Source organism: Vibrio sp. R11-SG3-ISO3-SZ, from assembly GCF_059834345.1.
The window spans coordinates 1-45,985 of sequence record NZ_JCBDGX010000185.1 but is presented as its reverse complement, the minus strand read 5'-3'; the positions used below and the strand labels follow the sequence as shown (position 1 = coordinate 45,985).

38 protein-coding genes are annotated in these 45,985 nt (G+C 48.4%); 20 read left to right on the top strand and 18 right to left on the bottom strand.

Annotation, left to right across the window (positions count from 1 at the left end; all coding sequences use genetic code 11):
- The coding region (locus tag AC6R1O_RS19315; RefSeq protein ID WP_500657645.1) for an alanine:cation symporter family protein at positions 1–456 on the top strand (456 nt) is incomplete at its 5' end.
- Between the two features lie 111 nt (positions 457–567).
- Here the strand turns inward: AC6R1O_RS19315 and AC6R1O_RS19310 are convergent.
- Positions 568–1,209 carry a LysE family translocator gene (locus AC6R1O_RS19310; protein WP_500628425.1) on the bottom strand — a complete coding sequence of 214 codons (642 nt, stop codon included), beginning with the start codon at positions 1,207–1,209 and terminating at the stop codon, positions 568–570.
- Between the two features lie 205 nt (positions 1,210–1,414).
- On the opposite strand from AC6R1O_RS19310, the gene AC6R1O_RS19305 reads away from it, so the two are divergent.
- Positions 1,415–2,896, top strand: a complete 1,482-nt coding sequence (locus tag AC6R1O_RS19305) for a carboxypeptidase M32 (protein WP_500632437.1) — start codon at positions 1,415–1,417, stop codon at positions 2,894–2,896.
- 66 nt (positions 2,897–2,962) lie between these two features.
- Here the strand turns inward: AC6R1O_RS19305 and AC6R1O_RS19300 are convergent, their stop codons facing one another.
- The 11 genes from AC6R1O_RS19300 to AC6R1O_RS19250 form a co-directional block, all read right to left on the bottom strand.
- Entirely contained in the window at positions 2,963–3,883 is a 921-nt protein-coding gene (locus tag AC6R1O_RS19300) for a dienelactone hydrolase family protein (protein WP_500632438.1), read from the bottom strand.
- Between the two features lie 143 nt (positions 3,884–4,026).
- Entirely contained in the window at positions 4,027–5,295 is a 1,269-nt protein-coding gene (locus AC6R1O_RS19295; protein ID WP_500632439.1) for a GGDEF domain-containing protein, read from the bottom strand.
- A gap of 203 nt (positions 5,296–5,498) precedes the next feature.
- Positions 5,499–5,738 (bottom strand): hypothetical protein, encoded by a 240-nt coding sequence (locus AC6R1O_RS19290; RefSeq protein WP_487902401.1) that lies wholly within the window; start codon positions 5,736–5,738, stop codon positions 5,499–5,501.
- 135 nt (positions 5,739–5,873) lie between these two features.
- Positions 5,874–6,851 carry an isopenicillin N synthase family dioxygenase gene (locus AC6R1O_RS19285; RefSeq protein ID WP_500632440.1) on the bottom strand — a complete coding sequence of 326 codons (978 nt, stop codon included), beginning with the start codon at positions 6,849–6,851 and terminating at the stop codon, positions 5,874–5,876.
- A 193-nt stretch (positions 6,852–7,044) separates the two neighbouring features.
- Positions 7,045–8,070: an HD domain-containing phosphohydrolase gene (locus AC6R1O_RS19280; protein ID WP_500632441.1), complete on the bottom strand. Its 1,026-nt coding sequence runs from the start codon at positions 8,068–8,070 to the stop codon at positions 7,045–7,047.
- A gap of 14 nt (positions 8,071–8,084) precedes the next feature.
- A complete protein-coding gene (locus AC6R1O_RS19275) occupies positions 8,085–11,402 on the bottom strand; it encodes an MHYT domain-containing protein (RefSeq protein ID WP_500632442.1) in 3,318 nt (1,105 codons plus the stop codon).
- Between the two features lie 290 nt (positions 11,403–11,692).
- Complete coding sequence (locus AC6R1O_RS19270) at positions 11,693–13,441, bottom strand: sodium:solute symporter family protein (RefSeq protein WP_500631554.1); 1,749 nt, start codon at positions 13,439–13,441, stop codon at positions 11,693–11,695.
- A gap of 293 nt (positions 13,442–13,734) precedes the next feature.
- Positions 13,735–15,816: a DUF4962 domain-containing protein gene (locus tag AC6R1O_RS19265; protein ID WP_500637483.1), complete on the bottom strand. Its 2,082-nt coding sequence runs from the start codon at positions 15,814–15,816 to the stop codon at positions 13,735–13,737.
- A 188-nt stretch (positions 15,817–16,004) separates the two neighbouring features.
- Positions 16,005–16,628 carry a bifunctional 4-hydroxy-2-oxoglutarate aldolase/2-dehydro-3-deoxy-phosphogluconate aldolase gene (locus AC6R1O_RS19260; RefSeq protein ID WP_334550595.1) on the bottom strand — a complete coding sequence of 208 codons (624 nt, stop codon included), beginning with the start codon at positions 16,626–16,628 and terminating at the stop codon, positions 16,005–16,007.
- Between the two features lie 58 nt (positions 16,629–16,686).
- Positions 16,687–17,619, bottom strand: coding sequence for a 2-dehydro-3-deoxygluconokinase (gene kdgK / locus AC6R1O_RS19255; RefSeq protein ID WP_500632444.1), 933 nt, complete (start codon positions 17,617–17,619; stop codon positions 16,687–16,689).
- A 31-nt stretch (positions 17,620–17,650) separates the two neighbouring features.
- Positions 17,651–17,986, bottom strand: a complete 336-nt coding sequence (locus AC6R1O_RS19250; protein ID WP_334550598.1) for a cupin domain-containing protein — start codon at positions 17,984–17,986, stop codon at positions 17,651–17,653.
- Positions 17,987–18,297: 311 nt separating this feature from the next.
- Between AC6R1O_RS19250 and AC6R1O_RS19245 the strand changes: the two genes are divergently transcribed.
- The 7 genes from AC6R1O_RS19245 to AC6R1O_RS19215 all read left to right on the top strand — a co-directional run bounded on the left by AC6R1O_RS19245 (position 18,298) and on the right by AC6R1O_RS19215 (position 27,394).
- Positions 18,298–20,463 (top strand): heparinase II/III domain-containing protein, encoded by a 2,166-nt coding sequence (locus AC6R1O_RS19245; protein ID WP_500657647.1) that lies wholly within the window; start codon positions 18,298–18,300, stop codon positions 20,461–20,463.
- A gap of 22 nt (positions 20,464–20,485) precedes the next feature.
- Positions 20,486–22,639, top strand: coding sequence for a heparinase II/III domain-containing protein (locus AC6R1O_RS19240; RefSeq protein WP_500632445.1), 2,154 nt, complete (start codon positions 20,486–20,488; stop codon positions 22,637–22,639).
- Positions 22,640–22,976: 337 nt separating this feature from the next.
- Positions 22,977–23,453 carry a hypothetical protein gene (locus AC6R1O_RS19235; RefSeq protein WP_500628437.1) on the top strand — a complete coding sequence of 159 codons (477 nt, stop codon included), beginning with the start codon at positions 22,977–22,979 and terminating at the stop codon, positions 23,451–23,453.
- A 23-nt stretch (positions 23,454–23,476) separates the two neighbouring features.
- A complete protein-coding gene (locus AC6R1O_RS19230; RefSeq protein WP_334550603.1) occupies positions 23,477–24,403 on the top strand; it encodes a tripartite tricarboxylate transporter substrate binding protein in 927 nt (308 codons plus the stop codon).
- A gap of 65 nt (positions 24,404–24,468) precedes the next feature.
- Positions 24,469–24,912 carry a tripartite tricarboxylate transporter TctB family protein gene (locus tag AC6R1O_RS19225; protein ID WP_500631558.1) on the top strand — a complete coding sequence of 148 codons (444 nt, stop codon included), beginning with the start codon at positions 24,469–24,471 and terminating at the stop codon, positions 24,910–24,912.
- Positions 24,913–24,921: 9 nt separating this feature from the next.
- Positions 24,922–26,415, top strand: coding sequence for a tripartite tricarboxylate transporter permease (locus AC6R1O_RS19220; RefSeq protein ID WP_500657644.1), 1,494 nt, complete (start codon positions 24,922–24,924; stop codon positions 26,413–26,415).
- Between the two features lie 247 nt (positions 26,416–26,662).
- On the top strand, positions 26,663–27,394 hold the full coding sequence (locus tag AC6R1O_RS19215) for a BUD32 family EKC/KEOPS complex subunit (protein WP_500632447.1): 732 nt from the start codon (positions 26,663–26,665) through the stop codon (positions 27,392–27,394).
- Between the two features lie 23 nt (positions 27,395–27,417).
- Here AC6R1O_RS19215 and AC6R1O_RS19210 read toward each other — a convergent pair whose 3' ends face one another.
- Positions 27,418–28,773, bottom strand: a complete 1,356-nt coding sequence (locus tag AC6R1O_RS19210) for an MATE family efflux transporter (RefSeq protein WP_500632448.1) — start codon at positions 28,771–28,773, stop codon at positions 27,418–27,420.
- Positions 28,774–28,848: 75 nt separating this feature from the next.
- A complete protein-coding gene (locus AC6R1O_RS19205) occupies positions 28,849–29,559 on the bottom strand; it encodes a FadR/GntR family transcriptional regulator (protein ID WP_500629356.1) in 711 nt (236 codons plus the stop codon).
- Positions 29,560–30,095: 536 nt separating this feature from the next.
- Between AC6R1O_RS19205 and AC6R1O_RS19200 the strand changes: the two genes are divergently transcribed.
- From AC6R1O_RS19200 to AC6R1O_RS19185, 4 genes are all read left to right on the top strand, one after another.
- On the top strand, positions 30,096–30,815 hold the full coding sequence (locus AC6R1O_RS19200) for a FadR/GntR family transcriptional regulator (RefSeq protein ID WP_500626929.1): 720 nt from the start codon (positions 30,096–30,098) through the stop codon (positions 30,813–30,815).
- Positions 30,816–31,024: 209 nt separating this feature from the next.
- The gene (locus AC6R1O_RS19195) at positions 31,025–32,893 is read left to right on the top strand and encodes a DUF294 nucleotidyltransferase-like domain-containing protein (protein ID WP_500632449.1); all 1,869 of its coding nucleotides are present in this window, start codon (positions 31,025–31,027) and stop codon (positions 32,891–32,893) included.
- Positions 32,893–33,609 (top strand): 3'-5' exonuclease, encoded by a 717-nt coding sequence (locus AC6R1O_RS19190; protein ID WP_500632488.1) that lies wholly within the window; start codon positions 32,893–32,895, stop codon positions 33,607–33,609. Before AC6R1O_RS19195 ends, AC6R1O_RS19190 begins: the two co-directional genes overlap by 1 nt.
- A 30-nt stretch (positions 33,610–33,639) precedes the next feature.
- Positions 33,640–34,527 carry a DMT family transporter gene (locus AC6R1O_RS19185; protein ID WP_500632450.1) on the top strand — a complete coding sequence of 296 codons (888 nt, stop codon included), beginning with the start codon at positions 33,640–33,642 and terminating at the stop codon, positions 34,525–34,527.
- A gap of 93 nt (positions 34,528–34,620) precedes the next feature.
- Here AC6R1O_RS19185 and AC6R1O_RS19180 read toward each other — a convergent pair whose 3' ends face one another.
- Both AC6R1O_RS19180 and AC6R1O_RS19175 read right to left on the bottom strand, forming a co-directional pair.
- Positions 34,621–35,328 carry an oligogalacturonate-specific porin KdgM family protein gene (locus AC6R1O_RS19180; protein WP_500632451.1) on the bottom strand — a complete coding sequence of 236 codons (708 nt, stop codon included), beginning with the start codon at positions 35,326–35,328 and terminating at the stop codon, positions 34,621–34,623.
- 569 nt (positions 35,329–35,897) lie between these two features.
- Positions 35,898–36,080 (bottom strand): hypothetical protein, encoded by a 183-nt coding sequence (locus tag AC6R1O_RS19175; protein ID WP_500632452.1) that lies wholly within the window; start codon positions 36,078–36,080, stop codon positions 35,898–35,900.
- Positions 36,081–36,406: 326 nt separating this feature from the next.
- Here AC6R1O_RS19175 and AC6R1O_RS19170 point away from each other — a divergent pair, with 326 nt between their 5' ends.
- The 4 genes from AC6R1O_RS19170 to AC6R1O_RS19155 all read left to right on the top strand — a co-directional run bounded on the left by AC6R1O_RS19170 (position 36,407) and on the right by AC6R1O_RS19155 (position 41,731).
- Positions 36,407–36,547, top strand: coding sequence for a hypothetical protein (locus AC6R1O_RS19170; RefSeq protein ID WP_500632453.1), 141 nt, complete (start codon positions 36,407–36,409; stop codon positions 36,545–36,547).
- A gap of 509 nt (positions 36,548–37,056) precedes the next feature.
- On the top strand, positions 37,057–38,838 hold the full coding sequence (locus AC6R1O_RS19165) for a sodium:solute symporter family transporter (RefSeq protein WP_500629362.1): 1,782 nt from the start codon (positions 37,057–37,059) through the stop codon (positions 38,836–38,838).
- A 143-nt stretch (positions 38,839–38,981) separates the two neighbouring features.
- Positions 38,982–40,610 (top strand): polysaccharide lyase 6 family protein, encoded by a 1,629-nt coding sequence (locus tag AC6R1O_RS19160; RefSeq protein ID WP_500632454.1) that lies wholly within the window; start codon positions 38,982–38,984, stop codon positions 40,608–40,610.
- Between the two features lie 164 nt (positions 40,611–40,774).
- Entirely contained in the window at positions 40,775–41,731 is a 957-nt protein-coding gene (locus AC6R1O_RS19155; protein ID WP_500632455.1) for an AEC family transporter, read from the top strand.
- A gap of 18 nt (positions 41,732–41,749) precedes the next feature.
- On the opposite strand, the gene AC6R1O_RS19150 is transcribed toward AC6R1O_RS19155, so the two are convergent.
- A complete protein-coding gene (locus tag AC6R1O_RS19150) occupies positions 41,750–42,703 on the bottom strand; it encodes a LysR family transcriptional regulator (RefSeq protein WP_500632489.1) in 954 nt (317 codons plus the stop codon).
- A 137-nt stretch (positions 42,704–42,840) separates the two neighbouring features.
- Here AC6R1O_RS19150 and AC6R1O_RS19145 point away from each other — a divergent pair, with 137 nt between their 5' ends.
- Both AC6R1O_RS19145 and AC6R1O_RS19140 read left to right on the top strand, forming a co-directional pair.
- Complete coding sequence (locus tag AC6R1O_RS19145) at positions 42,841–44,181, top strand: MATE family efflux transporter (RefSeq protein WP_500632456.1); 1,341 nt, start codon at positions 42,841–42,843, stop codon at positions 44,179–44,181.
- 38 nt (positions 44,182–44,219) lie between these two features.
- Positions 44,220–44,678, top strand: a complete 459-nt coding sequence (locus AC6R1O_RS19140) for a hypothetical protein (protein WP_500632490.1) — start codon at positions 44,220–44,222, stop codon at positions 44,676–44,678.
- Here the strand turns inward: AC6R1O_RS19140 and AC6R1O_RS19135 are convergent.
- Entirely contained in the window at positions 44,643–45,647 is a 1,005-nt protein-coding gene (locus tag AC6R1O_RS19135; protein WP_500632457.1) for a LacI family DNA-binding transcriptional regulator, read from the bottom strand. The genes AC6R1O_RS19140 and AC6R1O_RS19135 overlap by 36 nt on opposite strands.
- A 190-nt stretch (positions 45,648–45,837) precedes the next feature.
- On the opposite strand from AC6R1O_RS19135, the gene AC6R1O_RS19130 reads away from it, so the two are divergent.
- Positions 45,838–45,985, top strand: a 148-nt coding sequence (locus tag AC6R1O_RS19130; protein WP_500657646.1) for a PfkB family carbohydrate kinase, incomplete at its 3' end; no start/stop codon positions are given.

Here is a 45,985-nt window from a genome sequence, read left to right as displayed (position 1 = left end):
ACCTTCTTTGACACCATCATCATCTGTACTATGACGGGCCTTGCCTTGATCCTGACTGGCGCATGGCAAAGTGATTTTGCTGGTGCGGCCATGACCACTCACGCCTTTGCCGTCGGACTTAACGCCGACACGCTAGGTCCATTGCTCGTCTCCATTGGCCTGATTTTCTTCGCCTTTACGACTATTTTGGGCTGGAACTACTACGGCGAACGTTGCGTTGTGTTCTTACTAGGTACTAAGGCTGTACTGCCTTACAAAGTCATCTTTGTCGCTCTGGTCGCTTCTGGTGCGTTCCTTCACCTCGATATGATTTGGATCATCGCCGACATCGTCAACGGACTCATGGCCATTCCTAACCTTATCGGCTTGATTGCGTTGCGCCACATTGTGGTCGAAGAGACTAAACTGTACTTTGCTGCGCTGTCGGTGGGTAGCAGTGCCAAAACCACCGCGTAAGACGACCGTGTAAGGTGACGTGATCAAAAAGCCCGCGCTCTAGCAAGCGCGGGCTTTTTCATTTCTAATCCACTGTGATTTCTAATACATTGTGTATAGATTAAACTCTCTTTAAATCTGCGGTTTTTCAATCATCAGTTTAACACCAAGCGCAATAAGAACCGCGCCGGTGGTCCCTTCCATCCAGCGATTAAAACGCGCACTGCGAAGCAGAGATTTAGCCCGAGTCAGCACGCCCGCCAGTCCACACTGCCATACCATCGCAATCACAAAATGGATCGCAGCCATCACACATGACTGCACAAACGCAGAACCCTCTGGATTGATGAACTGAGGTAAAAACGCCAGATAAAACACCGCCGTTTTAGGGTTCAGCACGTTCGACAAGAAGCCTTCTCGCAGTGAGCGCCACGCCGTGGCTTTGGTGTGCGCCACCGTTTGCACCGCGATCCCCGCATCCAATTGGCCATTGAACAGCCCCTTAATGGACATTACACCTAGCCAAATCAAATAGGCCGCGCCGACCATTTTCACCGCACTAAATAGCTCAGCCGATTGCGCCAAGACCGCCGAGATACCAATCGCAGAAAAGGTGGCATGGACAAACAAGCCCGAGCAAATCCCCAAACTGGTTAATACACCATCGGAAAAGCCGCCACGCGACGAGTTACGAATCACAAGCGCAGTATCGAGTCCGGGGGTTAACGTCAAAATGGTGATGGCGACCAAAAACGCTTCCATATTGTTGATCATTGCAGGTCCTTATTATTGGGGAGCAAAGGCTCCAGTCAGCGCGAGATATAACCAGGTCATCTCAGGAAAGATCGCCATCTTATAGCAAGGCCGTCAAAATAGGCAATGATTATGCTTCTTGCTGCAATTATTGAACGCAAACCCCTTGGTCAATCCTGAGGAGGTTGTTAAGATTTTGGTTTTCCCAGTCACCTAAGGTGTGGTCATGAGCGCATTCGACAAACTCAAACAGCATTCCCAAAAAATTTCTCGTTTTAATCACTTAGCGGCCATCTGTGGATGGGACCAAGCGGCAGTGATGCCGAGCGGAGGGAATCAAGCTCGCTCAGAGGCAATGGCCGAGCTATCCGTGCATATTCATCAATTGCATACCCAGCCACAGCTCGCGGATTGGTTTGCCGAAGCAGAAACAGAAACGCTCAGCGTTGAAGAGAGCGCCACACTGCGAGAGCTTAAACGCCAGTGGCAACAAGCCAATTTGCTGCCTGAAGCACTGGTACAAGCCAAATCCCTAGCGGGCTCGAAATGTGAACACGCTTGGCGTACCCAGCGTGGCCAAAACGACTGGATCGGGTTTGAGAAAAACTGGGCAGAAGTCGTTAAACTTTCGAAAGAAGAGGCGCAAATTCGTGCCGATGCCAACGGATCGACACCGTATGATGCGATGCTCGACATTTACGAGCCGGACACCACGTCAGCGTCACTCGATACGCTGTTTGCCGACGTAAAAAGCTGGCTACCTGCCTTGATCGATGAGGTGATCGAAAAGCAGTCTTCTGAGCACTACCTCACCCCAACAGGCCATTTTCCCACCGAGCAACAAAAAGCGCTCGGGCTGGATGTGATGAAACTACTGCAATTCGATTTCGATCATGGCCGATTGGATGAGAGCGTCCACCCTTTTTGTGGTGGCGTACCGCAAGATGTGCGAATTACCACCCGCTACGATGAAAACGAATTTGTACAATCGCTCATGGGCATCGTTCACGAGACAGGCCACGCCCGTTATGAGCAAGGTTTACCCAAAGCACTAGCAGGATTGCCGTCAGGCGAAGCTCGCTCAATGGGTATTCATGAGTCTCAATCACTGTTTTTCGAAATGCAAGTGGGCCGCAGTGATGCGTTTATTGCCCATCTATCGCGACTTGCCACCCAACACTTCTCCGGACACGATACGTCGCTTTTTAGTCAAGCGAACTTTCAAAAGCTTTATACTCGCGTCAAAAAAGACTTTATCCGTGTTGATGCCGACGAGCTCACCTATCCGGCTCACGTCATTTTACGCTATGAGATCGAGCGTGATTTGATCAATGGTGATATTTCCCACCAAGATGTTCCCGAGCTCTGGGACACCAAAATGCGCCAGTATCTCGGTCTCTCTACCGCCGGTAATTTCAAAAATGGCTGCATGCAAGACATTCACTGGACGGATGGCGCCTTCGGCTACTTCCCATCATACACCTTAGGGGCCATGTACGCGGCGCAGTTTATGGCAGCGATGAAGAAAACCGTGGATGTGGATGAAGCTATTCACTCTGGTGATCTCACGCCTATTTTTGCTTGGCTGGGCGATAACATCTGGAGCAAGGGCAGCTTACTGACAACCGATGAGCTGGTTAAATCGGCAACAAGCGAAGTGTTGAACGCTCAGTTCTTCCAAAATCACCTGAGAAGTCGATACCTGTAGATAGTACTCACGTAAAATGAAACGCCGTCACAGGGTTTACCCTGTGACGGCGTTTTTGTGTGCTCTTTACGCTTTAAGATGTTGCTCAAAAAATTCCAATGTTCGCTGCCAAGCAAGCTCGGCCTCTTTTTCGGCGTAACGTCCGGTGGAGTCATTGTGAAATCCGTGATTCACGCCCTCGTAAACGTAGGCTTGATAGTTCGCCCCATTGGCCTTAAGCGCTTTCTCGTACTCCGGCCAAGTGGCGTTGACACGCTCATCAAGACCCGCGAACTGAATCATCAACGGCCCTTTCACCTTCGGGATCAAAGATTCCGCTGCAGGTGTACCATAAAAAGGCACCCCTGCATCCAACTGCTCAGGAATGGTCGCAGCCAGCATATTGACTATGTAGCCGCCAAAACAAAAACCGACCGCCCCTAATTTTCCGTTACTTAGCTCATGCGATTTCAAAAAGCTCGCAGCGGCTAGGAAGTCCGCTTCAATCTTCTCTCTATCTAGACTCTTTTGCATCGCGCGGCCTTCATCGTCATTTCCTGGATAACCGCCCAACGGATAGAGTGCATCGGGGGCAAAGGCGATAAAACCTTTCGCGGCTAATCTTCGCGCGACGTCTTCAATGTAAGGGTTAAGCCCACGGTTTTCATGCACAACCAGTACGACAGGCGCGGTGCCTACCAACTCTCGTGGCACGACCAAATACCCTTGCCCTTCACCGTGACCATTCGGTGAATCAAACTTGACGTAGCTGGCTTTGATTGCGGGATCGTTAAACGACACCTGCTCTGCCAGTGCATAGTTCGGTGTCAGTGCTGACGTTAAGACTGACATCGTAAAGCCTAATGCGACAAGACCAGAGAGACGTCTCATGAATTCTCGTCTGTCTATCAATCCATGTGCGTATTCGTCGTACCAATCAAATGCTTCTTGCGGAATTGCTTTAGGCGCCATAGGCGCTGTGACCTTTTCACCGATGATGTTTGACATCCTTATCTTCCTCATTGACTGTTATTACTTGAAGCGATAGTTACTTGAAGCAATAGTTATTTGATAACGTTCGTCATTTGAAACGATCGTTCAAGAAGTAAGATAGTCGCGATTGGACAAAAACGAGTGTTATTTACATAAATTTACACAGTAGACGCGACTGGTATCGCAGCCAAGCTCGTCACGTTTTTACCTTGGAACTTAGACTGGTATAAGGCTTCATCAGCATAGGTGAGCAAGTCATTGAGCAAATCCTCTGAATGCAACTGCGGACCCACGCTACTGACAATCCCAAACGAGCAGGAAGCGTGAAAGCGCCCCCCATCTTGCCCAAATTCCGTCTGAGCAATACGTTGGCGAATTCTCTCGACAATGGCCACGGCTTCTTCGTCATTTGATAAACCAGACAGCAGTATCACGAACTCATCACCTCCAAAACGCGCAAAACAGTCTGTCGGTCTGATCGTATATCGAGTAATACGGGCGATGTCCTTAAGTAGCCCATCACCACTCGTATGCCCATAATGATCATTGATCGCCTTGAAATCATCGATATCAAAGATACAGAGATAAAAACGATGGTCGCTCGCCCGTCGACTGCGTGAAACTTCATCAGCCAAACGAATTTCAAAATAACTACGCGAATACGCTTGTGTTAGATGGTCAAACATCAGACGGGTGCTAAGCTCTTGACGCTCACTGTATAACTCGTCGATATGGAGGACCAATATCCACGTAATACAGCAAGTCAGCAGAAACGAGCCTATCCAAGTCAAGGGTGGCATATCGAGCACTTCTATCGCGGTCAGCGTATCACTGACGCCAGTGCACATCCAAATCGCACTGGCGGCCAACAACATTCTCAATGTGCGCAAATCGTCCTCTTGTCGCTTAGCCCTTTGCCTTAGGTAAACACGAAATAGAACGATCATACAATACATCGCCAGCAGTAATATCCACGCACCCCAAAGCTCAAACAGAGGACCAAACACTAGTCCGGTGTAGTAACTGGATGTCACGTAAAATTGGTTGTCCAGAAAGTATGGACTCGGAACCACAGCCATCAATGAAAACAGACCACATATCGCGTAGGCAATCTTCAATGGGGTCGGAGCCTTATAGTCAAAGAAAGCGATGTAAAAATGCAGACCGAGTACAATCGTAAACATTGAAGTCACGATGGCGACTCGGTTAAAAATATTCAGCAGAACCAGGCTGTCGCTAACGTTCAGCATAATGCCAAACGCACCAAGGAACAGTCCGCTAGCTAAAGCGGTTAAGGAAAATATTCGATAGTAATGAACATTTTCCTCGTAACGAGATTGAAGCCGGTTATACAGCATCACAAAAAAGAAGCTCAGCACTAAACTGATGCTTGATGCGATAAACATAGGCAATGAGGTAAGTAGCACGATGCCTTCCTTTTAAGACCCAGGATGTCCCTGTATGAAAACGCTAAGTCCAAACCTAGCAATCGCTACCTCTACACTCAAGAAATATTCATCTTTTCAATCACTTTTTGGCATATTTCAACGTGACGTCACATTTGAGACAGGTTTCACATTTATGCTGTACAACGTCCACCACTGCAATCGCCAAACCTCGGCTCCTAGGCTTACGCCTCCGCCAACTGAGTCAGTAGCTCATCACGGCGCAACTCTAGGATTTCATCAATAAGCTGCTCTTTCGCACGGAGACCAAAATGATCGGCGTAATTTTTCACCTTAGAAATCTCTTCAGGTTGAAGTTGATACACCTCGCGTTTGAGGCGTTGCATCGCTTCACTCTTGATACAACCTTGCTGCTGAAGCAACTTGATGATTTCCATGTCGGCTGGGTGTGGTGTTCTTGGCATAACGGTTTCTTATATTTTTCGGATTGACGTTGTTAGTCACTGCTCGTTGGCAGTGTTAAATTTTGCAGAAAGCGTAGTCTCTGATTGTTACAATTAAATTTAAACCAATAGAAAGTTAAAAATTCCAGATCAAAGTCAACGTTCTGTGCTGAGTGTCCCTTCACGTCGGTACTCATAGGTATCCGCAAAGCGTGACAAAATCCAATCCCCAGCCGTGATCAAAGGGTAGCCACCCTGCCCTTGTTTTTCAGCTAGGCAGGATTTTAGCGTCGTGACTGGGGTATCAAAATCTGGCTCGACGAAAAATGGCATGGAAAAACGCGTCTTACCGTTGCTCGGACTCGCGACTCGATGCTTAGTGGAGCGATAAATATCATTCGTCCAGCGCTGCATTAAATCGCCAATATTCACGACATAGCTTCCCTCGACGGGCGTGGCGTCTATCCATTGATTTTGCTTATTCAGCACCTGTAAGCCGCCGCTCGCATCTTGGTAGAGTAATGTGATACAGCCGTAATCCGTGTGGGCTCCCGCCCCATTTCCCACCGTGTTGGTTGAAGGTTCTTGACTTGGGTAGTGCAACATACGCAACACAGAGATAGTTAACGTAAAATATTGGGTAAAGAAATCTTCTGGCTCATTCAGTGCAATTGCCATCGCTTTCAGTAACTTAAGGCCGACATCTAACGTAAGGCTGTAATGCTGATTCATCGCCTGGGTAAAGCCTTCAATCGAGGGGTATTGGTTGGGGCCATAGAGCTTTGGACAACGCGCAACTTGCGAATGATAGGGTGAAAGGTCAAGCGCCATATCAAACGACTCTTTGCAATCCAACTCACCGAGTGGATCGAGTTTCTCGGCGCTCAAACGCCCCCAACCACGGTGATTCATACTGTGCTCAATCGATATCGCTTGTTTCTCCTCTTGCGGTAGGGAAAACAGAGAGCGTGCATAGTGTTCAATCTGATTAAATTGAGTTTGAGGAATACCATGTCCTACTACATAAAAAAAGCCGAGCTCTCGGCAGGCTTGATCAATCTGATCAATAACTGGGCCCCAGTCGCGGCGATCATCAGAATTGAGCGGAGAAATATCGATAATAGGAAGTGACATGAATGCTCCTTGCAGTGTGTCATTGACTCTGCAAGGAGTGAGCAAAAAGCTGACCAACAAGCCAACTTTTATTTATCCAATATTATCAATCGCTTAAACTAAAGCGAAAGAGAAACCAAATGATATTTGCCCCACAAACTGCCGAATAGGATTGTGTTTGCACCAAAGTGAGGAAACATATAGCGAGCCGACATCAATCGATGAATCGCTCTTTAATCTCCAGAATATTCGGTAACTGGTCCATAAATACGGGCACCAATTGTGGATCAAAATGTTTTCCGGCTTGCTCTTGAATTAGGGCAACAGCATCACTGACCGGCCAAGCTTTCTTGTATGGGCGTTCACTGGTCAGGGCATCAAACACATCCGCAATTGCCGCTAGGCGTCCTTCGATCGGAATCGCTTCACCGCTTAATCCCTGAGGGTATCCGGTTCCATCCCATTTTTCATGGTGGTTAAGCGCAATACTTTGAGCGAGGGCGATAAGCGGAGAGCGCGGGTTTTCCAAGATTCGTACCCCTGCTTCCACATGCGTCTGCATCAACGAAAACTCTTCTGGTTCCAATCGACCCGGCTTGAGCAAAATACGATCTGGAATCGCGATTTTTCCAATGTCGTGCATCGATGCCGCCATGCGCAGTTCGTCTGCCGCTTCTTCATCAAAACCGATCGCAAGCGCCAGAGTTTTCACATAATGACTCATGCGCAGTACATGCATCCCGGTCTCATTGTCTCGGTATTCAGCGGCGCGGCCTAAGCGCTGAATTAAGTCAATTTGCGTCGCTTTGAGTACATCAATTTTGACCATAGATAACTGCGTTTTAACTCGAGCACGCACAATGGCAGGGACAATAGGCTTAACAATGTAATCGACTCCGCCGAGGTTAAAACCGGTCTCCTCATCAATGCTGTCACTGAGCGCGGTGACAAAAATGATCGGTATCATTGCCGTATCGGGGTTCGCTTTCAGTTGCTGACAAAGCTCAAACCCTGTCATCTCAGGCATCATCACATCAAGCAAAATAAGGTCAAACTTCTCTTGCTCGAGCAAACTTAATGCGTCTTTGGCACTGCGAGCAAAGGAGAGCCTATAATCGCTGTGCAGTACTTGTTTCATCACTTTCAAGTTCGCGGGTTCATCGTCCACGACCAATAATCTTGGCACCGAACGCATCACTGGGTTATGACGTGTGAGGGGCTCTGGCGTTAATGTTGTCATCGTCACAGCGTTCCTTATTCAGCTAGGTAGGTTAACGCCAAGTCGATATGCTCGCTGGCTTTGGAAAATTCAAACTCGTCGATCGCGTTCATGGCATCGATGATCGGCTTTTGCAGTTTGTCTGGCGCGCGACTGCGAAGGGTTTCACCAATATCCTCACGCAACTCGCCACTGTGGGTCGCCGCTCGCCACTCTGTTAATAGACGCTCAATCTCATCGGCATGCAACGCGTCATCGAGCGTTATTTCTTTAACTTGGGTATCGGTTTGACTCAGTGCAATGCGACTATCGAGCTCCTGCTTGACCTTATGCCAACATAGCGACAGATCGCCAATCAATGGCAGCGCCTTCGCGTGATCTTGCTGTATAGCGGCGTGCTCTATCTGGGCAAAGAGTTGGTGCAGCGCCATTAAAGCCAAGTTGCCACACACGCCTTTGAGTGCATGGGCTTGCGAACGCACAGCCCGCCAGTCTTGGTTTTGCAGTGACTGCGCCAAGGCACTCGGAAGCCCCTCATGCTTGTCCAGCATCTTGCCAAGCTCCGCTAAGTAGAGCGCCTCATCCACCCAAAGTGTCAGCGCTTTCTGCCAATGAATCATCGCCTGATCACGGCTCTCTTTGCCAGACGGCTCTGCGGGCGACGATGGGATACTGACCTGTGATTCAACCTTTAACACGCGCGCCATTTCTGCGCTCAAACGGTTAAAATCAACCGGCTTATTGGCAAAGCCGTTCATTCCCGCTTCTTGCGCTTGGCGTTTGTCTTCGGTCAAGACACTGGCAGTCAGAGCAATAATCGCGACAGGGGGTTTGTCTTGCTCGCGTTCCCATTGACGAATCTGACGGCTGGCTTGTAGGCCATCGAGGCGCGGCATTTGTAAGTCCATCAATATCAAATCAATCTCGTGCGTTTGGTATTGCTGGACCGCTTCAACACCATCGCGCGCGACCCATACTTGATGACCCGCTCGTTCAAGAAGCAGAGAAAGCAGCGTCACGTTTTGTTCAATATCGTCACAGACTAACACTCGCTGGCTTGGCAGCTTCACTTGCGAGTGAACGTCCGCGCGCGGCAGCCGTTCACTTTTGGGCAGGGGCAGTTCGAAGTAGAAGCAGCTTCCTTTTCCGAGTTCACTGGTGGCATGAATCTCTCCACCCATTAGTTCAACCAACTGCTTGGAAATACTGGTCCCTAACCCCGTACCACCGAAACGACGGCTCATGGAAGCATCGGCTTGCGTAAAAGGATCAAAAATCGCCTCAACCCGGTCAGGCGCAATGCCGATACCGGTATCAATCACGCTAAAACGCATCACATCGCTCAGCTCAGTGGGCGCGATGTTAAGCGTGACGCTCCCCTCTTCGGTAAACTTGATGCCATTACCCACTAAATTCATCAGTACTTGGCGGATGCGGTCTTCTGCGCCGAAGACAATAGCTGGCACGCGATCATCAATATGTAGGTTGAGCTCAATGCCTTTGTTTTTCGCATTAAGCCATAACGTAGAGATGACGCCATCGACACAATCCGCAAGATGAAACACCACAGGTTCGACTTCGAGCTTGCTTTTTTCCAACTTAGCGCTGTCGAGAATATCATTGAGAAGATGAAGCAAAGAGCGAGACGCGTTGGATATGGTTTCCAGGTGACGTCTATCCTCGCTACCCATTGGTGATTCGAGCAAAATATTGGTAAAACCGATGATCGCGTTCATGGGCGTGCGGATTTCGTGACTCATATTAGCCAAGAATGCAGCTTTGGTTTCGACCGCTTCTTCGGCAATGCGTTTCGCATTTAACAGTTCAGACTCCATCTCTTTGCGATTGGTGATGTTGATCATCACACCATCAATCCACAATATGGTGCCGTCTTCATCGCGCACTACCATGCCGTTTTCAAGCACCCATACGGGTTGACCGGCTTTATCAATCAACTGATATTCGACAGCATAGGTTTGCTTGTTGCTGGGCAAGGCGGCGATCGTGTCACGCACCGATTGCTCGTCCTCTTCAACAATCAGTGAAGCTAAGCTTATGTTTCCTTCAAGGAACTCCTCCGATCGATAGCCACAGAGCTCCACGATGGCATCACTGAGGAAAATCGGACTCCATTTTGGGTCAAAACAGCGTCGAAAAGCCGCGCCGGGGATATTACGCATCAAAGAGGTTAATCGCTCTTGGCTATCACGCAGCTTGACTTCCATCGCTTTACGTTCAGAAATGTCCGCGATAAAGCCCACAAATAATGTATCACCATGCGCTAGGTGGACTTTCCCTACACCAAGGCGCACTGGAAATTGATGGCCCTTTTTGTGCTGTGCATAAACTTCGCGCGGCGCACCAATGATTTTGTTCTCGCCCGTTCTGAGGTAATTAGCCAAATAACCATCGTGTGCCTGCTTGTGGGGGGCTGGCATTAATTTGGAAATGTTTTGCCCGAGCAATTCATGCTCTTGCCAACCGAAAATTCGGCTTGCGGCAAAGTTCACACCTTGAATGACGCCTTTCGCATCGATGGTAATCACCCCGTCCGTCGCGGTATCGAGGATTGCTTGCAATCGAGATTCGCTGGCAGTTTTCTCGGTTAATAACTGTCGGTAGCGCAGCTGTGAACTGACGTTCACCGCTAAGGTGGAAATAAGCAAAGTCGCAATGGAAACGGCGATGGCGATAAAAGACTGTTCGTGTAAATCCTGCGGGGCCATCATCATAGAATGAGGTTCGAGCATAATGAAGCGCGCCGCTTCCATGCCGGTGTAATGCATACCTGAAATGGCGCATCCCATGATCGCAGCGCTAACCAAGTTGATATGAAATGAACGCATGGTAGGGAAATGATGCTTAAGTAAGCGGCGCGCAGAGAGTGCGACGATGGCCAATCCGACCGCGACAACAATCGACAGACCAAACCAATACGGGTCATAGCGCAGCATGGCCCCCATTTCCATGGCTTCCATTCCGATATAGTGCATGGCACCAATACCCGCGCCTACCACCACACCATTGCGCAGAATAAGCCGATAAGAATCACGCTGGTTGATCAACGATCGCAGTACCAAATAACTGGCTAACACCGCAGGAAGAAGCGATATCAATGTGAGTAAGGTGTCATAACTCATGTGATGAGGCATCTGAAAGGCGAGCATGCCGACAAAGTGCATACTCCAAATCCCCCCCGCCATAATGAAAGCACCAGAAATCAACGCCACCTGCTTATGTGATGGCGTAACGATGTGACGAGCGGCAGCGGCGAGTCTCAGTGCAAAGAATGACGCCATCATCGCAAGAAAGATGGAGACAACAACCAACCAAGGAACGTAGGTTCCTGTCATCAACGTATATGAGCCAACTTCTGTTATGAATAACCTATCGAGCATGAGGGAAATCACCCACTTTTTGTAATGATATTTTTATCAACTATTGGATGCATAAGGTACTATTTGTATTAATAAATGTGTAGGCATTTATAACCCTTAATTATTAGTGGAATCTCGCTGATCTAAAAACTTGACAGCTATTTCAATCACTTTTGTTTATTTTCCGATCTTTACACTCCCCCTAAAACGCAAAAAAGCCGCAGAATTCTGCGGCTTTTTGATGACCAAAAGGTCAAATTTAAGAGCTATTCGCTGACAAACTGCTGCTGTGGCGCGCGCGATGCGTTGACCAAGAGCACACCAACGGTCAGAACCATGGTGCCACACAAGATGAAGAGAAGGCGTCCAGTGAATTCATTTGGAATCAATGCCATCGCAAGAATACCTAGACCAGCAACACTGATCAGTTTGCCCAGCATGCCACGTTGCTTAGTATCGAGGTTCTGCTGTTCTTCTGAGTTAGCCACCACAGGCGTATTCCAGTTTTCGAACAGTTTTTCTACTTCCGCTTCACGCTCTGGCGAACGTCCTTTGTACACCAAGGTTGTCGCTAAGAAGAAGCCACCAGTGAACACTACGTGCGCCGCAAGGCTCAGTGCCACTTTCAAGTCCGCCCATTCACGACCAGTCAATGCTTGTTCCATACCGAACCAGTTCTCGATATGTTCTGCTTTTAGCGAGATACCAAAGTAGTAAGAGACGAAGCCACCGACCACTAGCGTTGCCCAACCAGCCCAGTCTGGCGTCTTGCGAACCCACATACCCAGTAGTACTGGGATCAACATTGGGAATCCGATCAGAGCGCCCACGTTAAGTACGATGTCAAATAGGCTTAGGTGACGAAGTGAGTTGATAAACAGACCAATGCCGATGATGACAAAGCCCATCACAATAGTGGTCACTTTACTTACCACAACCAACTCTTTCTGAGACGCATGAGGGCGCATAATTGGGCTGTAGAAGTTCATCACGAAGATACCCGCGTTACGGTTCAGACCTGAGTCCATTGAAGACATGGTCGCCGCAAACATTGCTGACATTAGTAGACCCACCATACCTGCAGGCATTACGTTTTGTACGAATGCTAGGTAAGCTGCATCGCCACCTACGCTACCGTATTGGTCAGCGAAGTCCGGCATGAACGCCGCTACGTACCAAGAAGGTAGGAACCAAATCAGTGGACCAACAATCATAAGTACACAAGCAAGACCTGCTGCTTTGCGAGCGTTGTCACTGTCTTTTGCACATAGGTAGCGGTATGCATTGATACTGTTGTTCATTACACCAAACTGCTTGATGAAGATGAATACCACCCAAAGCACAAAGATGCTCATGTAGTTTAGGTTGTTACCAACAAAGAAGTCGCCTTCGAAGTTAGACACGATGTTCGTTAGACCACCACCGTGGAAGTATGCCGCTACCGCACAGGTAATGGTTACCGCCATGATAACGAGCATCTGCATGAAGTCAGAGGCTACGACCGCCCAAGAGCCGCCTGTCACCGCCATCAGCATGAGAACCAGACCCGTCACAACGATCGTGGCTTCCATCGGGATGTTGAAGACAGCGGCTACGAAGATAGCAAGACCATTCAGCCAAATACCTGCTGAAATTAAGCTATCTGGCATACCTGCCCATGTGAAGAACTGCTCTGACGTCTTACCGAAGCGCTGACGAATGGCTTCAATTGCCGTAACAACACGAAGTTGACGGAACTTTGGCGCAAAATAGATGTAGTTCATGAAATAGCCAAACGCGTTGGCAAGGAATAGGATAACAACGACGAAACCGTCGCTGAACGCGCGTCCTGCGGCTCCTGTGAACGTCCATGCTGAAAACTGCGTCATGAAGGCGGTAGCTCCTACCATCCACCATAACATCTTACCGCCCCCTCGAAAGTAGTCGCTGGTTGAGGTGGTGAACTTACGGAACATCCACCCAATCGCGACTAAAAAGAAGAAATAGGCAAGAACAACAAGAGTATCAATGGTCATTTTTTCAGCCTTAAAATTAATAACATTAGCTTGTGACAAGCATACCCGAACATAAATCCATTTGTACTACAATATGCCTTTTGTGTGATCTAAAACAGATTTGATCGCACACTTTATTTGCAAGCGAATATTTAGTTTCATACATAAACAAGATGCAGAGCACAGATACATAGCGAAGAATGATACAAAGGTACTACTTCGAGTACTCCCGACAACGACACTCCAAAAAGTCATACAATTAAAAATAAAAAACCCAGCTTACGCTGGGTTTTTTTTACTACTTACACACTATACTAAGACAGCGAGATTTCAACAGTCTCACCATCAACGGTAAGAATCAGCGACTGCCCTTCTAGCTTATGAGAGACTTCCACTTGCTCACCGGCGTTCTTGTTTGGCACAAGAAGCGTTAGGATGTTGTGCTGTTTTGATGGTTTGAACTGCACTTCAACGTGACGGTGAATTTCAAGATCTTGGTACTCGTATGGGTCAACTTCGCCGAAGCCTTCAACGTTCTTAACAGATTCAATGTTGTCAGCAGACTCGTTGATGAAGTTCACGTCTAGGTGCGCTACTTCGCCACGGATAGTGAATGACTTGTCAGCCACTTCATTCGCGAATGTTGTGTGCATTAGCCAAGTCATGTCTTTCTCTTCAGAAAGAGCAGCCTTGTCTTGCATTACGAATACTTTACCCTTCACAAACCAGATCTTACGCTTGTAAGACTCGATTTCTGGAACGAAGTATTTGTAAGATGCTGTCGCATCACCTTCAACCATCTTGATTTCAGATTCAGTATCGAAGTCAGTGATGTTACCGCCCGCTTCAATACAGAAACGATCTTGGTGACCGTCAAAGCCGGTGTTCTTGTTCTCACCGTACTGACCTTTACCACCGAATAGAGGAAGGTTCTTAGAGAAGGTTTGACGACGCCATTTAGTGTGCATGTCTACACCGAAACCACCGTAGTAGCCAGTGATAGCAGCTAGCGTTTCACCGAATGCGTGCAGAGTGAACGCGTTTTGGTCACCGTGTGAGTGAGAGATAGAGCCAAATGGTGAACACTTGAAGACCATGTGGATGTGGTTATCACGCTCAGTCATCTTGTTGTGGAATGCCGCCCAACCTGTGATTGGGAATACTTTCAACAGTGGATCGTTTGACGGTGCTTTCTCTTCTGGCGCATCCCAAAGGATGTTGAAGCGTAGGTCGTCGTAGCCGAAGTCCCACCAACCGAAGTTGTAGAATTTCGTGTGAGCTTCAGTATCACGGCCTTTAAGCTGGTTGTAGTACCAAACGTATTCAGGCTTCTGGTTAACACCTGCGTAGTGCTTGATGTTGTAAGCCAGTTTTAGACCTGGGAAGTCACCAATTGATGACTGGTCACAGAAGCTCGCGCGCTTAGAGTGAACAGGCATACAGTATAGTGGGAAGTCACCAGTGTTTTCGTAGAATGTCTTGTTGAACATATCTACGCCACAGTAGGCTTTCAATAGGTCGAATGCTTCGCCTAGGAATGCAGTTTGCGTGTTCCAGTAGTCAGGACCTTCAGCCCAACCGCCGTCTTCACCGCCCCAAGGTGGGTAGTGTACTGCGTAGTATTCCAGAGCGTATGCGATGTACTCGCCTGCTTTCGGGTGATCGTGGTAAAGCGCGATACACGTTGGGATAATAGCAGAAGAGATTGAACGTACACCGTGGCTGTTTAGAGGGTTGTTCAGTAGATCAACTGTCACGCGTAGGTGGTGCATGATTTCGTCAAGACGCTCGATTAGTGCATCTTGAACTTGCTGACGCTCTTCATCAGTGAAGTAAGCGTGTAGCCAGTCGTAACCCCAAGCCATGGCTGCGATTACACGGAAAGCGGCTTCGTCGTTGTAACCACGAGAAGTGACGCCTTCTGGATCGTAAGTCGAGAGCTTTAGAGTCCAAGCTTTTGCTTTGGCGATGAGCTCTTCGTCTTCTTTCACGATACCAGCGATGGCAAGGTTACGTGTCGCGTTAAGCGCCATTTGGCAATCAACGTACATTTGACGCCAGTAAGGACGCCATAGAGAAGCTTTGCCTACCGTCTCTTCTGGGTAAGGTTGAGGCTCTTCAAATGGTGCGGTATCTAGGAACTTAACCGTTGAGTTGTTGTAGAAGTCATCGAACATGCAGTGAGATTCATCTGCGCGTACCGCGGCTTTAAACGCGTCTAGGTCCGCAGATTGAACAAGAAGACGCGGACGCGCTTCGCTTAGGTTGTCCAGGAACGACAAATCAAAATCGCGCTTTTGTACTTCGATTGGGAGTAGATCGACAAGGTTACCTGCTGAAGTGTCATTTTCCAGCTTCATCTTCCTGATCGCATCAAGAGATTTTTGGTTGCTCATGTTAACTCTCTTTGTAGTGAGGGTTTGAAGGGTATGGGCAATAATATAAATCTTATTGTAGGACAATTAAACCTTAAAACGCGAAAAATGGGCTTTTTTGTCATTTCCGTGACCTAAAACAAATTGACAGCTCAGAAACGCAAAAAAGCGAGCACACGGCTCGCTTTCATCATCGATTTGGTGTCGGCTTAGTTTACGTGCGCAACCGCCGCCTTCACTAGTGCACCTAGCTCGTCCCACTTACCTTCGTCCATCAGGTTCGTTGGTACCATCCAAGTACCGCCACACGCTAGTACAGAAGGGATAGATAGGTAATCATCCACATTCTTAAGGCTAACGCCACCCGTTGGCATGAAGTTAACTGGGTAAACCGCTGTCAATGCTTTTAGCATAGGCACGCCGCCTGAAGGCTCAGCAGGGAAGAACTTCAACGTACGAAGACCCATTTCCATCGCTTGCTCAACAAGGCTTGGGTTGTTCACGCCAGGAACGATCGCCACGCCTTTGTCTAGGCAGTATTGCACGGTACGAGGGTTAAAACCTGGGCTAACGATGAAATCAACGCCCGCATCGATAGACGCGTCCACTTGCTCGTTCGTTAGAACGGTACCTGAACCGATCAGCATGTCCGGGAACTCTTTACGCATCACGCGGATCGCTTCAATGGCACATTCAGTACGTAGCGTGATCTCTGCGCAAGGCATGCCGTTTTCTACCAACGCACGACCTAGAGGAATCGCGTGCTCAACTTTGTTGATGGCGATAACAGGGATCACTTTCAGGCTTGCTAGTTTTTCGTTCAATGTTGTCATAATGTTTAGACTCTCTCGTTATAAAGCTCGCACAAAGGCGAGCTTACTATTCATTCGATTACAAAGGTAAATCTGGCATTACATCACGAGGAATGATCGCACCTTTGTGCTGAATCACTTGTCCTGCCATGCAGTGGCCGTTGAATGCTGCTTCTTGTGCGTTACCGCCCGTCAGACGTTTCGCTAAGAAACCGGCGCTGAATGAATCACCTGCTGCTGTGGTGTCAACCACGTTGCTGACCGGTTTTGGCGCGACGTAGTTCGCCTCTTCACCTTCAACGACGAGGCAATCTTGCGCACCACGTTTGATGATGATCTCTTTTACGCCCGCTTCCGATGTGCGCTTGATGCACTCTTCAAGGTGTTCATCACCGTACAATGCCTGCTCATCTTCAAACGTCAACAACGCAGTGTCGGTCAGAGACAGCATCTTCGAGTACCACTCAATCGCTTCAGCTTGGTCTGCCCATAGCTTAGGACGGTAGTTGTTATCGAAGAATACTTGACCGCCGCGCTCTTTGTATTGCGTTAGGAAGTTGATCAACGTCTCACGGCCCACTGGGGTCAAAATCGCGAGCGTAATACCGCTTAGGTAAACCGCGTCAAAGCCAAACAGCGCATCAATCAATGCTTTAGACTCAGGCTGCTCGAACATAAACTTCGCTGCCGCTTCGTTACGCCAGTAGTGGAAGTAACGCTCGCCAGTATCATCGGTTTCGATGTAGTACATACCTGGGTTTTTGCCGTGAATTCGCATCACGTGTGACGTATCGATCCCCTCTTCTTGCCAAACCTGTAGCATCTCAGTACTGAACGAGTCTTCACCCAGCGCCGTAATGTAACTGGTGTTCACATCGTGACCTTTGGTCAAGCGAGAGAGGTAGAGTGCGGTGTTTAGTGTGTCACCACCGAATGATTGCTTTAGTTCACCTTCTTTCTTCTGAAGCTCAACCATACATTCGCCGATGATAGCAACGTTAATCATTTTCATTGTTTACCTTAGCAATTGAACTGCCAATGAATTACTTCAGGAAGTCTTCACGTGCAGGGTTAAAGACGTCTAGCAGGATACTGCCTTCTTCGAGCGCAACCGCGCCATGAACAAAGTGTTTCGGTGCGATGTACGCATCGCCTGGCTTCAGTACTTTTTTCACGCCGTCCACTTCTGCTTCGAAACTGCCTTTCACTACGTAGCCGATTTGATCGTGAATTTCGTGAGCGTGAGGGTGACCAATCGCGCCTTTATCAAACTCAAGGTGAACCGCCATCAAGTCGTCAGTATAGCCAACAATTTTACGTTTAATCCCGCCGCCAATGTCTTCCCAAGGGTGATCGTCTAAAAGAAAAAATGGATTCATCGTTTTGCTCCTAAAATCTAGCGTAGTGCTGTTTGTTCACATCATACCTCAGTGAGATTAATTGTAATACAATACAAACCAAAAGTGTGACGCAAATCAAAAATGAAACTACGTTTCAACTATTTCACCATCAATTATCGAACAAGAAAACGTCGAGTAAATCTCTGTGTTCTGGCCCGTTAATTCAGGTCCTCAATGCGAATTCAGTGATTTCGCTCATCATTTTTCCTCTCTACCCTACCATAATAATCAATATTGTATTACTTTATGTGACAAATAATTTCTCTGCTACACCCAAAGGTGACGAGGACATAACGATGAACGCGCTCTTATTCACGCAAGATGAACTGACACTCCTACGCCAGGAAGTGGGTCAGCCCACCTTAATGGGCAAGACCATCGACAAACACTGTCGTGAACTTGAAGCGTTTATGCGCTTACCCCTCGAAGTACCCGGTCACGGTGAAGCCGGTGGCTACGAACACAATCGCCACAAACAGAACTACACATACATAAACCTTGCTGGACGCTTGTTTCTGGTCACACAAGATGAGCGATATGCAGCGTTTGTTCGTGATTTACTCGATGGCTATGCGGATATCTATTTAACGCTTGATTATCAAGTTCAGAAGAATACCAACCCCACTGGACGATTGTTCCACCAGATCCTTAATGAACATGGCTGGCTTCTGTTTGCCAGCATTGCCTATTCCTGTGTTTCTCACACTATGAGTGAAGCGCAAAGAACGCGCATTATTGATCGCCTCTTTGTGCCGATGATTGAAATGAGTACAGAGAAGTATGCACACCGTTTTGACCATATTCATAATCATGGTGTCTGGGCAGTCGCCGCTGTCGGTGCCTGCGCCGTCGCGATTGATAAACCTGAGTACTTGGAGATGGCCGTCTATGGCCGCGATAGAAACGCAACGAGCGGATTTTTAGATCAAGTATCGCACCTCTTCTCCCCATCGGGTTATTACCTTGAAGGGCCTTACTACTCTCGTTTTACCATTCGACCGTTAGTGCTGTTTGCCGAGATCATCCACCGACACCTACCTGAGGTCGATATTTACCGCTATAAAGATGGTGTGGTCGGTAAAACCGTGCAAGCGTTGTTGGCGACCGCTTACCCCAATGGGGTGTTCCCTGCTCTGAATGACGCCTCACAAAGCATGAGCATCAACGATGCCGGCGTGCAGGTCGCCGTGAGCATCTATGGTGCGCATTATGGTTTGGACGATAACATTCTAGGCATGGCGAAAATTCAACAAGGCGTTTGGATGCATCCTTGCGGTTTGGCACTCTCTAATGCCTTTGAAGAGGTTCAGGCGCAGCGTGAGATTGGTCTACCCTACTGGCCAAGTGTTGAACTGTGTGAAGGTCCAAATGGCGATCAAGGTGCACAAGGCTTTATCCGCATGCAAGATCCAAGTGGCGATGTAACCCAACTTGTGATGAATTATGGCATGCACGGCATGGGGCATGGCCATTTCGATACCCTTGGCATCACCCTATTCAATCGCGGTCAAGAAGTGCTACGTGAGTATGGCTTTGCGCGTTGGGTCAACATTGAACCTAAGTTTGGTGGACGCTACTTAGCCGAAAACTCATCGTATGCTCGCCAAACCGTTGCTCATAATCTGGTCACCGTTGATCAAAAGTGCCAGAACCAATTCGACGTCGAACGCGCAGACACTCGCAGCGGGACTCCACACTTTTTCGATGCGACTCAAGAGACACTAAAGGGCATGAGCGCATTCGCCAACGAGCATGTGGATGGTTGCGACATGCAGCGCAGTGTCTTTTTACTCAGCCTAGACGAGCTAGAAGCGCCACTCTTGATTGACCTGTACCGCATCGACAACCAACCGGACCAAGCCAATACGCTGCACAGTTACGACTACACACACCAATATCAAGGTCAAATCATTCGTAGCAACGTGGAGTATTTCACCCATCAAGAGCTGCGCCCACTGGGCGATAGCCACGGTTATCAGCACCTATGGAACGTGGCAGAAGGAGAAGTCGCAGATTGTGCATTGGTCAGTTGGCTTCAGGGCCACAGCTACTACACTTGGGTTGGCGCGAGTTCAAATCCGAGCAACAAGCTAATCTTTACACGCACAGGGGCCAATGACCCTAGTTTCAATTTGCGCAGCGAACCCGCCTTTCTGCTTCGAAGTGAAGGCCCGTCGACGGTGTTTGCCTCTGCGCTTGAAACGCACGGCTATTTTAATGAAGAATTTGAACAGTCGGTCAATGCTCGAGGCCAAGTGGAGTCCATCCAAGTGGTTGCCAATAGCGATGCAGGGAGCGTTGTGCAGATCCGCACCCGCCTCCATGAAATTACCTTGATGGTCAGCCACCAGCAGCACGTGGCTGAGAATACGCCGCACCAAGTGGCGGACACAGAGAATGCAAACATTTACAGCTGGAACGGTGCCTACGCGTTAGACATCACCCCAAATAACTAAGTATCGGTCAGGAGACAACATAATGAGCTATCAACCTCTATTAATGAATGTTGAGGAAGCAGCTGAACTACGTAAAGCACTTGGCACGGATAGCCTATTAGGACGCGCATTGGCGCGCGACATCAAAAAAACCGACCAATATATGACACAGGTTGGCATTGAAGTCCCTGGTCATGGTGAAGGTGGCGGTTATGAGCATAACCGCCACAAGCAGAACTATATCCACATGGATTTGGCGGGTCGTTTGTTTCTCATCACCCAAGAAGATAAGTATCGTGACTACATTGTCGATATGCTCACCGCTTACGCCAAAGTGTACCCAACGCTTGAGAGCAATGTCAGTAAAGATACCAACCCACCAGGCAAGATCTTTCACCAGACACTGAATGAAAACATGTGGATGCTCTACGCATCGTGCGCCTACTCTTGTGTCTACCAGACACTATCGGATGAGCAAAAGGCGCTGATCGAAAACGATCTCTTCAAGCAGATGATTGACTTGTTTGTTGTCACCTATGGCCATGATTTTGATATCGTTCACAACCACGGTCTTTGGGCAGTGGCTGCGGTCGGTATTTGTGGTTATGCCATTAACGATCAAGCCTCGGTTGATAAAGCACTGTATGGTCTGAAGTTGGACAAGGTCAGTGGCGGCTTCTTAGCACAGCTTGATCAACTATTCTCGCCCGATGGCTACTACATGGAAGGCCCCTACTACCACCGCTTCTCACTGCGTCCTATTTACCTGTTCGCCGAAGCGATTGAGCGCCGTCAGCCAGAGATTGGGATCTACGAGTTCAATAACTCGGTCATTAAGACGACGTCTTACGCAGTGTTCAAAACCGCGTTCCCAGACGGCACCTTACCAGCGTGCAACGACTCGTCAAAAACCATCTCTATCAATGATGAAGGCGTGGTGATGGCGACGTCTGTTTGCTTCCATCGCTATGAACAGAACGAAACCTTGCTCGCGATGGCCAACCACCAACAGGACGTATGGGTACACATCTCAGGTAAAACGCTCTCTGATGCGGTTGCGAATGCCAGCGACATCAAGCCATTCAACTGGGGGAGCTTATACATTACCGACGGCCCACAAGGTGAGAAAGGGGGTCTCGGTATTTTGCGTCACCGCGATGCGCAAGACGACGACACCATGGCATTGATCTGGTTTGGGCAACACGGCTCTGATCACCAATACCACTCAGCACTCGATCATGGTCACTACGATGGTTTGCATCTGAGCGTATTCAATCGCGGCGTAGAGGTCCTGCACGATTACGGCTACGGTCGCTGGGTCAATGTCGAGCCTAAGTTTGGTGGACGCTACATCCCGGAGAACAAGTCGTACTGCAAACAAACGGTCGCCCACAACACCGTGACGGTGAATCAGAAAACGCAGAACAATTTCAACACTGCCCTGGCAGAGTCAAAGTTTGGTGAGAAGCACTTCTTCAACATCGACAACGCCAAACTGCAAGGCATGAGTGGTTGTATCTGTGATTACTATGAAGGCACGCAGATGCAGCGCAGCATCCTACTTGCCGAGTTACCCGAGTTTGAAAAACCGCTGGTGATTGATGTCTATCGAATCGAATCCGAGCAGGAGAACCAGTACGACCTTCCTGTACACTACAGCGGCCAGATCATTCGTACCGACTTTGAATACAACACACACTCCACACTCAAGCCGCTTGGCGATTCTGACGGTTATCAGCACCTTTGGAACCTAGGCTCAGGTAAAGTTGAAGGCAGCGCGCTGGTCAGTTGGCTAGTGAAAAACAGCTACTACACATTAGTCACCAGTGCGACTGCTGACAGCGAAGTGATTTTTGCTCGTCTCGGCGCCAGCGATCCTGACTTCAACCTACGCAGTGAGCCAGCGTTGATTCATCGCCAAAGTGCAAAAGATCATGTCTTTGCTTCCGTCCTTGAGACACACGGTTACTTCAACGAAGAGTTTGAACAATCCGTCAATGCACGTGGTCTTGTCAACGCGGTGACCGTGGTGGGTCACAACGAAGTCGGCACTGTGATTCGTATCGATACAACGTCAGGTAATCACTACCACTACGCCATTTGTAACCTTGATGAACAGGCACAACATGGCGAGCACAGTGTTGAATTTAATGGTACTGCCTACACCTGGCAGGGTGCCTTTGCCCAAATTGATTAGACCGTGTTCGGTTCGCTCGTTGGCTCCACCGACTAAGTGCCCCTCTCTCACATGGACTTATTGATGTAAAAATCGAACTAAGACAAAAGCCGAGCATCCCGCTCGGCTTTTTATTTACAAGTTATCATATGACAAAATAACCACGCCTGTGATGAGGATTTCATCGTGCTCGCGATCACTAAAACCTCCCTTTAGACCTTTAAATATCTGAGCCAGAGCACTGTTTGGCACTCTCAATAGTGATCAAAATAACAGTCAGTCAATTCTGCGTTGTTCATTATTAAAATAATACAATATCATTTGATTGTGATTAGGACGTAACACGGAATTAATGCCCATGAAGAAGGATCACGTATCCATAGCTAAAGATGCCGTCGAACTTGTCAAACCCGCTATAGACAAGCTCTTTGAGCGAACCAATCGCCAGGAGCTACACATAGTGATCATGGACCCAAGGCTCAAACCTTGGGAGGCAAGCTTCGAAGAGGCCATTTTGTACCAAACCTCACTGGGCTCTCCAGATGAGTGGACCATCCCTTTTGACCAATTTGCCCTTAATAAAGCTAAGCAAGCATGGCGCAGCGGTCAACCTAACCTGGTCAACCAAACCCTGCACACATCATCACTGCAATCGGAGGATCTGCTGTTCTATGGCTCCTTTGTATACGGCGATGTCGTCGTCGCGTGCAGCGGCGTCGAACAATGGTACGACATGCTCATCAGCGGATGGCTAGCCGTCGCATTTGAGCAACTGTGCATGAGCGAGTACCAAAACAATAAAAGTAACAACCCTACACAAACTTACCGAAACTGAACGTGAAGAGAAGGTCTAAGACTATGAGCAAACTACTGAAATCTCTACTGGTTACCGCGGGCATTATGGCTTCAGCGAGCGCTATCGCCGCCGACTATCCGACCAAAAACATTCGACTTGTTGTTCCCTTTGGTGCGGGTGGCGGTACGGATGCCGTAGGTCGTACCTTGGCCAATTCTGCCAAAGATATTCTCGGTCAAAACATTGCCGTGATGAACCGTACTGGTGGTGCAGGCGCCGTAGGCATGAGCTTTGGTGCTCAACAACGTCCCGATGGCTACACACTGACGGTCGTTACACGCGAAATTGCGTCATTACCTCAAATGGGACTCATGCAACACGACGCGAGCGATTTTAAATTGATCCGTTTGGTCAACCTTGACCCTGCGGTTGTGTTGGTGCACAAAGACAGCCCATACAACACCATCAACGATCTGATTGCCGAAGCCAAAAAAGGCGATGGCGTCGTGAAGTTTGCCTCCACCGCAGCGCCAAACTTCTACCTAATGGCTCTAGAAAAAGACCAAGGCATCAAGTTAAACGCCATTCCTTACAACGGTGCAGCGGAAGCCATCCCGTCTGTATTGGGTAACCACACCGACGTGACTATGGTTACGCCAGGAGAAGCGATTGCGCAGCTTCGTTCAGGTCAGCTTAAAGCGCTCGGCGTGATGTCTAATGAGCGTATCTCGTACATTCCAGATGTCCCAACCCTCAAAGAACAAGGCGTTGATGTGGTAACAGGTACATGGCGTGGTATTGGCGCGCCAAAAGACACGCCAGATGAAATCATTGAGACCTTAGGTAAAGCCTTTGATGAAGCAATGGCATCTGCTGAGTTCAAACAGTTCATGGAAAAAGGTGCGATGACTATCCACAACATGAACGCCGAAGAGTTTACTCAGTTCGTCAAAGACGATACCAAAGCACTGAGCACACTCATCAACTGATCGACGTCGAGTTATTGGGAGCCTTCTCTTGAGGCTCCCATTTTTTGCTGTATCAAGGTGTCCCTATGATGAACCGTCATGTAATTTTCCCTTCTCTCATGATTGTATTGAGCGCACTGACTCTTGCAGTCATCACTCAGTTTGATCAACCGAGATTTCAAGATGCGAGCGTCAACGCACAATTCTTCCCGAGCGTGATCGCTATGATGCAAATCGTCATCTGCGTTGCGCTGATTATTCAACACAAGCTCAAAACCACTGCGTCTAGCGATGCGCCGATTTTCTCCAAAATGGCGTGGTTCGGTTTGGCCTTTCTCATTACGTATGCCGCGCTCATCAGCGTGATCGGTTACTTGTATGCCAGCTTACTCGCGTTCACCCTCTACCTGATCTGCTTTAGAGTGAAAAAGCCGGTATTTTATGCCGTGGCGTGGGTATTTGTCTTTTCTGTTTACTATCTGTTTGGCGAGGTGTTTTACATTGCTTTGCCCGACGGCTACTTCTATTAAGGAGGGCGTATGTTAGAACATCTGTTTAACGGCCTCTTGACGGCTTTTAGCCCAGCTGTATTGCCAGTGCTGATTTTCGGCGTTGTCGGCGGTATTGTACTTGGCGCCCTACCAGGATTGACCGCGACGATGGGGGTCGCCATTTTACTGCCTTTCACCTTCGGCATGGAGTCCACTCCGGCACTGGTGATGCTTATCGGCGTCTACATTGGGGGCATTTACGGCGGCTCTATCGCGGCGATTTTACTTAAGACGCCCGGTACACCCGCTTCCGCAGCGACGGTGTTGGATGGGCATACACTTGCGGCGAAAGGCCAGGCCGCCCGTGCACTCAGTATCTCAGCTGTCGCGTCCTTTATTGGTGGATTGATCAGTACCATAGTCTTGATAGCCATCGCGCCCCTATTGGCCAATTTCGCCCTACGCTTCAACGCGCCGGAATATTTCGCCCTCGCCCTGTTTGGCTTAACCATCATCGCCAGTGTCTCGGCACAAAATATTCTTAAAGGCTTGTTAGCTGGCACCATTGGCTTACTGGTCTCTACGATAGGCTTAGACCCTATCAGCAGCGTACCCAGATTCACTTTTGGCGTGATGGATTTATACAGTGGCGTGAACGTCATTCCGGTTCTGATTGGTCTGTTTGCTCTGTCTGAGGCCATCAATCAAATTGAGAAACTCCTCAATGAGAAACGTGCCTCAATCGCCAAATTCGACCACACATTGCTCAGCCGATCTGATTTAAAAGACATGATGCCCACCGCGGTGAAAAGCGGCGTACTTGGCACGTCCATCGGTTCTGTGCCCGGTGCGGGTGCAGACATTTCGGCCTTCGTTTGTTACAACGAAGCCAAACGGGTCTCGAAAAATCCTGATGAATTTGGCAAAGGCTCAGTGAAAGGTCTCGCCGCCGCAGAGGCTGGAAACAACGGTGTTACCGGCGGTGCATTAGTCCCCCTATTGACGCTTGGTGTACCCGGCGATGCGGTCGCCGCCGTACTACTTGGTGCCTTGATTGTGCAAGGCCTCACACCGGGTCCATTGCTCTTTGCGCAAAATCCAGATGTCGTTTACGGTGTGTTTAGCTCGATGTTGGTCGCCAATGTAGTGATGCTCATCGTCGGCTTAGTTGGCATTCGTTTTTTCTGTCGCATCATCGAAGTGCCGAAGCTTTTAATGATACCCATCATCATTTTCTTATCGATCGTCGGTGCCTATGCCATCAATAACTCCATGTTCGATGTCGGTATTGCGATTGCATTTGGCCTACTTGGATTTGTATTGGGTAAGCTTGATATTCCATCCTCACCCATCTTACTCGCCATCATTCTTGGCCCTATGGCCGAAACGAACTTACGAAAAGCTCTATTGATGTACGATAACTCCTGGTCATTCCTCTATGAACGTCCAATCGCCCTTGGCTTTGTCTTATTGGCCATCTTCTCTGTCTACTCAACAATGAAGATGAAAAAGAAAGCCAAACTCGAATCCGCGCACCAGTAAGCTTTTCCCTTCCCCAGACTCCCAAGCCTGCTTGGGAGTCGTCACACCACAGTTTGTTACATTATGCCAAGTTGGAATAGCCGTTATTCGTCATCAACAACGCCGGATTTTGCTATACTCCCCGCGCAACGCTCCAGACCAATTAAATCACTGATTTAATTGGCTTATTACATAAACTAGAGTAATACCTCTCCTCTATTTGCGTTGCTAGTTGATAAGATTTCTGCGCGTTCAAATAGGTACGGTTATGGGTTTTAAACATCGAAAAACGTTTATTTATCAGTTGAAAAGACACGATAAGCGCTACTGGATGAAATTCTGTGGTGAGAACAAACGTAATCCAATTAACCGCCTATTCAATCGTCTGATGACGCTGTCAGAAAAAAGCCAAAATTGGCAGTTACACAGTGGCTTCGACACCAAAACGCGCTTTTTGCTTGAACAGAGTCACTTGATTGAGGCGGCAAAACGGTCACTCCCGGTGCCTCGCGTCGTGATGCAAGGTCGCGGGTTGTTTGTTACCGAGTGTGCCGGCCAGCCTTTGACCGAGTCGCACACTGTCTCCCCCAAACAGCGCTTAACCAAAGCGATGCGCGGGCTGATTGCGTTTCACCAACAAGACATGATTCATGGCCGTCCGGCGATGCGGGATATTTTAATCAATCACGCTGGACAGGTGACCTACATTGATTTCGAAGAGTCGCGCTTCTCTGCCTGCCAGACACTGCGCACGCGCGATGTGCTCTTGCTTTTACTCGACTCCTATCGTTTACCGCGAGTCAGTCAAGCCACACGTTTGGCGCTCCTTACTGAGTGGCAACAGCAAGTGGGACAAGGCAGTACGCACAACCTAGCCGTTGTCGCACGCTTTCTCACCTACAATCGCTGGATGGCCAAGTTAGTGCTGACGTTTAAATCGAACCGATTGTCACGCCAGCTTTTACTACTTGAGCGCCTATTGAGCCGCGCACTTCGTTAGTGCGCTCATCATCTAGAAGCGCTCTAGTCATACATCAATTGTTTGGCTTTTTCTGCATCAAACTCATCCAAAGAACGTCTGGCTAAGCGTCTAAACGGCCACGCTTTGACGATTTCTTCAAGTGGCATCACAGCAAACGCCCAGAAAATACTGCCTTCTAGCCACAGTACGATGCCAGCGCACAGCGGCAGCGCAATCACCCATTGCCCCGTAAAGTTGATCTTAAAAACTTCAGTGGTTTTACCCAAAGCACGCAAAACCTGCCCATGCACGGTGTTATAGCCCCGCACAATCGGAAGGAATATATACAAAGGTGCAATCACCGCCAGTGCAAGGTAGGTGTCGGGGTCCAAATTGGAATACAAATGGGGCAACAGAAAGCTTAATCCTAAAAAGGCCAAGCAAGACAATGCCGAGATGGTCACCGCGACATCAATACTGACATCGACGTTCTTGCGTAAGTCATCCAGCTGCTTAGAACCAATCGCTTGGCTAATGGTAATGGCCGATGAGACGGCCCACGCCGTGATGAACTGATTACCCGCCTTAACCCAAGGCATAATAATGGTGATCGCCACGTAGGAATAAAGCGGCAACTGCGAAAAAGTCAGCATGTACAGTGTTGCGCCCGTCATCAGCATAGTGACATTAGCCGCCACGGGAAAGATCTCTTTAAAGTGGTTGATAGCGTTGCGCCGCAATGACGCATCCAAAGTGCGCAGCGAGAGACGCACATGACTACGCTGTAAGCAAAGGACGAGAAACAGCAGCCGAACAGTAATCGCCACCAAGCTTCCGATTGCCGCCCCTTGCACCCCAACGCCTTGCCATGACCCCATACCGTAAATCATCGCGTATGAAACCGCGACGTTAATAGGCGCTTCAAGTAGGTACCCTTTAAACGGCAACTTGGTTTTCCCCAGTGCGTTAAAGAGGGCAATCATCACCTGCGTCGCCGCGTTGATGACCACAATGTACTTCGCCACCGATAAGTAACGCGCGGTTTCTTGCTTTAAAAGGTCATCATTGGTCAGCGCACTAATAAGCGCACTGTCTGCGAGCATCAACAAGGCTAAAAACAGCACAGCAATACAGCCATTAATCAAAATCGCCGCCCAGAAGCCCTTATTCAGCGCACTCTCTTGACCAGAGCCAAACGCGCGACTGAGCACCAATTGCGAGCCATTGGCCAATGAGATTTGAATCCCGAGCAAGAAAGAGACGATGGTAAACGCTATCCCCATCGCCGCTAGCGATATCTCACCAAGCGGTGACACCAACAAGGTGTCGATCATCAGCATGGATTGCATCAGCAATGCATTGAGTGCTAAGGGCCAAGCAAGCGATAGGTTTTTGCGAACGTAAGGGTTAAGGGGCATGGTGATGACTCGATTTCCGATGCTTAAACAAACGAAAAAACGTCACCGAAGTGACGTTATTGGGGTGATTCTTTTTCAAACGACTTGCGCTAAACGCTGGTTCTCATCATTCAGTAGCGTTTGAGAGGCGAGACGCGCCGCATCCGATTTTCCTGCCATGATCGCATCGTAAATGCGTTGGTGCTCGGCTAAACAAAACCGTCCGCCTTCTGCCGACTCATCAATAAACTCGCGGAAGATAGTGGAGAGGATATTGCTAAACGGCAAGAAAAACTGATTACCTGTTGACTGAAAAATCAGTTGGTGAAATAAGTGATCGTTTTCTGTCCACTGCGCCATGTTGTGGCTCTGTGCCGCAAAGGTCATGCGCTGAAACACAATAGACAGATCTTTACGCTGAGCGACCGAGGCATGTTTCGCGGCAAGGGCGCACGCTTCTGGCTCAATCGCTTTTCTCAGTCCGAGGAACTGCGCAAGAAAACGTTGATTATCCTCTAAATCTTGGATCCATTCCATCAACTGAGGGTCAAGAAAATGCCAATTATTACGCCCTTGAACTCGCGTTCCTACCCGGGGTTTGGACTCAATAAGTCCTTTGGCGGACAAAAGTTTGATCGACTCACGTAATGAGGTTCGACTGACACCAAAAATGTCACACATCTCCAGCTCACAAGGCAACTTTTCCAGAGGCTGCAATCCCCCCGATAAAATGCGCCGAGCGATCTGCCGCGCGACTTGAACGTGAATTTTACGGCTTGAATCCTCGACTGAGGTAAATGTCGCCATACAGTACTCCCGATGCACCCAATGATGACCAGGTTCACGACAAGGCCATAGTGAGCACAGACACAATGATATAATCGAAACACTCTCAGCAAGAAGAACGCTTGAATTATAAAAAGCCAGTCAGCGTCGGCTTTTGGGTCAGACGAAGGGTTGCGTGGAGAGAAAAACACACCAAACACCATTAATAATACAATAATATCAATTTTTAACAACTTAATTTCTCAGTAAAATAACCACCCAACAAAATAAACCTTTGTTTCATTTAATATTTGTGAACCAGTTCAAACTCAAGAAATAATGCGCAGATTTAACACGCATTTAGTCACAAAAAGGCGCAAAAAACAGACGCAACTCGCCCCTCTCTACGTGCTAGATTGAGCCTTTTGAGTGATCGTGCGAGCCTTTATGGCACAAAGAGTGTGAGTCAATCGCGCTTTGCAAAAGCAATGGTTGGTCAACGGTGAGAAGAGTGCTATATTTAGGCTTAAATAATACTTATATTTTTAATTGAAACAGGTCGAAGAAGTAGCAATATGATGACTGGAGCTTTTAACTCAATCGCAGGTTCAAAACGTAGCCTGCACGTACAAGTCGCGAGAGAAATCGCTCGAGGCATTTTATCTGGCAAATTGGCACAAGGCTCTATTCTCCCTGGTGAGATGGAATTATGTGAACAATTTGGCATCAGCCGCACTGCCCTGCGCGAAGCCGTCAAATTGCTGACCTCGAAAGGCATGCTTGAGTCACGACCTAAAGTCGGAACCAGAGTGGTCAATCGTGCCTACTGGAACTTCCTCGACCCTCAACTGATTGAGTGGATGGATGGACTAACAGACACTGACCAGTTCTGCTCACAGTTCTTGGGTCTGCGCCGTGCCATTGAACCCGAAGCGTGCGCACTTGCCGCCATCCATGCGTCGGCTGATGAGCGCATTGAACTTTCTGAGACCTTCCAACAGATGGTTGAGATTGCCGAAGCTGACGTGTTTGACCAAGAGCGCTGGATGGAAGTGGATACGCGATTCCACAGCCTGATCTTCAACGCAACCGGTAATGATTTCTACCTGCCTTTTGGTAACATTCTGACCACCATGTTTGTCAACTTTATTGCGCACTCGTCAGAGGAAGGCAGCACTTGCATCAATGAGCACCGCCACATCTACGATGCGATCATGGCGGGCAACCCAGACAAAGCGCGTCAAGCGTCTATCGTTCACCTGCAAGATTCGAAGCACCGCCTCGCAGCAGTGAACTGATCACTGGCACATATCAAACTCAAAGCCCTCGCCGATGCGAGGGCTTTGTCATTTTCAACATAAATCATCCAACTTACTGCAAGCCTAGCGCACTTCTATCTCGCCTAACCTCCCAAAATTTCCGCAAAAGTTGACTTAAATTTGGACTTCACCCAGCAACAGGGGCTATCATAAGACAATTCATTTTGACTCGTTGACTCACATCGCTCATGACCGAATCTTTACTGCCAAATATTGTCCAATTTATCGCGCAAATTGACCCTTTTGATAAGCTGCCTAAAACCGCAGTGCGTGAATTGGCAGGGAATGTTCAGATCACCTATTTGTGCAAAGGAGACACCGTAGATCTATGTAAGGAGGGCAAAGAAAAATCCCTCTACATGATCCGCACCGGCTCAATGGAGCAACGTAAAAACGATGGCGTCTTGCGCGCCAAGCTCGAAGCTGAAGATATTTTTGGTTTTACCTTCCTCTCAAAAGATGTCGATAGTAACAGCGATAAAGGCTACAAAGCGATTGCGCTAGAAAACACCCTGCTCTACATCGTGCCTCACTCAGCCCTGAAGGCTCTGTTTAAGGCACACCCTGAATGCGCAGAGCACTTTGCTTCCCAAGCTCAAGTGCGGCTTAAATCTGCATTAGATGTGGTGTGGTCAAACAAAGAGAAAGGCATCTTTATCAAGAAGGTCTCTGAGGTTGCCAGTGGTCGCGTTGCGATTGGTGATGCTAAAGATTCCATCAAGAAAGTTGCCAAAGAGATGCTGATCAAACGCTCACCGTGTGCGGTGATCTACGAGGACGAAAAAATTGTAGGTCTCATCACGGACCGTGACATGACCAAACGCGTCATCGCACAGGACGTCAGCACCGATGAGCCGATTTCCAAAGTCATGACACTGTCGCCGCTGACCATCAGCCCAGATGATCTTGTGATGCACGCTGCCTCTATGATGATGCAGTTCAACATCCGTAACCTGCCTTTGGTCAAAGGCAACAAAGTGGTCGGTTTGCTTACCACCACCCACTTGGTGCAAAACCACCGCGTGCAAGCCATCTTCTTGATTGAAAAGATTAAATACTCAGGCAGTATCAAGACATTGGCCAGTTACACACCGGAAAGACAAGCAATTTTCGAAGCTCTGGTCGAGGGCCATGTCGCACCAGAAGTGATCGGTAAAGTCATGACAATGATCATGGATGCCTATACGCGCCGTTTGATTCAAATTGCTATCGACAAATTGGGACCGCCGCCGTGTGAGTTCTCTTGGTTGGTGGCCGGGTCTCATGCACGTAATGAAGTTCACATGCTGTCGGATCAAGACAGTGCGATCGTTCTCGCCGACGACGCCACCGACAGTGATAAAATCTACTTTAAACACATGGCGATGATGGTCTCCAATGGATTAGCGAGCTGTGGTTACCCCTTATGCCCTGGCAAGTACATGGCCGCGACGCCCAAATGGTGCCAGCCGCTGAGCGTTTGGAAGCACTACTACAAAAAGTGGGTCGCGAATCCAGAATATGAGCGGCTGCTGAATATCAGCGTGTTCTTAGAGATTCGCTCCGTCTACGGCAACAAAGAGTTTGAGCAGATCCTCCGTGATGAGTTGCATCGCAACATCCGTGATAACCATGCTTTCTTGAGTATCCTCGTCAATGATTCGGTGCAAACCAACCCACCACTCGGCATCTTTAACAAGCTCGTTTTAGAAAAATCTGGCGAGAACAAGAAAACACTCAATATTAAGAAATACGCCATCAACTTGATCATTGATTTGGCACGTATCTATGGATTAGCAGTGGAGTCCGATGTCTCTGCAACCGACGAGCGTTTTAAAGCCGCGTTTGAAAAAGGCATCATGAGTGAAGATTCGTATAAGAACATCTTGCGTGCCTATCAGTTTATTCTCTCATTTCGCTTTAGCCATCAAGTGGAAGCGCTCAAACGCGGTGAGGTGGCAGATAACCACATCAACCCAGACAGCTTCGGTAGCTTTGAGCGTAATCACCTAAAAGATGCGTTCCGTATCGTTTCTGAGCTACAAGACGGGGCGAAGATAAGGTTTGGCTCACGATGATTCAGCTCTTTAATCGCTATTTCCATCCGCTGTCTCATCACATTAAAGCGCGCGAGCATTACCTTGCGAATGTTCGTCTCGCCGATGTGTTTTACCCGTTGGTGAAACAACCTGAACTCAATTTGTTGACGCTTGCAAGTGACTACGACTATTTGGTTGTCGACCTTGAGACGACGGGCTTAGACAGTGAAGTAGATAGAATTTTGTCGATTGGTTGGGTCACGCTCTCCGCCGAGTCTATCGATATGACCTCGGCGCACCACTACTATGTTAATAGCCGTTCGCAAATCAAAGCCGAGACAGCAGTCATCAACCACATTACGCCACAAATGCTTGAAGATGGCATTTCGATTCATGATGCGATGAACACCTTCTTTGAAGCCGCACACGGCAAAATACTCGTCGCGCACGGTTGTATGGTAGAAAGCAATTTCATCAATCGTTACTTATCTAAATCATTTGGCCTGAACGCTTTTCCTCTCACCTGGCTCGACACCTTGTGTATCGAAAAGAAGATGGCAAAAGCGATCAATCACCACGAAGAGATCGACGTGTCGCTCTCAGCCACACGACAACGCTATCAACTACCCGAATATTTCGCCCACAACGCCCTCACGGATGCGGTCGCCACGGCAGAACTTTTATTGGCGCAGAAAAAACGCATCGCTTCCCACAAGACGGTGACGCTGAGCCAGTTGTATAAACTCAGTCATTAACTCGGTTTTCCCGCACCTTAAACACACTGTATGAAAAAAAATGATGTCTCGTTCGCCATCTTCCTGCTGGTTGGCGCAAACTTACTCGCTTCACTGTCTGATGTATCGTTAAAAATCCTCAATGGTGAAGTCCCGACATTTCAATATGTCTTCCTCCGTCAATTGATTAGCCTCACTCTGCTACTGCCCTTTTGGTGGTCACTCCCCAAGCAGCGCCGTCGAATGGGCTGTGATGGCATTACCTTTTGGCGCGCACAATTGATTTTATTGGGAAGCGCATGTGCCATGGTGGCCATTACTCACCTGCCCTTGGCGACCGCGAATGCGATTTTCTACGTTGGGCCACTGTTAGTGTTGCCGCTTTCCATCGTATTTTTGGGAGAGCGCCCTTCCGCGGGCAAAATTTTTGCCACGCTACTGGGCTTTATTGGTGTTTTGATTGTCTTGCGCCCGGAGCACTTTCACTGGGCGGCCATCATCGCGCTAGGCAGTGCGCTCGCCATGGGGGTGGGTAACATTCTCATCAGACGTATGCCTCAAAATCAGCCCTTGGTGTGCACTCTGTTTTGGACCACCTTAATGACTCTGCCCATCGGCGCCGTCATTGCCTACCTTGAGTGGCAACCTATCGAATGGCACCACGTAGGCTGGATTGTAGCGATCAACCTGTTTGTGCTGAGCTACCATGCCCTTGTTGTACAAGCCTTTCGCCGAGCCCCCGCCAGCCAAATCGCGCTCGCCGAATACTCTGGCCTTGCCTTTGTCACTCTGTTTGGTGTGATGTGGTTTGATGAAATCCCTGATTTGTTCACAGCGCTAGGCATAATACTGATTATTGTTCCAATGATGCCAATACGTTGGAAACGGTGGATAAGAGGAAAGAAACGCACAGTCACCTCCGCTCAGCCCGAAGTGTAAGCATCAAACTCCTGACAAGCATTGATATATTGTGGCTCTCTACAAAAAGACCTAGCACAAACGCTAGGTCTTTTCACTATCTACTATGAGGAGTTAGAAGCTATACTTCACACCTACACGGTAACGTAAAGTGTAATCTTCTTTATAAGCGGAACCGTCGTCCTTGGTCGTGATGACACCAAGTTCTGCAAACGGTACCCAACCACTTTCCAGACCTTTGTACTCACCGAAGAAGTTTACGAGATGATCTGAACCTTTGTTTTTCCAACCACCACTCTGTAGATCTTTATACTCTAAATCGACGCCAAAGCTGCTCCAACCTAAGTTGTAGCTGCTCACTAGATTATATTGATGGTAGTGACCGTTACTATCCGAACGATTCGCTTTTGCTTGGTAACCATAACGGTAGCGAAGACTAGTGGTCCACTCGTCAGTAATTTTTGCGATACCACGAATGTTGAACTTATGTGTCACTTGATTGGCGTTGTTGCTTGCATCTGCCGCGTAGGAAGGTTGTAGAGTGAATGTATCATTCAACTTGTGGTTGTAACTTACCCCTACTTCATGACCGTTGTTAATGAGACCTTTTTGTTTATCACTATCTTGATAGCGCCATTTTGCTTCCGCTGAGAAACCAATGCCGTTGCTAAAACGGTGAGAGACCGAAATACGATCTGCATGGCTGTAGTCCGCATCGTCACGATCAATGTATTCGTGACGCAAGTTAATCGTCGTGGCGGATACCGCAGTTGTTGCTAATAGAGTGGCCACCGCGAGTGAGGTTTTAGTCAGCTTTTTCATTTTTAGACCTTATTATGTGTTAATGTAATACAAATATAATAACTAAAAACCACAATCCCTTTCTGTGACTTTCATCACCTGGTTTGTTTTTTAACTAAAAGCCAATCCAGAGAATAAATTTAATACTTTGTTTTATAACGAATTTATGTAAAAACACTTTGAAAACCTATTGTTGAGCGTGTGATCTAAAGCTGTCGTTTACAAAATGAAATAATTTATTTTGTATTACTTTTAAAAAGTAATTATCATATCACTCATTCACTCTATCCATACTTAGTGTTGGACATGAGGCAACCAAAAGACCTCCGAAGAGGCCTTAAAAGGATTAGTAGGTAGAATAAAGCAACTCTATATCTCTCTGAGCCCAGACCTCAGCGAGATTTTTCTTGACCGTATAGGCATCAAAGTTCGTTTGTTTGGCGAGGTTGACCCACTCCTGGTTGCCCGTGGCGATGCCGCCTTTGAGGTAAAGGGGGTCATGCGCTCAACACGTCGAGGAGCATCTTGGGAGGTGTCATTCTCTTATCGACGACTGTAAAAAGCCCATCTTGCATCGCAAGACCCGCTTCTTACAGTAGACGTTGATACGCCACTTTCATCGAATGCGGTGCCTCTTGGGAATGGAGAACGGCGCGATTTTTTTCGATGACATTCTGATCCAAAAAGACAAAATTCGCTGACACCGCTTGGCTGCTTAACAGAGCCGTCGACACGATAGCGGCAAGACGTAGAGGTTTCACATTAAATTTCATGTTTTTCCTTGCTTTTCACTTATTTGTAGTATTAAAATACCAGTAAGGAAATAAAATGTTTCTGTGATTCATTTCCGATTTTGGTAACAAAGCAGTGACAGGCCCTTCATCATTTGGGCTTTGATTTTGCTAAATGACTGATTGTACGGGGTGATGACAAGAAGTGGCGAATCGTCACTGAACACAAAATGTGCGCTTGATTTGATTTTTATAAAAAACAGTTTCATTTTTAATAGTCCTACATTACTATACGCAGCGTTGGATGTTGAACAGTTAGCAAAAAAGACGACTGAACAACGCACTAAGGCAGGAATAGCGACCAAACAATGCAAACTTTGACCACCATGCTCAAAGCAAGTTTGATTGGAACGCTGGTATTAAGTGCACGTGTGTTGATGGTCGCAACAGTATTATTGCTGTTTGTTTCGAAGGTGTTATTGGCATTGTCGATGCTCTCTACTCAGTGAAACAAGCAGCGAAGTGAGTTTTAAGTTCGCTCCCAACCTAATTAACAATAATATTTTCTGGACACAGCCTCGCTCCGGCAGCTTAAACGCTCGAAGATCTGGTGCTGCAATCACGGCTCAAAAGACAGGACATCGCTCACCCCCGTTCCGTCTTTGCGTCTTGATGTGTATCACTGGTTTAAGTGTAACGACGATGGTGATTATCCAGACGGTACCCATACCGTTTGCGCCCACATATTACAGGCAATATGTGGGCGTTTTTTTATCCTATTCCCCCCCTAATTTAAATCATACAATTAAAACACCGTTTTAATTTAGCTCCAATGGAGCAACCTCCAACTCTATCGCGATCATTGAATATTTAGAGATTCGATCTCGATCACTTGTATGATTTATTAATCCAACACTCTTCGATCATCGGTCACATTTTTGAGTTATTGTAGTACAAATAAACAAAGAGCTAGATAACATAGTGAGGTGACATTACATAACATTACAAAGGTCAAAAGATGGAACTCAATACAATTATTGTTGGCATCTATTTCCTATTCTTGATTGCGATAGGTTGGATGTTCAGAACCTTCACTAGTAACACCAGTGACTACTTCCGCGGGGGCGGCAGCATGCTGTGGTGGATGGTCGGCGCGACCGCGTTTATGACGCAGTTCAGTGCTTGGACCTTCACCGGTGCGGCGGGTAAAGCCTACGCAGACGGTTTTGCGGTAGCCGTTATCTTCCTTGCCAACGCGTTTGGCTACTTGATGAACTACCTCTACTTTGCACCGAAATTCCGCCAACTTCGCGTTGTTACGGTCATTGAAGCGATTCGCATGCGTTTTGGTAACTTCAACGAGCAAGTCTTTACTTGGTCTGGTATGCCAAACAGCGTTATTTCAGCCGGTATTTGGCTAAACGGCCTAGCGATCATTGCTTCTGGTATTTTCGGCTTTGATATGACCACCACCATTATTATTACTGGTCTGGTTGTATTGGTGATGTCGGTCACCGGCGGCTCTTGGGCGGTAATTGCCTCTGACTTCATGCAGATGGTGATCATTATGGCTGTGACCGTGACGTGTGCGGTTGTAGCGGTTATCCAAGGTGGCGGCGTGAGTGAGATCGTCAGCAACTTCCCGGTACAAGAAGGCGCGTCGTTTGTTTCAGGTAACAACCTCAACTATCTAAGCATCTTTGGTATCTGGGCATTCTTTATCTTCTTCAAGCAGTTTAGCATCACCAACAACATGTTGAACTCTTACCGCTACTTGGCGGCAAAAGACTCCAAAAATGCGAAGAAAGCCGCTCTACTGGCGTGCATTCTGATGACAATGGGTCCACTGATTTGGTTTATGCCGTCTTGGTTTATTGCGGGTCAAGGTGTCGACCTAGCGATGCAATACCCTGAAGCAGGCAAGAAAGCGGGTGACTTTGCTTACCTCTACTTTGTCCAAGAGTACATGCCAGCGGGTATGGTTGGTCTACTGATTGCGGCGATGTTCGCTGCGACCATGTCATCCATGGACTCTGGCCTCAACCGCAACTCTGGTATTTTCGTTAAGAACTTCTACCAACCGATTTTGCGTAAAGACGCGACAGAGAAAGAGTTGGTGCTTGTATCGAAACTGACTTCTACCTTCTTCGGTATTGCGATCATTCTCGTTGCACTATTTATCAACTCACTCAAAGGTTTGAGCCTATTTGATACCATGATGTACGTAGGTGCTTTGATTGGCTTCCCAATGACCATCCCTGCTTTCCTTGGCTTCTTTATCAAGAAAACTCCGGACTGGGCTGGCTGGGGTACGCTGGTTGTCGGTGCTATCGTCTCTTACTACGTGGGCTTTGTGATCAATGCAGAAATGGTCGCAAACTGGTTCAACCTTGAACCACTAACAGGTCGTGAATGGTCTGACTTGAAAGTGGCGATTGGTCTGATTGGACACCTAGTGTTTACAGGCGGCTTCTTTATCCTCACTACCCTGTTCTACAAGCCTCTTTCTGAAGAGCGCCAGAAGAACGTCGATAAGTTCTTCGAAAACTTGGCAACACCACTAGTTTCTGAGTCAACGGAACAGAAGAAACTCGACAACAAACAACGTCGTATGCTGGGTTCTCTTATCGCAGTAGCGGGTGTGGGTGTGATGGCGATGTTCTTACTGCCTAACCCGCTATGGGGACGCTTCATCTTTATTCTCTGCGGCGCCATTGTCATGGGTGTTGGTCTACTGCTGGTCAAAGCGGTCGATCAGAGCATTGAAGACAAAAAAGAGTCAAAATCTGCGACAGCATAAACGCTCTCTTTCGGCGTAACTCTCTTAATCAAGGCGGCTTCGGCCGCCTTACATACTCAAGGCGTTTTGTGTCACCTCCATTTTGCTCCATCACATAAGACGCTTTGAGTATGTTTCCTTACCTAAGTAGACTGAGACCAACAATGAAAATAACTCTACTGGCGGGCGTGATTGCCGCCTCTCTTTCTGTTGTTACTTTGACAGCATGCACGACCACACAATCAAATGAGCTAGCCCTAGATGCACCCACACCCGCCACGGCGGATATCTCTGCACATACACTGACCCGAGACTACCTTCTTTCAACAACGAGACTCGATATCGTTGACGGCAGTGCGTTGATTGAACATTCAGCGCAAGAAACCGCGAAACTCAAAGCCCAACTGGAAAATGCAGCAGATGGTGACACTGTCACTCTACCTGCTGGCAAATATGCAGATCTTGGCGTCGTCACGATTTCTGCCAACAATATCACCATCAACGCAGAGCAAGCAGGTAGCGCGTGGCTTACAGGCTTAGTGCAATTTGTCCTTGAAGGCGACGACATCACTCTTGATGGCCTGGTCTTTACCGAAGGTGGTCCAGCCGAGCGCTTTGGTGCGGTACGTATGATGGGCGATCGCAATACCTTGCAAAACTCAACCTTCTACTACTTCAACCATGACTATGCGTATGAGCCAGATGAACGCCGCTCTGAGTACCCGAAGTACCTATGGTTATCACTCTGGGGCAAAGACGGTAAAGTCATCAACAACCAATTTGAAGGCAAGCAAAAGCGTGGCACGTTAATCGGCGTTCAAAAAGATGACACGCCGGATAACCACTTGATCGCACATAACATTTTCCTCGATCAGCAACAGAATCAGTTCAATGAGTTGGATATCAAAGAAGCCATTCGCTACAACGGCAATAGCTGGGAAGCGATTCGCATTGGTGATTCTAAATCGTCTCAGTGGCATTCGAATTCTCAGTTTGTCGATAACCTGCTGATCAATATGGATGGTGAGCGAGAGCTGATTTCCATCAAATCCGGTGGTAACACCATTGCGCGCAATACCATTTTTGAAAGTGCAGCACTGATCTCGCTGCGTCACGGTAAAGCCAACACTGTCGACAGCAACATCATCGTCGGCAATGAGAAATTGCTGACTGGCGGCATTCGCATTTATGACGAAGACCATGTGATCAGCAATAATTACATCTCAGGTACCCGTGGACGTGATGGATTGATAGAGGGCAATGCCGATTTGCGCGGCGGTGTCGTGATCAATACGGGCATCATTGATGTGGCGAACGGTGAAATGCTGGATCAAGCGGTCAAAGGGAAAGAGCTCAACAAGCAGTGGACACCGAAAAATATTCAGATTCACCACAACACCTTAGTGGATACTGAGTGGGGTATGGTCTACGGCAATCAAACGCACCGCGTGAGCCTGTTTAACAATGACGTCGTCGATACTATCTACACAGGCGTAGATGTCGACTTCGACTCAAACGTGGTAGACAATACGCGCAATCCAGAATTTGTTAGTGTACGAGCGACTGATGAACACCCACTGGTCAACGCGACCTATCACAATGAATTCTACGCCGGCACAGTCACGGCTAAAGAACAGATCAATGATTACAGTGCGACGCTACCAAGCAAAACACAAATTGGTGGTTTTTATGCCTACGAAGGTGCAGGTGCGAACGTCGAATCGCTGAGCGTGATCACCGCTGAGGTCGCAGGACCGAGCTATCGACTCATCAATGCGGTAAAGCTCAAGTAACCCATATTGAGACACTCAAGCAAACAAGCTGCGCCTAACAAGCCTGGTGAGAACACCAGGCTTGACTGTTTTTCACCTTGGTAAGATGTCGCTATTGTGATCTCGCCAACTAATCGCTATGTTGTGGATTCTTCTCCACTTATTTCTTCATAATCGGATCACGCATGGACGCCATTGTTAGTCAGTTACAGTTCTCACTTTCCATTACCGGCCCTATTTGCTTGATGCTGGTATTGGGTGTGGCGTTTAAGCGCATCGGTTTAATCAACGACAATTTTATCGATGTCGCGTCAAAGCTGGTGTTTCAAGTCTGCCTACCTGCCATGCTCTTTTTGAGTATCGTCATCTCCGATCACGACTTCGTCTCAGCCGGGCGATTTATCGGCTTTGGTGCCATTGCCAGTGTGGCATTTTTCATTTTCACCACACTCTCCGTCAACGGTGCTTTTGCTGGCTCAGCGGATAAAGGGGTGATTGTCCAAGGTGGCTATCGCGCCAACACCGCCATCATAGGTATCGCTTATGTGGCCAACGCCTTTGGCGATCAAGGCGTCGCACAAGCCGCGCTCTACGTCGCGGCTACAACCTTTATCTATAATGTTCAAGCGGTGATTTGCTTAACCCCTCGCGGGCAGACATCTGGCACCCAGGCTGCAAAAGTGATGGTCAAAACCCTGACCAAAAACCCACTGATCATCGCTATCGTCACCGGCGTGGTGTTCTATCTATTATCTATTCCCGTCCCTAAGGTGGCCGTTGACGCAGGTGACTATTTAGCGCGTATGACGCTCCCTTTGGCCTTGCTCTGTACCGGTGGGTCGCTCAATCTCTCGTCGATGAAGAGCGATCAAAAGCCAACCTGGTTTGCCGCCGGCTACAAACTGGTGCTCGCCCCTATCGCCATCACAGGTGCTGGCTATTGGTGGGGATTTCGCGGAGTAGAGCTGGGGATACTGTTCTTCATGAACGCCTCTCCGGTGGCCGCCGCCAGCTATGTAATGGCACGCTCAATGGGAGGTAACGCAACACTTGCTGCCAACATCATCGCCTTGACCACCGTCGTCTCAACGTTCACATGTACCCTAGGTGTAATGATTCTGATTGGCCTTGATGCGTTTTAACGCCGTTGCCAATGACACTTATAAGGTGACGCTCTCTAATCCCCAACCGTGCTCATGCGCTAGACGGCGCAGCAGTGCCCTCTCTTGCTCTGTTTGTGCCACCAGCCACTCCAAGATTTCTTGACTTAATGTGTCATCTTGATTTCGGTAGCAAAAGTAACACCAATGACTATGTTGCAGCGCCAACCCTTCGGGGCATTGTAAAAAGCCACGCTGCAGCTCCGGCAAGACCAACAACAAATCCGTGACGGTCACGCCTTGGCCGGACAAGCAAGCACTGAGGGCCAAATCCAAACTAAAGAACACAGTATCGCGACCTTGTTTCTCGCCATCTAACCCCGCGTTGTTCAGCCAGATATTCCAATCTTGATGCTCCAATGTGGCATGAAGGTGGGGCAAGCTGAGTACATCCTGTTGGGTGATCCGACGCTCAGACATCGATTGTGCATAGACTGGTGCCATGTATTCATCACGCAGAAAGGTGACCCCTTTCTGACCCTGATACTGCTCACGACGCTGGGTGTTGATGATAAGCAAATCGCAATCTTCATGGCTCAAGTCCGGGTCTTCCTCAATAGAGGGGATGATCACCACCTCATGATCGGGGTAACGTTGATTGAGCATTTCCACCTTGGGCAGTAAGACGCGCGTTGCGTAGCTGAGCGCACTTTTAATCACAATTCGTTTTCTTGTCGGCGCCTGCCAAGATGCGATCAAATGAGAGAGAGACTGATAGTTTTTACGCAGCACTTCAAACAACTCTTTTCCGCGCGGCGTCAATGATATCGCCCGATGCTGACGTACAATTAAGGATGAATTGAGATCATCTTCCAGTTGCTTAATTTGACGGCTCACTGCACTTTGCGTCACATGCAGCTCTTGCGCCGCTTTGGTAAAGCTCATCAGCCTTGCCACGGACTCGAATACTTTCAGCGCGTTATGAGAATACGGGAGATTCGGGTAAGGGTGCACACTCTTTACTCGCATGATTTCAGATCATTTCAGAGTGGCATAAATGTCATTTGAAAACCAGATGAACAACCACTAACTTAGCGTGATAGAGATCACGAACAAAATCGTGACAGCACACAGCCAAGATCGAGAACATTATGAATACCATTTTAAAACTGGCGCTGCCCCTTATTGTGTCGCAACTGATTGCGATGGCACTGGTATTGACGGATGTCTGGATGATGTCACGCCTGAGTATGACCGCCATCGCCGCTGGCGGTTTAGGCGCATCGGTCTACTCGTTTGTTTTTATCGTTGCTAGCAGCACCGTTGGATGCGTGGCAAACCTGATTGCGATTGCTTATGGGCAAAGAATTGCTCGCCCGGAGTATGGCAACCAACAAATTCGCTTCGCGGTGAAAGGCGCGGTGCTGCTCTCGCTCACGCTCTCTGTGCTATTAATGGTCGCCTTCCAATGGGTACCCTCTTTACTGAGTTACGCCAAGCAGCCCGACGAACTGGTTGAGCTCGCCATGACTTACGTGAATACCTTGAAATGGGCGATGCTGCCCTCTTTGATCCTCCTGGTACTGCGTGGTCTAACAAGCGCGCTCGGCAATGTGCGTTCAATCATGGTGATGTCTCTGCTCACCGTCACGCTCAATGTGCCCATCAGCTACCTCCTCGCTTTTACCTTCGATTTTGGTCTCGCTGGTCTAGGCGCAGGCACGGCGCTCTCTGCCTTTAGCGTTATGCTTGGCTATGGCTACTGGGTCTTTAGCAGCGAAAAATATCGCCCGTATGCCCCTTGGCTAAATCGTGATGAGTACTCGCTCAAGCTCATGATTCCCCTACTCTCTATGGGATTGCCTATCGCCATTGCAGCCTTGCTAGAGCACGGCTTGATCTATGGCGGAACCTTGATGGCAGGCGCCATCAGCATCAGTGCTCTTGCACTGCATCAAATTCTGCTGCAATGCTTGAGCTTTACATGGAACGTCAATTTCGGCTTCTCCCAAGCCGCCGCGATACTGGTAGGCCAAGATTTTGGTGCGCAGAACTATAGCGGCATTAAACAAACCGCCATACGTAGCTTTACGATCACCACCGTGGTTAGCGTCATTCTGGCAGGCGGACTTATGCTCTGGCCAGAAGGCATCGCTCATCTATTCAATTTAAGTGCAGACCTCAGCGCCTTGTTGGTCTCAGTGCTCTGGGTCGTGGCGCTTTCGTTTGTTGTTGATGCTTGGCAACTGCTGGCGATCAATCTACTGCGCGGCATGAAGATCGTGATTGCTCCGACCATCATGACCGCGATCGGCTACTGGTTGTTCGGTCTGCCTGCAGCTTGGCTGTTGATGAAACACCATCAACTCGAAGGGATTTGGGCGGGCATCGGCATTGGTCTGGCGGTGACGGGCGTATTGCTGCTCGCACAATTGATGGCGGCGATACGCAAGCAGGGCCAAACCGTTGAACTTGCGCACGCGGTCAGTTAGTCGCTACACTCGCGGTTTTCACCCTAATGTCCCAAGTCATGACCGATATCGATATTGAGTTTGAACACATCTGGCTGGAAGTATCGGCTGAGCGTTGGATGCACATCGAACGATTTCTGCTCAGTTACTACTGCCTTGCTCACGGTGTGGTGACGAGACAAGGAAAAGCAGACTGGGAGCAATTACGCGCGAGTGCGCCTCGCTCTTTGCAGGTCAACCACATCAAAGGGTGTGAGCTTGAACCTGTCGTCCCTTATGCCGTGGTGGTGGGTGAGATCAAACGCCACTGGCGAGACGGTGAGCTAACCAAACCGCAGCTAAGGCGACTACTACAAAGTTTGCTGCATTTTGTTGTCATCACCAAAGCCGAAAAGAACCGGTTAAAAAAGGCGGGCCTGCTAAACGCCATGCCCACTGAGTGGTATCAAAGTGATAAACAGCACCTAGATTGCCGCTTTACGTCAGCGGGTATCTCGATAATGGATTTTGGCCGCTAGGCTACGCTGCAACTCTAGGGGCTCATCGCTCTCAAGTAACTGTTTACCACACTCAAACAGCGCCAGTGCAATTTGCTCACAATCTTGCTCAATGGAATCGATCGCCAGCGGCAGACAATCAAGGATTGAATAGTTATCGAATGTCGCGAGACGAATGTCGGCATTTAATAGCTTGTGTTCACTAAGATAACGGAGCACGCCCTCTAAAATGGAATATGAGGCGGTAAAAACCGTTTGGGGTAAACGTCCCATAGACCGGTGAGCCTGCTCAATCAGCTCATAGCCACTTTGAGGTTGATAATCTTTGATCAACACATGCTGTGGCTGATAATCGAGCCCTGCACTGACTAATCCTTGTCGATACCCCTCAAATCGCTCTTGGCTAGTAGAGAGCGTAAGCTGCCCGCCGATATAAACGCACTCGCTGCGCTCGTGACACAGTTTTGCCACCACCTGCTTTGTGGCGGCAGTCGCATCACTTTTCACCCCACAAAGGGGACTGCCTTCAAACACGCGGTCAAAGGTGATGACGGGCGTGTGTTGATTCACATCCAGTAAAAAATCGGCATTTTGCGCTGCACTGGCCACCAGCAGTAGGTCTACTTGGCGCTCCAGCAAGTGTTTGATGACGCTTTGCTCCATATCGGCATCGTCTTCTGAAGAGACTATTAAGAGTTGGTAGCCCACCTCTCGGCTTAGCTGCTCAAGCCTTTTGGCAATAGTGGCGAACCCCATATTGAGGATATCGGGAATCACTAAGCCGACGCTGTAGGTGCGACTTGATTTCAACGCCCGTGCGTACAAACTGGGGGCGTAGTTGTGCTCTTTGGCTACCGCTAGTACCCTTTCAACCGTCTCTGCATGAATTCGGTGTTTCTTTGCATGTCCGTTAAGCACAAAACTCACCGTCGATTTCGATACCCCTGCCAACGCCGCGATATCTGCCAATTTGGGCCTTTTGCTCATCACCCTCAGCCTTTCTTTCCTCAAAATCGGTCCTTATCTTACCCCGCTGGGAAGGAAATACTATCTTTACTCTACCTGGGCCGATTTTTGTCAGAAATTAAACGATCTAAACCACAAAACAATCCGTTTAGCGTTTAGCTAAATCGATTTAGCTTTATAATAAGCCAGTATCTATTTATGCGAGGAACAGAACATGAGCATGATTTGGGTGACAGGTGACGCGGTTGTTGACCTGATTCCAGATTCCGACACCACCTACTTAAAATGCCCGGGCGGTGCACCCGCAAACGTGGCGGTTGCCATCGCAAGATTAGGCGGCAAGAGTGGATTTTTCGGCCGTG

Excerpts from the sequence above, each read along its gene's own strand:
- AC6R1O_RS19310 (WP_500628425.1), bottom strand. The coding sequence starts at position 1,209 with ATGATCAACAATATGGAAGCGTTTTTGGTCGCCATCACCATTTTGACG.
- AC6R1O_RS19305 (WP_500632437.1), top strand. The coding sequence starts at position 1,415 with ATGAGCGCATTCGACAAACTCAAACAGCATTCCCAAAAAATTTCTCGT.
- AC6R1O_RS19300 (WP_500632438.1), bottom strand. The coding sequence starts at position 3,883 with ATGTCAAACATCATCGGTGAAAAGGTCACAGCGCCTATGGCGCCTAAA.
- AC6R1O_RS19290 (WP_487902401.1), bottom strand. The coding sequence starts at position 5,738 with ATGCCAAGAACACCACACCCAGCCGACATGGAAATCATCAAGTTGCTT.
- AC6R1O_RS19285 (WP_500632440.1), bottom strand. The coding sequence starts at position 6,851 with ATGTCACTTCCTATTATCGATATTTCTCCGCTCAATTCTGATGATCGC.
- AC6R1O_RS19280 (WP_500632441.1), bottom strand. The coding sequence starts at position 8,070 with ATGACAACATTAACGCCAGAGCCCCTCACACGTCATAACCCAGTGATG.
- AC6R1O_RS19275 (WP_500632442.1), bottom strand. The coding sequence starts at position 11,402 with ATGACAGGAACCTACGTTCCTTGGTTGGTTGTTGTCTCCATCTTTCTT.
- AC6R1O_RS19270 (WP_500631554.1), bottom strand. The coding sequence starts at position 13,441 with ATGACCATTGATACTCTTGTTGTTCTTGCCTATTTCTTCTTTTTAGTC.
- AC6R1O_RS19265 (WP_500637483.1), bottom strand. The coding sequence starts at position 15,816 with ATGAGCAACCAAAAATCTCTTGATGCGATCAGGAAGATGAAGCTGGAA.
- AC6R1O_RS19260 (WP_334550595.1), bottom strand. The coding sequence starts at position 16,628 with ATGACAACATTGAACGAAAAACTAGCAAGCCTGAAAGTGATCCCTGTT.
- kdgK (WP_500632444.1), bottom strand. The coding sequence starts at position 17,619 with ATGAAAATGATTAACGTTGCTATCATCGGCGAATGTATGGTTGAGCTT.
- AC6R1O_RS19250 (WP_334550598.1), bottom strand. The coding sequence starts at position 17,986 with ATGAATCCATTTTTTCTTTTAGACGATCACCCTTGGGAAGACATTGGC.
- AC6R1O_RS19240 (WP_500632445.1), top strand. The coding sequence starts at position 20,486 with ATGAGCTATCAACCTCTATTAATGAATGTTGAGGAAGCAGCTGAACTA.
- AC6R1O_RS19235 (WP_500628437.1), top strand. The coding sequence starts at position 22,977 with ATGAAGAAGGATCACGTATCCATAGCTAAAGATGCCGTCGAACTTGTC.
- AC6R1O_RS19230 (WP_334550603.1), top strand. The coding sequence starts at position 23,477 with ATGAGCAAACTACTGAAATCTCTACTGGTTACCGCGGGCATTATGGCT.
- AC6R1O_RS19225 (WP_500631558.1), top strand. The coding sequence starts at position 24,469 with ATGATGAACCGTCATGTAATTTTCCCTTCTCTCATGATTGTATTGAGC.
- AC6R1O_RS19220 (WP_500657644.1), top strand. The coding sequence starts at position 24,922 with ATGTTAGAACATCTGTTTAACGGCCTCTTGACGGCTTTTAGCCCAGCT.
- AC6R1O_RS19215 (WP_500632447.1), top strand. The coding sequence starts at position 26,663 with ATGGGTTTTAAACATCGAAAAACGTTTATTTATCAGTTGAAAAGACAC.
- AC6R1O_RS19210 (WP_500632448.1), bottom strand. The coding sequence starts at position 28,773 with ATGCCCCTTAACCCTTACGTTCGCAAAAACCTATCGCTTGCTTGGCCC.
- AC6R1O_RS19205 (WP_500629356.1), bottom strand. The coding sequence starts at position 29,559 with ATGGCGACATTTACCTCAGTCGAGGATTCAAGCCGTAAAATTCACGTT.
- AC6R1O_RS19200 (WP_500626929.1), top strand. The coding sequence starts at position 30,096 with ATGACTGGAGCTTTTAACTCAATCGCAGGTTCAAAACGTAGCCTGCAC.
- AC6R1O_RS19195 (WP_500632449.1), top strand. The coding sequence starts at position 31,025 with ATGACCGAATCTTTACTGCCAAATATTGTCCAATTTATCGCGCAAATT.
- AC6R1O_RS19185 (WP_500632450.1), top strand. The coding sequence starts at position 33,640 with ATGAAAAAAAATGATGTCTCGTTCGCCATCTTCCTGCTGGTTGGCGCA.
- AC6R1O_RS19180 (WP_500632451.1), bottom strand. The coding sequence starts at position 35,328 with ATGAAAAAGCTGACTAAAACCTCACTCGCGGTGGCCACTCTATTAGCA.
- AC6R1O_RS19175 (WP_500632452.1), bottom strand. The coding sequence starts at position 36,080 with ATGAAATTTAATGTGAAACCTCTACGTCTTGCCGCTATCGTGTCGACG.
- AC6R1O_RS19170 (WP_500632453.1), top strand. The coding sequence starts at position 36,407 with ATGCAAACTTTGACCACCATGCTCAAAGCAAGTTTGATTGGAACGCTG.
- AC6R1O_RS19165 (WP_500629362.1), top strand. The coding sequence starts at position 37,057 with ATGGAACTCAATACAATTATTGTTGGCATCTATTTCCTATTCTTGATT.
- AC6R1O_RS19160 (WP_500632454.1), top strand. The coding sequence starts at position 38,982 with ATGAAAATAACTCTACTGGCGGGCGTGATTGCCGCCTCTCTTTCTGTT.
- AC6R1O_RS19155 (WP_500632455.1), top strand. The coding sequence starts at position 40,775 with ATGGACGCCATTGTTAGTCAGTTACAGTTCTCACTTTCCATTACCGGC.
- AC6R1O_RS19145 (WP_500632456.1), top strand. The coding sequence starts at position 42,841 with ATGAATACCATTTTAAAACTGGCGCTGCCCCTTATTGTGTCGCAACTG.
- AC6R1O_RS19140 (WP_500632490.1), top strand. The coding sequence starts at position 44,220 with ATGACCGATATCGATATTGAGTTTGAACACATCTGGCTGGAAGTATCG.